Source organism: Paenibacillus sinensis, assembly GCF_019904155.1.
Lineage (GTDB): Bacteria > Bacillota > Bacilli > Paenibacillales > Paenibacillaceae > Paenibacillus_AQ > Paenibacillus_AQ sinensis.
Window position 1 is genome coordinate 56,351 of sequence record NZ_JAHCMB010000239.1, and the last position, 49,800, is coordinate 106,150.

Genomic DNA, 49,800 nt, shown 5'->3' on the forward strand with positions numbered 1-49,800 from the left:
CTCCGTGCCATCGCATTCGAAAGTGTATCCGGAAAGTATTTCCCTGCAAAGCGCAAAAATTTGGAGAAGCCCGGAACGACCCTCTTTTTGTTTTTCTCCATCCCTTGAATCCCGTGCTTTACAAGCGTATCCAGACTCATATTGGGTATACTGCCGCCGCTTTGCATGTCAGGTTGAAGATTGGTTTCCGCAACTAGGGGGGGGGGACAAGCTCCATAACGTGAATATTTCCCCCCGATTTCTTGAGTTGGTTTCGCAGCGCATCGGTAAACATATGCACTCCCGCCTTTGTAGCCGAATAGACGGGATGAATAGGTGAAGTGACGTAGGAAAGACCGGAGCTTGCGCTGTCGTGGCTGGACCATGAACTGGCGCGGCTTTTTCCATTTGACACGGGCAAGTACTCGTCTAAGAAGGACATCGTGCACGAATGGCTATGGGTATTAAGTCAATCGAAATATGAAGCTTATATGCGTGAGCCTGAAATGTTTAAGCTGTATACAACCTATATCGATCGAAATCCGGCAGTACTCGTTCGGCACATCGGCGATTTGTTGGGCAGCTTAAAGGCAGCGAGCGGCATTGAGGACGTTGGGCGGCTGAATGCTATTATGCTGGCGTTTTCTTATTTTTCCGCGCCGGCTTATGCAGACAATTGGCTGCGTATGGATTTCAAGGCAGAGTTCGAAGCGGTCTGGAAGCTGATCGAGGCGGGGATTGAGGGCTAATCGTACGAATAGGTGGAATATGCAGCTCTTTGGTGAATTTTCGGCGATTGGCCTGTTAAGCTGAACCTTATCATAAGTAACGGCGATCGCCAGCCTGCCCTGCAGATTACCCGACCCCATCACTTTCCAACAAGTCATAAAAATTATCCCGGTCCTCGTCATCGAATTGGCCAAGCGTCCGTACCCTGATAAATTCATGCCCGCCATACATGTCTATTTCCTCGCCATAGCTATTGTAGAGCGCGATCATATTGCCATCCTGATTCAGCTCCATGTATCCATAGCATTTAGCCTCAGGTGCTTGACCGAATAAGAGGGTAAATTTGATTTTGTCCACGCTGTTCATGCAGCGCCTCCTTATCTGTCTTTCGTAATGATTTTACGTGGAACCGGATAATTTGGAAAAAGCGCTCTCGCTCCTCATACTCCGAAATTTATTCCTGTTGCGAAAGCGTAAGGGGGGATATCCCGCTATGTCGCTTATTCGCATCATTTCTCTTGACGGGACGGGATTTCGGAAGTATTATAACGTGCCGGTTAACTCTGCAAGGCAGTATCATTTATTAACTCCTCATATAGATTATTTACATCATTCAGCAGACCGGGTATCCAAGCTTCTGCTCCTGGGATTATATTGATGCCGCCAAATAAAAGCCAATGTAATGTTTTAATCAGCCAACATAAACCACCAATTCGCACTTGCCAGTTCAAATGATCAATTTGTAAATTAGTTGCCTCCATGTAAACTGAAATCATATCTTCTCTTGAGAGGTTGCAGAAGATGTGTGCTTCCTTAATTAAGCAATACAAGTCACCAAGATGCGGACTTAAATAAGCATTGGACCAATCAATCGGCATAATGCCATTTTTATGAATCAAAAGGTTTTTTGCATGATAATCATGATGAACCAGTGAAGCAGGGACCATTTGATAGAGCTGATCTAAATGATGAGGTAATACTCTCTTGACTTGCAGTAACACTCTGTTTGTGTCTAAATCATCCGAGCTCAATGTATCATCCAACAGTTGAAGAAATTCGTTCTTTGAAACTGAATATGCTTCAATGGACTTTCTTGATACCTTCTTTAAATTGGCTGTTGCTCTCACTCTAAGCTTTGCTAATTCCCTCGAGGCCTCAAGAAAATACTCGGGTTCCGGTTGTTGTTCCAAATTTCTTATTCCGGCATCTTCCATGATCATCACTCCACTGTCCTTCAGTTGAAAAAATTCAAAGATGTGCGGAGCTTTGATTTGCAGTGGATTCACTAATTTTTGGTACACCTCAACCTCCCTTGCCATCTCACTTCCGCCCCATTTTATAATGCGTGATTCACCTGTGTTCAACTTTACTCTGTAAACTTCTGAAAGAGCCCATTTCCTTAAAAGTGACCATTCAGATACCTCATTCAATAAGGGGATCATCGTGCAATAAGCTGAAAAGCATATTGGAATCATATTTGCATCCTCCCATACATTTGTTAACGAGCATAGTTTTACATATATAGTCAAAAAAATATAGACTTAAATCGCTATTCTCCAATCTGTGTTTAAAAAAGTTAAAGACCCCTGCGAAAGGGGTCTTTGTTGTGTTGCGCAATCATGAAATATGCTTTAGGTGGAGGCTTTGTTCGGCCACTGGTGTATAGATGACAGCTGCCGATTTCGGAGAAGCTTATTTACCTTTTGCAGAGACGGTATACAGATTGTTCTTCGCATCATATGTCAGCTTGAACGTAACTTGGGGATCATGCAGATACGGTATGAGCGGCTTGATGGTCTTGTCGGCCATGCGGAAGCTCAGTTTGAATCCGTCCGTCCAGATGAAATTCTGCAACAGGTAAGCTCTTACCTCATCCTGCGATTTCAGGTTCATCGGATCGAGATTCTTGAACATTTTGGGTTCGGGGACGCCCATAATCGGAACATGGTCCTTCATGAATGTAAAGCGGTCCTTCAGGAAATAGGTGTATTTGATCTGCTTGCTGTCGTCATCATCCCAGGTCGCATCGACGAACAGCCATTGCCCGTTGACATATACGGAATTCCAGGCATGCTCCATCTCAAAGTTGGCTTCATAGACGCAGGGAATGGATGCCCGTCTGGACAAGTACATGAACAACAGCGCATAGTCGCCGCAGACGCCCTTTCCCTTGTCAAGGGTGACCAGGATGCTTTCAACTGTCTGCTTGTCCCGTAATTTAATGTCATAGGTAGTATGAGTCACGATATAATCATGAATCGCCTTCACTTTCTGCTGATCCGTCATACCCGGCTTGATGATCTTGGCCAGGATCGCATCCAGCTTCGGATTCAGCTTCTGGTTGATGGAATCCGGCTGCATCGTCATGTTCACGTTGTCGCCGGTTTTGACGACCTTCGGCTCAATCGCGTACTGCATTCCCGGACCGTAGTAGCCTTCCTTTAGGTCAAAAAAGGCTACGCCCGTCTTCATCGTGAATTTTACGCCGTTCTCCGGTGTGAAGAACTCGATTACCGCGCCGCCGGTATCCACTTTGGTGTACTTCCCATTCGGCTTGATTTTGCTCAGGACGGTGCCGTCCAAATAGTCGTTGAGATATTCGTTAATGTCATCCTTGTCTTCGAACAGCAGATTAACGGTATCCTTCCCGACGATAATTTTCGAGGCGTTCCCGAGGCTGTAGGGAATATTGTAGCCGCGCAGACTTCCGAACTCGAACAGCCTGTGATCCAGAATCGCCTCTTCCTTCGTATAGCTGCTCTGCGGTTCGAATTTATCAATACGGGTGCTCATGCCGCCTGTCAGGCAGCTGGCTACGATATTCTGGTCGGCGGCCGGAATCTTGTTGGCATCCGAAATCTGCAGCCAGTTGTTGAACCCTGCATCATAGATAGTCCCGTCGATCAATCGTCTGGCTGCTTCCAGCCGGGTCAGCGTCTTGCTCAGGTTCTGCCCGTCATCAATCATGCCGTAGATATAGGCCATCTTGATATAGTCCGGACTGTCTGCGGCGATACTCGAATCCTGGATAACGATTTTGTCGCTTAGCGGCTCTGCAGACCCGAAATACAGCTTCGCCAGCTCATCCAGTGTTATCGCTTTCGTAAATCCGGAGGTAAACGGCTCTGTCAAATCCCCATCCACGATCTGCTTGGTGATATAGTCTTTGTAATCACTGGAAGGCACATCGGCCGGATATTCGAAATACTCCTGCTGTTTCTCCGTCTCTCTGTCCTGAACCGCCCATTTCACCCCAATAGCGATGCTATCTATCAGATCTTCTACCGATTCCGATCCGTCGTACAGGGTCTGTTCCGGATTGACGATTTCATCATGGATGACTGAGAGCGCCCGGGAAGCGACAATTTTCGAGAGACTCTGCTCCACGAACAAGTTCTCCACTTCGCCCGGCAGCTCCTGCAGAACGTCCGCGCCGACCTTGTTCCCTTTCTGGATCGATTGATTCAAATACCGCGTAATCTTGTCCTTGACCAGCAGGTCGGATTGGCTGACCTGGTCTTTCTCCTTGCCCATTCGGGCGAAGTTGCCAACCAGCCCTGTAAAAGTATAGAACCTGTCTTCATTGACATCCAGATAGAAGCTGACCGTCTTGCCTTCCGTGTCCCAACCGTAGCTGCTGCCTTGGGCAATCTGCATTAGCTGGGCGAAGTGATCCGCTATGAGCTTGTATTCCTGCGAAGAGAAACCGCCTAGTTCCTCTTCCTTGATCTCGATGTTGGCCCGGATCTCATTCAGCTTCCGCTCCGCAGCCGCTGTCTTCTGCTGATCCGTTATTTTCTTAACCGTGCGGGTAACTTTGTCTTTCTTATCCTCTTCATCGCCTATGAGTTCATAGTATTCCAGGGGGACGACCTCATCTTTGGGATATTGCAGAAATTGCTTCTCCATTTGCTGAAAGATGCTGTTCAGTGCCGGATTTTGTGAAAAATAAGACGTCGCCGCAAATGCGGTACTCCTGCTCATCGCCCCCATTGCGCTCATCACACTCATCACGGTCATCAGCACAGCCATGATCAATGCGGTTCGTTTCCTCATGTCACTTGGGCCTCCTCTTCATAGCCTTTTGTCCTATATTTTCCTATCATAGTGCAAAAGTTCCGGGAGGTTCTATGATATACTGCCTAAAGTCAGCCAAAACATGACGTTTACTGCAAGCTTTTGCAGCATCGTTCCACAGATAAAAAGGGCCATCCGCGGAGGATCGCCCTGATCTGTATTGCTGGTTCGAACTCTTTTATTCAATAAAGTTTTTCGTGGCTTGATACATATTTTCGGTGTATTTGTCGATTTCATCTCGCGACATTCGCAAACGGGCTGCAGAAGTGCCGTACCCGATTTCATTGTCGCCCTCTGCCAATTTGTCGAAAACTCCATCTGCGAAGGCATCCAGCGGTTCTCCATGATTATGCAGGCCCACGCCGCCTAAATTGGTATTTACTGCCGGGGGAGCAACCTCAATGACCTCCACAGATGTGTCGGAAAGCTGGTGTCTGAGACTCATCGTAAATGAATGAAGCGCCGCCTTGGAGGCCGAATAAATCGGAGCAATCGCAAAAGGAGTGAAAGCCAACCCGGAAGTCACATTAATGATCGCCGCCGTTTCTTTTGCTGCGAAATATGGCGCGAACAGTATAGAGAGATGGAAAGGCGCTTCGATGTTCGTTGTGATCTCGTTATTGAAATAACTCCAATTGTTCTTCACATCCGCTTTTAACACATTGTAGCGCTGCTGGATGCCTGCGTTGTTCACCAGCACATTCACGTCCGGATAGTTCCCGGTTACCCAATCATACAAGGCCACACGCTCGGATTCCACATTCAAATCACTTACACGGGTAATGAGGCCAGGGATTTGTTCTTTCGCATCCTGAAGCACATGTTCACGCCGCCCGCTAACAATGACGGTATTTCCGGCTTTGATAAAGCGCTCTGCAAAGGCCAGTCCGATTCCGGAACCTCCGCCGGTAAGCAAAATGGTGTTACCTGATAGCTTCATGATTGTTCCTCCTGAATTCGTTTAGTATAGCGTTCAATCTTGACATCAATGCCTTGCAAGGATTCCGTCATCAATGAAATCTCGTCCAGCACTGCCTGCTTGTGCTTCATCATCATGTCAAGCCGGCGTTCAATCGTGCTGTCTCCCTCGATGATCCAACTCATATACTGCTTAATGCTGCTGATTGGCATATGCGTGTTCTTTAGACAAATAACGGTTTGAAGGAGCGCCATTTGAATTTCCGAGAATAACCGTCTGCCTGCGTCATCGCGTTCGATCAGCGGCAGCAGCCCTTTTTTTTCATAATAGCGCAATGTGGATTCCGGAATATTGAATTTGGCAGAAGCTTCGCCGATAGTGTAATACTTCATTTGAAGGCCTCCATAACTTGCATTTCATTGTCGACATGAATAGGATACGACTTAAACCATAGTTTAAGTCAACAGGGCAGTTTTGGCTGGGAGTTGCCGCCTCTGTGACTTTACATGCCTCCTTCGTTGTCCGATATTAAATAGAAATAATCATACAGGAAGCAGGCTGATCGCATATGAACCTTCATAGAAAATATGTTGCTTTGGGAATCGTCGTTGCCGCTTTATGTACTATGTTTCTGGGCGCGCCGCAGTCAGCCGCCGCTGACAATACAGCTTATTACCATACGAAAGGCTCACAGATACTGGATCACTCGGGCAAGCCGGCTGCCTGGAATGGGCTGAATTGGTTCGGATTTGAGACATCAAATTATGCTCCGCATGGGTTATGGACCCGGAACATGGAAGAGATGCTGGATCAGGCGAAGAAGATGGGATACAACTTGATCCGGCTTCCGTACAGCAACCAGATGTTTGACAAGGGATCTGTAGTAAGCGGCATTGATTTTACGAAGAATCCGAATTTGAAGAATAAAACGCCGATTCAAATTATGGATCTGTTCATTAAGGAAGCGGGCAAGCGCGGCTTCAAGATTATTCTGGACCGTCATCGCCCGGATGCTGGCAGCCAATCGGAACTGTGGTACACATCCTCTTACCCGGAGAAGCGCTGGATTGACGATTGGGTGATGCTGGCCAAGCGCTATAAGGGGAATCAAATCGTGATTGGCGCAGACCTGCATAACGAGCCTCATGGCAGAGCGTCGTGGGGAACCAATGACAAGATGACGGACTGGCGGCTGGCCGCGCAGCGGGCAGGAAATGAAATACTGAAGGTAAACAAGGATTGGCTCATTATTGTTGAAGGTGTCTCTGCTAATGTTAAACAGTCCAGCGGTGACTACTGGTGGGGTGGCAATCTGCAAGGAGTCGCCAAGTATCCTGTGAAACTGAATGTACCGAATCGCCTTGTCTATTCCGCACATGATTACGGGCCGGGAGTCTATCAGCAATCCTGGTTCAATGCCCCGAACTTTCCGGATAATTTGCCGGCGGTGTGGGATCAATACTGGGGCTATATCAGCAAGCGGGGCATTGCCCCGGTGCTTGTGGGAGAATTCGGCGGCCGCTCTGTCGATACGGGGTCCCCGGAAGGCAAATGGCAGCGCAAGCTGGTCTCCTATATTAAGGCCAACAATCTCTATTGGACGTATTGGAGCTTGAACCCTAACAGCGGGGATACAGGCGGATTGCTGCTGGATGATTGGAATACCTGGAACAAGGATAAGCAGGCGATGCTGGCGCCGATTATGAAGAAGTGATGGAGGGAATAGGGGACGTATCGTTCGGACCGCAGCGTGGGACAACCGTCTTCTGTTAGGGTAGAATAAGAATTGTATGCAAAGACAGTTATAGTTATTTTATTCAGGAGCGGGATAGGATGAGGCAGATCACGATTTTGATAGCTGATGATGAGACGGAAATTGCGGATCTGATTGCGCTGCATCTGGAAAAAGAGGGCTACCGCCTCATTAAAGTCTCGAATGGGAGGGATGCTGTTCGTGCGGTCCAATCCCATTCGATTGATTTGGCAATTCTGGATATCATGATGCCGGAACTGGATGGACATGAGGTGACACGCCAAATTCGGGAGCAGCATCGGATGCCGATCATTTTCCTGAGCGCCAAAACATCTGACCTGGACAAGATCACGGGGCTTGTGATCGGGGCCGATGATTATATGACCAAACCGTTCAATCCGATGGAGTTGGTGGCAAGGGTGAATGCTCAGCTGCGGCGTTCCATGCAGTTGAACCTGCCGGACACAGGCAACAATCCGGTAATTGAGGCAGGCGGTCTGACCATTGATCCGGATAAGCGTACGGTGTTCCTGTATGGCAGAGGTATTGAGCTGACTCCGAAGGAGTTCGATATTCTGTATTTGCTGGCGAGCCATTCCAAGAAAGTATTCAGCGCAGAAAATATTTTTCGGCAAGTATGGGGCGATGCTTACTACGAAGGCGGTAATACCGTCATGGTGCATGTCCGTACCCTCCGGAAAAAACTTGGTGAAGATGCAGACAAGAACAAATGGATCAAAACCGTATGGGGAGTAGGTTATACGTTCAATGGCTAAGATGATGCGGAGCTTCCGGTTTAAAATGATCTACTATCTGGGCCTAAGCATGCTGTTCTCGGGCGCGATCACCTATGCGATCTATAAAGCGCTTCAACTCTATTACCATGCAACGGTTATGGCAGAGGATACCGCAGCGCAATTTCGTCACATGATGCGCAGTATCGGGGATTTGAATTTCTTTCTGATCTTCTTTATTCCGCTAGCGATTTTGTTCTTCTACCTGCTGACGAAGCCTTATGCCACCTATTTTCATGAAATATCGACGGGGATACACCACCTCGCCAATGGCGATTTTAACAACCGTGTGCATATTTCGTCGAATGACGAGTTCGGGACGATCGCGGCGGACATGAATGTGGCCAGTGAGAAGCTGCAGCAAGCGGTTGAGCGTGGGGATTTTGCCGAGAGCAGCAAGGAGCAATTGGTCTTGAACCTGGCTCATGACTTGCGTACGCCGCTGACTTCGGTATTGGGATATCTGGATTTTATCCTTCGGGACGATCAATTGACCGCAGAGCAAGTGAGACATTATACGACCATTGCCTACACCAAATCCCGGCGCCTGGAGAAGCTTATCGATGAATTATTTGAAATCACCAGAATGAATTATGGCATGCTGACGATTGATAAGAACCAGATAGACTTAAGCGAGCTTCTCCTGCAATTAAACGAAGAGTTATATCCTGTGTTTGAGAACAATCATCTGGAATCCAGATTGGATATCGCTCCGAATTTGCATATTATGGGGGACGGAGAGCTGCTGGCCCGTGTATTCGAGAACCTTATGACCAATGCGGCCCGTTATGGCAAGGACGGTCAGTTTGTCGATATTAGCTGTAAACAAGCAGCAGGAGAAGCGGTCATTCGAGTGATTAATTACGGGGACATGATTCCGCCGGAAGAGCTGCCGCATCTGTTTGATATGTTTTTTACTGGGGACAAGTCCCGGGTACATCAAGAGGGAAGCACAGGTCTCGGATTGTTCATTGCCAAAAATATTGTAGAGCAGCATCAAGGAACCATTTCCGCCCAGAGCAGTGTGATTCGTACGGTCTTTGAGGTGCGTCTGCCGCAATAAACAAACTTAAGAAAAACTTTATTTTTACCCCACTTCTTTTTTTAAATGTTTTCCTTATCCTGAATGGACGAAAGTTAAGGAGGACGTGGAAGATGAAGAAGTGGGTTTTTTGGCTTGTCATCCTGTTACTGTTAGGAGTTGAAGCCATTCTGCAGGAATTTGGCGGCGAAGATCATCATCCAGGAGCAACTGACCTGCGTCAGGAGGTTTCCTCCAGCAAGGACGATATTTTGATAAGTATGACGAAAGAGCAGATCTACATAGGCAATTTGTTATTGGTCAATAAGGAGCATTCTGTTCATCCGCAAGGGGTAACATCCGATGTAGTCAATCTGTTCCAGCATAAGGAGCTGGTGAAGGGTTATGGGCTGCTGAATAACACGATCCGGCTGTCACAGAGCGTTGCGGAGCAATTTGAATCCATGATCGGCGCTGCGAAGAAAGACGGAGTCAGTCACTTTATGATCAGCAGCGGTTATCGGGACACTTCGGAACAGAGACTGCTCTATCGGGAAAAGGGTGCCGATTACGCCCTGCCGGCGGGCCATAGCGAGCATAACCTGGGTTTGTCCCTGGATATTGGTTCTACCAAGGGGGAAATGAACGATGCGCCTGAAGGAAAGTGGCTGGAACAGCATGCATGGGAATACGGGTTTGTTCTGCGTTATCCGAAGGACAAAGCGGCGATCACGGGAATCCAGTATGAGCCCTGGCATTTTCGTTATGTCGGGCTGCCGCACAGCGTCATTATGCGGGAGAACGATTTTACCCTGGAGCAATATGTGGAGTATCTGAGAGAGAACAAGACCCTTGAGAGTACCGTTAATGGAGAGAAATACGAAATTGCTTATTATCCAGTTGGGAAAAAGACGGCCATCCCTGTACCCGCGAATCGCCGTTATGAAATATCGGGCAACAACGTCGACGGAGTCATTGTAACTGTGCTTCCCTAGGCGGCGTCCAGAAAATCAGGAAGGTGTGAATGAGAAATGAAGCCTAAGAAATTATGGAACGAGTATATGGTGCCGGGACTGTTCGCCTTATATATGTATGCCTTGCTCAAAGTGATTCTATTTAAGTTTGGCTCGATCAATATCCCCTTTCTGTGGGGTCAGCTGTCAAAACTTATGGCCGATCCTGGGCGTATCATGAACCGGCTGCAGCTCGCCAATTTTACACCGTTCCTATCCATATCCCGGAATATTCACAATCAGTCGAGCCTCGATCTCATCAACCTGGTTGGCAATATCGTGATCTTCATGCCATTCGGTATTTTTCTTGCAATATCCGGGAACCGGAGGATATCATTTATGGGTGTACTCATCCGAGCATTTGGTTTCAGTTTATTTCTGGAATGCTCACAGATTATTTTTTCCATCGGGAGCTTTGACGTCGACGACCTTATTCTTAACACCACTGGGGCGTTACTGGGATATGGGGTGTATAGGGTTTATGGGAAGTACATAAAGTCATCCGCTGACCAGAATGGGACAAGGGTCACAGGAGAGCGGCGGGCTTGATCGCGTGAATGTTGCGGCCTTATTTTGCAGGGAATTAATAGAAAAGTATGGAATATTGATATTTACCAAGATAAGTGGGGGAGTATGATTTTGGTAAAGGCCAAAGGGGTTATTATTAAAGTTACATGGGTCATTATTTTGCTGATAATTTTATATAGCGTACAACATTTGGTGAATTTTTTATCCTATGACTATCGGGGACCTTCGAGTTCTCTTGTTAAGGTCTTCTCTGTTATAGGAATCGAAGGGAATATTGCCCGCTTCATTTTATGGGATCTATTTCAGGTGGCAATTACTATAATTGGCTGCAAGCTGTTGATCAAAAAGACTCTTAAGGAATTAGGATTCAATCTTCACAACTTGAAAAGCGGTGTCCGGTATATTTGCACTTTTCTATTGATATTCCCTTTAATTCAAGCTATTGCCTGGTTCATCATCTACAAATGGATGGGAATGGATGCATTAACAGGAGGGGTGTCGAACGAATCGATTGTGTATGCAATTCAAGATATTCTTGTATATGGCTTACTGCCGGGTGTAGGTGAAGAGCCCTTATTTCGAGTTTTTGTTATCCAATTTTTGCTGCTCACAGCATTTAAGGAACAAGATTTGAGCGATAGAAGCACCATGGTGTGGGTTGTGTTGATTTCAGCTATTTGCTTCTCCTATGGGCATATCTATATAGTGTCATGGTCACCTTTTACCGTTACCTATAGTGCTATTCAACTGCTTACTGCTTTTGTTTTAGGCATATTTTATGCAGTTACATATATAAGAACGAAAAGTATTCTGACAGCGGTTGTGTGTCATAATTATTCTGATTTTATTAATAGATTGGGAAATTACATTTTATTTTATTTATTGCTTGCTTAAGGTATTAAAAAAGTGGAAAGATTTTCGTCGGGGGAGGAATCCCCCGATTTTTTGTTGTTTCTTCACTCCCCATCGAATTGGCAAGGAAATATTTTTCGGTCTCGAGAAGGAGGAATAAACCCTTCATCAGACTGGTAAAAGGAGCTGCCGGTATCCTTTATACTACGGATAAAGGCCATGTGCCTGAACAAACGAACGTAAACGCGAGTGAGGTGGAGTTGAGAACCATGAATGCTAATCAAAATCAGAGAACTCTCTATGCGACTTTCGAGAATGAAATACAATTACCAATCCTGGATATTACGCATCCCCTTTTCAACGCAAGTATTGATGAGCATGCCTATCATTTGAACTGTCTCAAGTCATCCCGGAGTATTGAATCCTTAAAGAAGATGCCTGGCTTTATTCAGAACATCTTTATAAAAATGTCAAATGTGGACAATTCCTATCTTAGCGGCATGCGAACTTTGCTGTATAAGCTTGGTCCCGAGTTAAGCCGGGGGATAAAATTAGGGCTTAGGGACAAGTGGGCGGTGAAGCAAACCTCTTTCATGGGACTTCGGATCAGGCTGAGGGATCTTTGCCGACACCAGTCTAAAATTTTGCTGCCCCAGCTCAAGCAATTCCCTGAACGGAACCTATGCTTCTTCAATATCGCTGGGGGTGCCGCTGCCGATAGTATCAACACCCTGATTCTAATTCAGGAATCGGACCCGGAATTACTCAAGGGACGGAAGATTGAGATCAACATTTTAGATATCGATATCTATGGCCCCAATTTCGCAGAACGATGCATCGATGTTTTGAAGCAGCCGGGAGAACGCTTCCATGGTCTGGACATCACCCTCAATACGATTTATTATGACTGGAGCCAACCAGAGGCATTAGTAAAGTTGAGTTTGGAACGCTGCGGCTGGATTCAGCTCTGTTCATCGGAGGGCGGTCTTTTTGAGTACGGTTCGGATTCAGATATCATTGAAAATTTAAACTATTTTTTTATCAACTCCCCGCCGGACGCCCGGGTTACGGGTTCATTAATTTTCGACCGGGACCATGTGAATCCGGGATACCTGGGTTTTACAGAGTTTATTGGCGTGCAAATCCAATATCTTGGGCTTGAGGGGTTGCAGCGGATTTTAACCCAAACCTCGTGGGTGCTGGAAGAATCCCATGAAATTGATACGATCTATATTTTATTTTCATTGAAGAAAGCGTGACTTATTGATTGACAGCACCATTTTGAACGTGATAACTTTGCATTAATAATAAAGGCAATGTAACCTTCGGGTTCAACCTCGCTGAGAAGTGGGTTGGACCCTTTTTTGCATTCAAAATCAGAGGAGGATTCGTATGCTGAGAACAGATTTGCTGCTGCAACGGCTGGGCGAGATCGGCAAGTCGCTCGAACGCAAGGGGGGAGCTCTTTATTTATTAGGCCTTGGTTCCGTTGGGGCCGAAACAGAGCGGTTGGATGAATATTCGGATTTGGATTTCTTTGTTATTGTGAAACCGGGGGAGAAGAACAGATATATCGACCGATTGGATTGGCTCGAAGATATACAGCCTCTTGCCTATGCATTCAAGAATTCGGATGTCGGGTACAAGATACTGTTCGAGGACGGAATTTACGGGGAGTATGCGGTATTCGAGGAATGGGAGCTGGCGAACGCTTCCTATATGGGGGCACGGCTTATATGGAAGGACCCGATGTATGTCAATACGGAAATCACCACACCTGTAAATCCAATCCCCTCCCTAAAAAATGATTCCCTTGACTTTCCCTTGAACGAAGCCTTAACCAATTTGTACGTAGGGCTCGGCCGCTATGCAAGGGGAGAACGCCTGTCCGCTGCGAGGTTCGTTCAAGGCTATGCTATAGACAGTATTCTATCCGTGCTCCATCTACTGGAGCCCGAGGTGGATTGCTTTCCCGATCCATTCGGAAATGAGAGACGGCTAGAGAAGAGATTCCCCTGTTTTGCGGAAATCATCGGAGACATGATACAGGGATACGATCATGTTCCCGAATCGGCGCTTCGTATTTTAGATTATCTAGAAGAAGTGTATCCGGTCAATCCAACGCTAAGCGATGAGATCCGGCGATTGGCTAATGTGACTTGCCGATAGTTGCAGCGCAGGGATGCCAATAGATAACGACAGCCGAAGTCCAAGACTTTATTTTCAAGTCCGGGTCTTCGGCTGTCTTGTTTCTATGAAGGGAAAAGAGGTTGTGCCACGGAGTCCGGCGCTTCCGGCCCTGGCTCATCCCGCGGAGGCTCGGGTCTGCGCTCACGCCCCGGCGGATTGAAGCGATAGACGATGTAGCCGACGATAAACGGCATCACGAGCGTTACGATGCCCGCAACGACGTTCACCGGCTCGCGCATGAAGATCAAAGTCGCTCCCATCAGGATGCTGTCGAAGACGACATGGCTGAACATGGCGGTAATGAAGCCGTAGCGCAGAAAAATATAGCTGAACAGCAGCCCGATCACCGTCAGCTCGATCGGACGGGAGCTGATCGGATATATTGGGTACAGTGTATGCCCGAACGCCCAGATGATCGTGGTGATCAGGCTGGCAAGCAGCGTGCTGCGCACGATCTTCTTCAGCATCCGGATGCCGAACAGCCGGTAGACCGCCTCTTCGGACAATCCGGCGAGCCAGGCCATGACGGGAAGAAGCCACGGATAGCGCATATTGTAGGGCGACTGTGATGCATCTGTCGTTGACCAGTTATGGAGCGTGTACTGAAGCAGGATGAACATGAGCGTCTGCACGCCGAGCAGGACGAACGCCCATATATAGCCGGCGTAGACGCTGTCCAGCACGTACTTGCCATAGCCCGCCTCTTTGGCACGGGGCCACGGATTCAGCCCTTCTTCCTTCCGCCAGAGGCCGTTGCCGCCCACGAGGGAGAAGTAGAGAAGGGAAGCCATCAGCAGGCTGTACAGCGTGTAGATGACGAACATGATGATCGAGGTTACCCGTCCTTCCATGGAGTCGGATGAGGTCTCCGGCAGCGAATTATACGTGCTGATCATCATAATGACGAAGAAGACAATGCTCAGGAAGACGCCGCGCTTAAAAGAAGTATGGCTCCGCCGGAGTATGCTGTAGATCAGCGCCAGGATGCCGAGCGCCAGGGTCGGAAGGCCGTAGCCAAGCAGCGTCAGCCGGGTGGCGGTTGACACCTGGTCGTCTACGTAATCCGTATGCCACTTCGGCGCCCAGAAGCTGGGATGGAACAGCGACACCTGCCCATCCGAGAATTTAAAGGCGTAGCGAAGCGGCGCTTCTCCTACTTTGACATTGTTATCGGCGTAGATCAGGCCGTACCCGTCAGTTGCCGGCAGTTGTTCCAGCCTTGATATATCAACTCCCCATAGCTTCAGCCAGGGCTCCGCAAGCACCACCCTTTTTTGCGCGTTGACGGAACCATCGTTTGCAAACTCCGAGTCGCTTTCCTTCCCCGTCAGGACCTCCTCGGTCACTTGGGTGGGATGGAGCTGCCCTGCGGCAACCCGGGAGAAGCCGACCGGCTCGCCCGTATACATATTCAAATCCACGGTCAGCCTATCCCATGTCTCCTTCTGGCTGTCCAGCGAAACGTGGAATGTATCGAACGGATATCGCTCATCCAGCTTCCGTTCCGTATAGCTGTCCAGTAAATTCTCGCGGGACATATAGCCGTAGAACGAAGAATCCGATGTATAAGTTACAGTCCAGCGGTCGCCGGATTGCGGTATGTATCCAAGGTTCTCCTGCGCAAATCGGGAAGCCTTGAGGGATGCGTCCGATTTGGCTATGGCCTGCTCGGTTCCGGCTCCAGGCTGGTTCAGAGAGGGGATGATCTGGAACATGGCGAACAGGATCAGGCCGATCAGGCCCGCGAGAATGAGTGTTCGGGATAGGGGCCGCAGCTTAAGCGGCTGTCCGACGCGATTCATGAAACGCCTCCTTGAAATATGATGGCTGAAATCTTATAGCTTCTATAAAAATAGCACAGCCGGACCGTTTAAAGCCAATATTTAGGAAGAAGATTGGCCGTTTGTCCAAAAAAAGCTGAAAATCCCCGCCAAATCTGATACGATCGCGATAGGGCCTGGATTTTCGAAAGTGCAACAAGAATGGGGGAAAGAGATGGCCTCACCGATACCCAAAATCTCAGATTTTCGCTGGCTGAAGTTCTCTCCGCCGCAAATTCTCGTCATCGGGTTTGCTCTAATCATTATGATCGGAGCCCTGCTTCTTATGCTGCCTGTATCTCATACACATGGGCAGGGACTCAGCTTTCTGGACGCGGTCTTCACGGCGACCTCCGCCGTATGTGTGACCGGGCTAGTCGTGCATGACACCGGTACGTTCTTCTCTGTCTTCGGACAGGTTGTCATAATGGTGCTAATTCAGATTGGGGGCCTGGGCTTCATGTCGATGGCTACCCTGTTCGCCTTGGTGTTCCGGCGGCGGATTTCGCTGCGGGAGCGGCTGGTGCTGCAGGAAGCGATGAACCAGAGCTCCATGGAAGGGATTGTCCGGCTGATCCGCAGTGTCCTGATCTATTCGCTGGTCATCGAGGGCGGCGCGACCATTCTGCTTACGATCCGCTGGGCGTTTGACATGCCGTTTGGGCGAGCGGTCTTCTTCGGGCTGTTTCATGCGGTCTCGATGTTCAATAACGCAGGCTTTGATCTGTTCGGGAACTACCGGAGCCTTACCGGCTATACATCCGATCCGGTCGTCAATCTGGTCGTCATGTTCCTGATCGTGTCAGGCGGGATCGGGTTCATCGTCATGTCGGACCTGATCCAATACCGGAGGGGGCGCCGGTTGTCACTGCATACCAAGGTGGTGCTGACCTCGACGGCGGCGCTCATCGGAATTGGAGCGCTCGTGCTGTTCGTCTTCGAATTTACGAATACGCGGACGCTTGGGCCGCTGAGCTTCGGAGGCAAAGTCTGGGGAGCGTTCTTTCAATCCGTCACGCCCCGTACGGCCGGTGCGAATACGCTGGACCTGACGGGGCTCCGCCAGGCATCCCAGTTCTTCATCATCATCTTGATGTTCATCGGCGCCTCTCCCGGTTCTACGGGTGGCGGCATCAAGACCACGACCTTCACGATCATGCTGGGGGCGGTAATCGCCATGCTGCGCGGCCGCGATGATATCGTGCTGTTCCGCTACCGGCTCAGCCAGGAGCGGGTCTTCAAGGCGCTGACGATCACCGTGCTTGCGCTGCTGCTGATCGGGACCGTTACCATGGTGCTGTCCACAACGGAGGAGGTTCCGTTCCTGAATCTCCTGTTCGAGACGACATCCGCTTTTGCCACGGTGGGCCTCAGTCTTGGCGTGACTCCGGAGCTGTCCGGGACGGGCAAAGTTCTCATTGCGCTGACGATGTTCATCGGCCGACTTGGCGTTCTGACCTTGGCATATGCGCTTGGGCCGAAGAAAGGCAAGTCCCTGTATCGCTACCCGGAAGGAAAAATGATTATCGGATAAGGAGTTAGAACATGAAAGCACAGCAGTTTGTCGTCATCGGCCTCGGCCGCTTTGGCTCCAGTCTGGCGCTCGAGCTTATGGAGATGGGTTATGAGGTGCTCGGGATCGACCATAACGAGGAACGGGTAGAGGAAATGGACGACCGGCTCACGCATGCCGTCATGGCGGATGCCACGGATGAGAGCGTGATGCGTTCCCTCGGCGTCCGCAATCTGGATTGCGGCATTGTAGCGATCGGCGACGATATGGAGCGCAGCATCCTGACCGCTATTCTGCTCAAGGAGCTTGGTGTCAAGATGGTGGTCGCCAAGGCGATCAGCATCCTGCATGGGCGCGCGCTGGAGAGGCTTGGGGTGGACCGGGTGATCTTCCCCGAGCGGGATATGGGCGTCCGGGTGGCGCATCAGCTCGTCACACCGCATCTGCTCGATTATATCGAGCTGTCCAAGGATTACCGGATTGTCGAGCTGACCGTGCCTTCCTGCATGGACGGAAAAAGCCTGGCCGCGCTCAACACCCGGGGCAAATACGGCTGCAGCATCATCGCGCTCAACCGCAAGGGAGAGGAAGGCGTGATTGTCGCGCCGACGGCGCATGATTACTTGCACGCCGGAGACATCATGGTCGTGATCGGCTCCAACGAGAGCATCGACCGCTTCGAAGAGGAAGCGGTCGATGTTGAGGAAGCGCCCTGACGCTTAGTATCACGATTCAAGCCCCCGGCGGCGTGAGCTGCGGGCAGTGCTGCCTTAGAGCTGAGTCCGTTGAGGCAATGGTTTATTCTGACTGAGATTTGATCTGGTCAGGCTACCGGCTTCGCGTGATGTGCCCTTGTTTGGCTGAAGCCGGAAGGCGCAGTATCCGTGCCTTAACCGCTTGCCCCAGCCGATATCTGAAGCGCTTGACCAATCGCCGTACCCTTACCGCTTCGCGGCGATTTCCTCCTGCAGCTGCGCGATCAGCTCCGGCACGCTGCTCACACCGGCGTCACCGCCGCTCCGTGACCGTACCGACACGGAGCCGGAGGCCTGCTCATTCTCTCCGACAATGAGCATATAGGGCGTTCTCAGCAGCTGGGCTTCCCGGATTTTGTAGCCCAGCTTCTCCGGCCGCAGGTCCGCCTCGGCCCGGATCCCGGCGGCTTCGAGCCGCTGCTTCAGCTCGGCGGCATAGTCAGCCGAGGCGTCCGAGACCGGCAGAACCCGCGCTTGCACCGGCGCCAGCCAGAGCGGGAACGCCCCGGCGTAATGCTCGGTCAGGATGCCCATGAACCGGTCAATGGAGCCGTACACGGCCCGGTGGATGACCACCGGCCGGTGCTTGCGGCCGTCTTCCCCTACATAATGCAGGTCGAACTTCTCCGGCATCTGGAAATCCAGCTGGATCGTTCCGCACTGCCAGCTCCGCTTCAGGGCATCCAGAATATGATAGTCAATCTTCGGGCCGTAGAATGCGCCGTCGCCTTCGTTCAGGCGGTAGGGCAGACCGTTGCGGTCGAGGCTGTTCCGCAGGGCAGCCTCCGCTTCGTTCCAGAGCTCATCCGAGCCGAGGGAATCCTCCGGCCGGGTGGACAATTCCACCGTGTATTCGAAGCCGAAGACACGGTATACATGATCGATAAGCTCCATGACGCGGCCGATTTCCGCTTCGATCTGCTCCGGCAGGACGAACAAGTGCGCATCGTCCTGGCAGAAGGTGCGGACCCGCATCATTCCGCCAAGCGCTCCCGACAGCTCATGCCGGTGTACCTGGCCGAATTCGGACAGCCGGACCGGCAGCTCCCGGTAGGAGCGCAGCTCGTTTTTGTAGATCAGCATATGGCCCGGACAGTTCATCGGCTTCAGCGCGTACTTGCTGTCGTCCACATTGGTAAAATACATATTGTCCTTGTAATGATCCCAGTGTCCGGATTGCTCCCAGAGCCGGTTGTTCATCATCAGGGGTGTGCGTACTTCGTCATAGCCCCGCTGGAACTGCAGCTCCCGGGCGAAATTCTCCAGCTCGTTCCGGATCGTCATGCCACCCTTGAGGTAAAAGGGCATTCCCGGCGCCTCTTCGGAGAACATGAACAGCCCGAGCTCTTTGCCAAGCTTGCGGTGGTCGCGCTTCTTCGCCTCTTCCAGATAGCGGAGATGCTCCTCCAGCATACTTTTATCCGGAAAAGCAGTTCCGTAGATGCGCTGCAGCATCGGTCTGGCGGAATCCCCCCGCCAATAGGCTCCCGCCACATTCAGCAGCTTGAACGCCTTGACGCGCCCTGTGCTTGGGAGATGGGGGCCACGGCATAGGTCGGTGAATTCCCCCTGGGTGTAGATGCTGATGACGGCATCCTGCGGAAGATCGGCGATCAGCTCCAGCTTCAGCGGCTCCTTCAGCTCCCCGAATATCGACAGGGCTTCCTCCCGGGAGACCTCCCGCCGCATGATGGGCAGATTCTCGCGGATAATGTTCTCCATTTCCCGCTCGATTGCGGCTAACTCATCGACGCTCAAGGAACGGTCGAGCTCGACATCGTAGTAGAATCCGTCCCGGATGACGGGACCGATGCCCAGCTTGACGGCGCTGCCGCCGAACAGCCGTTTGAGCGCCTGTGCCATAATATGGGCGGTGCTGTGCCGGGCAATTTCTATACCTTCGGGGCTGTCCGCCATAATCAGGGTCAGGAGGCAATCAGACTGAAGCATCACGCTCAAATCAGCCGTATGCCCGTTCACTGTGCCCGCCACTGCCCGCTTTCGTATTCCTGTGCCGAGTGATTCCGCCACTTGCATAATCGTCGTGCCGACCGGGTACCTCCTTACTGCGCCATCTGGTAATTTTACGTTGATCTCCATCTGCATAGCCTCCATTTCCCGAAAATTTGGTCTTTCGTTGTTCGGTCTTTCGTTGTTCGATTGACTAACGATAATTTCATGATCAGCCGGCCTGACAATAACCTGCGGACGCAAAAAAACGCAGCCCGTCCTGTAAGGGACGAGTGCGTTTAAGCCCGTGGTTCCACCCTGATTTGACCTGCAGCACCCAAAGCTCCGGAAGTTCCGGGCGCCCTGCCATGCGCAAGTCCTCATAGCATCCGGTAACGGGGATGAATCGGCTGCGCATACTGCCCGGATGAGCGCTGGAATCAGCGTCATGCCAAGGTTCCGCGAAGCGGCTGCAAAGGGGTAATTCCGCATCCGGTTGCCGAAGAAGCTCTCAGCACTCACTTCTCTCTCTGGCGGCCCGTTAAGGGAATCATGTCTTTGGTCAAAGCCTGATCAATGAAATTGGTACTACCTTACATCAGGACAGGCTGCCGAGTCAAGCGGCATTTTTACGGGACAGGGGGCAGTCCGCCCTGGAACACTCCTTCGGTGACCCGGATCAGACTGCGCGCCGCCGGGCTTAAATCGCCCGGTTCGCGGTAAATCATGCAGGTCGTCCGCTTGGTCATTTCGAGCTCCCGGATATGCAGGGAGGCGAGTCCTCCTCCGGCCAGCAGCTCCGGCCGCAGATAGGAATTCGGGAGCAGCGCAGCCGCCTTGATCGTCGGCAGAAGCCGGATGATCGCCTCGAAGGAGTCGATCTCCATGCGGATGTCGGGCTGGACCCCGCTGCGCTGGAACAGGTCGTCGGTCATCCGGCGATACCAGCTGCCCTTGGAGAAGAGGATCATCGGCTGGCCGGTCAGATGCTCCATCTCAAGCCTCGGGAGCTGGGCGAGCGGATGATGTCCGGCGACGACCAGCCGCAGCCGGTCCTCGAACAGCGGCACGCAGCGCAGGCCCGCTTCATCCGTGGCGGAGGCGATGATGCCGACCTCGGAGCGCCCCTCGCGGACCGAGGTGACGATTTCATGCGTTTTGCCGGTGATGAGCTTCAGCTCCGCCGCCGGGTATTGTTCCATGTATGCGTTTACGAGCGGCGGCAGCGTCGTCTGCAGAGTCGTTAGGCTCGCTCCCATCGTCACCGACAGCGGCTCGCCCTGTTTGAATTTGGAGATGGCCTCCAGAAATTTGGCGCGATGCTGGCGCTGCTCCAGAGCATAGGTATAAGCGAGACGTCCGACCTCGGTCAGCTCCAGTCTTTTGCCGAACCGGTTGAATAGAGGGACCCCCAGCCGCTCCTCCAGCTTGGAGATTTTGCGCGACAGAGCAGGCTGTGACAAATTTAGTTGACGGGACGCCCTGTTCAAACTTGATTGCTCAACTACTGCCGCGAAAATATCGAAATCGTCAAACATCACTGTCACTCCTATCGCCGCCGGGATCTATGTTTTTCGAAATTGAGACAGATTTTGTCAGCTTCTCTTATGCGTTAATAGTATAACGTTTAATAATCAGTTTGCAATTCCCTTATAAGCGAAAAAAGAGTAACATACAAAGTGACACAAGATATTCACAATTTGTAAAAATCGATGATAAGCCTTGCCAGGAGCGGGAGAAGGCCAAAAACAGGTGATTTTCCGTCGGTCGAAGCTGCCCGAAGCCATGTTTCAACCCCCGGTTCTCTGGTGTATGCTGATTAATGAAAACGCTCTTTTATCGGAAAGGGGACCCCGCAATGATGAGAGGCTTTTATTCCAGAAAGATTCACTCCCTGCTCGGCGTCATCCCGCTCGCCTTCTTCTTCATCGAGCATATGCTGACGAATTTTTCAGCGGTGGAGGGGGGAGCATCCGGCTTCAAAGACAGTGTGCTGTGGCTCAACAGCCTGCCGCTTGTCCTCTTCCTGGAGATTTTTTTGATCTGGCTTCCCCTGCTGTACCACGGGGTATATGGTCTGTATATCGCTTACCAGGCGAAGCCGAACGTGAACCGCTTCAACCTGGAACGGAACTGGCGCTATACGCTTCAGCGGATCACCGGCGTGCTCACCTTCATCTTCATCATCTGGCATCTCTACGAGACGCGGGTGCAGGTGGCGCTGGGCAACGTGACGCATGAGGAGCTGGGAGGCGTTATGCACGATATCGTGAACAGCCCGGGCTGGCTTATTTTTTACATTGTCGGAGTTGTCGCCGCCTGCTTCCATTTTGCCAACGGTCTCTGGTCCTTCCTCGTCAGCTGGGGCGTTACGGTCGGTCCCCGTTCCCAGCGGGTATCTTCCTACATCTGCCTGGGGCTGTTCGTGGTCGTGACCGCGATGTTCCTGATCTCTCTAGTGACGTTCCGGAGCAGCGAATTCAAGACCGCAGAGGCTGCCTTCCAAATCGTAAGAACCGTTATCTAGTCTGTGAAAAAGTGTCCACAAAAACGGAACAGCTATGGAAGCCCCGAAGCCGGCACAGCCTGACCGAGGCCTTCCGAGGCATCCCGTCACCATAGACACAGGCGCAAGCGGCATCAAATGTCAACCAAGGGAGTGAACCAATCATGGCAACAGCCGATATCATTATCGTTGGCGGCGGCCTCGCCGGCCTGATGGCGACCATCAAGGCGGCGGAAGCCGGCGTACATGTGCATCTATTCTCGCTGGTTCCGGTCAAGCGCTCGCACTCCGTATGCGCCCAGGGCGGCATCAACGGCGCCGTCAACACGAAGGGGGAGGGCGACTCTCCCTGGGTGCATTTTGACGACACGGTGTACGGCGGCGACTTCCTCGCCAACCAGCCTCCTGTCAAGGCCATGTGCGAAGCCGCACCGGGCATCATCCACCTCATGGACCGGATGGGCGTTATGTTCAACCGTACGCCGGAGGGCCTTCTGGACTTCCGCCGGTTCGGCGGCACGAAGCATCACCGCACTGCGTTCGCAGGCGCGACGACCGGCCAGCAGCTGCTGTACGCGCTCGACGAGCAGGTGCGGCGCTGGGAGGTCGAAGGCTTCGTAACGAAGCGCGAGAACTGGGAATTCCTGTCCGTCGTGCTGGATGACGAGGGCGTGTGCCGCGGCATCTGCGCGCAGGATCTCCGGTCGATGGCGATCGAGACGTTCCCGGCGGATGCGGTGATTCTGGCGACCGGGGGACCCGGCATTATTTTCGGCAAGACGACCAATTCGGTGATCAATACAGGCACGGCGGCAAGCGCCGTGTACCAGCAGGGCGTTCATTACGCTAACGGCGAGTTCATCCAGATCCATCCGACGGCCATTCCCGGCGACGACAAGCTGCGCCTCATGAGTGAATCGGCCCGGGGTGAGGGCGGACGCATCTGGACCTATAAGGACGGCAAGCCCTGGTACTTCCTTGAGGAAAAATACCCCGCCTACGGCAACCTGGTGCCGCGCGACATTGCGACCCGCGAAATCTTCAATGTCTGCGTCGACCAGGGTCTCGGAATTAACGGCGAGAATATGGTCTACCTGGACCTGTCGCATAAGGACCCGAAGGAGCTGGACGTCAAGCTCGGCGGCATTATCGAAATCTATGAAAAGTTCATGGGCGACGATCCCCGTAAAATTCCGATGAAAATCTTCCCGGCAGTCCATTACTCTATGGGCGGCATGTGGGTCGACTATAACCAGATGACGAATATCCCGGGCCTCTTCGCCGCCGGCGAATGCGAATACCAGTACCACGGCGCGAACCGTCTGGGCGCGAACTCGCTGGTGTCGGCGATTTTTGGCGGGATGGTCTCGGGTCCGAAGGCTGTGGAATATATCAAGGGTCTGAAAAAATCGGCGCAGGACGTGTCCTCGTCCGTATTTGACAGCGCAAGCCGCGCCCAGCAGGACAAATACGACAACCTCCTGAAAATGACCGGCACGGAGAACGCCTATGTGATTCACAAGGAGCTTGGCGAATGGATGACGGCCAACATGACGGTGGTGCGCCACAATTCGAAGCTAGAAGCCACCATCGGCAAAATCAGGGAGCTGAAGGAGCGCTACCGCCAGATCAACATGAACGACACCTCGCGCTGGAACAATCAGGCCGCGGCGTTCACCCGGCAGCTGTGGAACATGATGGAGCTGGCGGAGGCGATGACGCAGGGCGCGCTGCTGCGGAACGAAAGCCGGGGCGCGCACTACAAACCCGAGTTCCCAAGCCGCAACGACGAGGAGTTCCTGAAGACGACGAAGGCGGCCTGGACGCCGGACGGTCCGCAGATTACGTACGAGGCTGTCGATGTATCGCTGATCCCGCCCCGGGTGCGCGATTATTCGAAGGATAAATAGGCGCATTCGAGGCGAGTTTTGACGAAGTGTATCAGCAAGTGCGTCCGCTGATTAAAAACTAAGCGTACGCTTCCGTTGCCAGTTTTGACGAAGTGAATCAACGAAGTAATCCTATCAAAACTAAGTGTACGCTTCCGATGCAAGTTTTGACGAAGTGAATCAATGAAGTAATCCTATCAAAACTTTTAGGAGGGATTAACATGGCGCAATCGGCGGCGGCTCCCAAACAAGTTAGATTCATCATCACCCGCCAGGACGAACCGGACAGCGCTCCGTACGCGGAGGAATTCGAGCTTCCTTACCGTCCGGGCATGAATGTGATCAGCGCCCTGATGGAAATCCAGCGCAACCCGGTCAATTCGAAGGGTGAGCACACCGTACCGGTATGCTGGGAATCGAACTGCCTGGAGGAAGTGTGCGGCGCCTGCTCCATGGTCATCAACGGCAAGCCCCGGCAGGCTTGCGCCGCGCTGATCGACAATCTGGAACAGCCGATTCGCGTCCAGCCCATGGCGACCTTTCCGGTTGTGCGCGATCTGGTTATCGACCGGACCCGGATGTTTAATGCGCTCAAGAAGGTCAAAGCCTGGATTCCGATCGACGGCACCTACGATCTCGGTCCTGGCCCACGTATGGCCGAGAAGAAACGGCAGTGGGCCTATGAGCTGTCGAAGTGCATGACCTGCGGTGTCTGCCTCGAGGCTTGTCCGAACGTCAACGAGAAGACCGACTTCATCGGCCCGGCGGCCATCTCCCAGGTGCGGCTGTTCAACGCGCATCCGACGGGGGAAATGAACGCCGATGAACGCCTGGAGGCGGTGATGACGGACGGCGGCATCGAGGGCTGCGGCAACTCGCAGAACTGCGTCCGGGCCTGCCCGAAGGGCATCCCGCTGACGACCTCCATCGCGGAGATCAACAAGCAGACGACGAAGCATATGTTCAAGCGCTGGCTGGGCGTGTAACCTAGCCGCATTGCATGGCTTCACTATAAGCGCCGCCGGGATTCTGCCCGGCGGCGCTGTGCTGTCAATCACGCGGCCGATGTCTTATATCTGCCATTCCCGGCATGTCTGTCGTATCTGTTATCTCCAACATCCCTGCCACCCTCGCCATCCCTGCGCGCCTGCCGTCCCCCCGTCGTTCCTGTCGTCTCCAGCATCCCTATCGTCTCCAGTCATGCCTGTCGTCTCCAGCATCCCTATCATGTCCAGCATCCCCGTTGTCTCCAGCATCTCCCGCGAAGAAGGGATTTGCTTGAAAGGCCGTCTTCCTCCAACATAGAGAACACAGACGTCGGCTTGTAAACGAATGTCGGCCGCACCTACTCCAAAGCGCATGTCATGCGCGGAAAAGAGGATCTTCCATGACTCATCGATATGAACGGTTAACCCCTCATGTGTTCATCATGCACGCGGAGCATGAGACGGACCGTCCCATTCTTGCGGCCATTTCCGGAGAGCGGCGCACGCTGCTCATGGATGCCGGCAATTCGTCGGCCCATGCGGAGCTGTTCCGCGCAGAGCTGGCGAAGCGCGGCATCCGGCCGCCGGACATGATGGTGCTGACCCATTGGCACTGGGATCACACCTTCGGAATGCCAGCCTGGGACGGCATCCCCGCCGCAGCCCATGCAGAGACGGGCCGCGCTCTGGCTGCCCTGGAGGGAATGGACGGGTCGGACGCCGGCCTGGACGAGCTGGTGCGCAAGAACATTATCAGCGAGAGCAGCGCGGCGGACATCCGGAAGGAATATGGCGAACAGCGAAGCAGCATTCGGATTATACAGCCCGATCTGCTGTTCCAGGACCGGATCGAGCTGGACCTGGGAGGCGTTGTATGCGAGCTGGTTCATATGGGAGGCGATCATTCCGCCGACTGCTGCTACCTGCATGTCCGTGAAGACAAGGTGCTCTTCCTGGGAGATGCCCTTGGTCCGGCTGTCTACGGCGGACCGAGACGGTACACGAGCGGCTCGTTCCTGCGCCTGCTCGCAGGCGCTTATGCCTATGGCGCCGACTGGTATGTCGAATCCCACGGTCTGCCGATGAACGGGCCGGAATTCCGGCGCGATCTGGAAGCCTGGGAGCAGCTGGCCATGATTGCGCGTGAGGCCGGTCCCGACCGGGAGAGAGTCATCCGCGAAATGAAGGCCTCTCTGAAGACAGAAGAGCTCCCGGATGATCTGATGCAGGGTGTCGGCTATTTTCTGGAAGGCTTCAAGTCCCGCTGAGGGAGCCGTGCACCTCGAAGAAGGCGCCGGACAATCCGAAGGAGGCCCGGGGTGCAATTCCGAATCGCAGGGGTAAATATGTTATAATCTGCGTATTACACAGGCAGACCTGCCAGCCGGGAGGGGGCTTTTCGTTGATTTGTCGGGTACAGGACGAGCATTTTGTAATGATCAAGCAGCATGACCACGGGCTTCTGTCCGCCGAGCTTGCGGCGCGTTTTCGCATAGAGAAGGCTCACCGGAAGCACAGGGAAGAGGTGCTGTACGCAACCGCGAATCATGACCGGGGCTGGGTGGATCTGGACGAGACGCCCTTTTGGAACGATAAGGCCAAGCTGCCTTACACATTCATCGATTTTCCTGTGGTTCCGAAGCTGACCTTCTATCGCCGGGGACTTGATGAAATCGAAGCGTCGACCCTATACGGAGCGCTGCTGTGCAGCCTGCATTACGAGCGGCTGATCGAGGTGTCGGGCGAGCGGAGCCCGGAGCTGACGGTATATCTGAAGGAAGAGGAGAAGCGGCGTTCCGCCATTCACCGGAAGCTGGAAGAGAGCGGACAGGCTCCCGGTGATGACGAGCTCTATCTCGACGGCAAGCTGCTGCAATTCTGCGACGATCTGTCGCTGTTCCTCTCCTTGCATGAGCCCGGCACGCCGAAGAAGGATTTCCATCCCTGGTTCAGGGAGGGCTTCCCGTCCGCCAAGGCGTTTGCTTGCACCGGGGGACGAACGGTTGCCGCCGAGTGGCGAGGGGCGGAGCTTCTGCTGGGTCCGTTCCCGTTCACCGAGGCGTTTGAGGTTATGCTGCCGCTGCGGCGGGTTCCGGTCCGTGAAGCCTTGTCCCGCGGACTTGCGGCTGCTTATGCCGATACGCCGGTGACGCCTGTTACGATTACCATAACAGAGTAACGGGGGAACGAGTAACAGAAGAGCCGCTAAACCGGACCAATTAGTACGCCCGATTCAGGACTGGCAGGGGACTGGAGCGAATGACATGGACGGATGGATGTGGACCCTGAACACGGTGCTGGTGGTGTTCCTCGCTTTGTTTTTTTATCGGGTGAAAGTACGATGGGTAAGCCAAGGCGTTCTTCTCGTTCCACTGCTCATCTATGTGCTGTTCTCCATGGAGGATTTGCTGAACCTGATCAGCCTGGATACCCTGGTTACGGGAAGCCGGGGCATGCGGGCCCTGATCATGCTGTCCTGTCTGGTGTCAGTCATTTTTTATCTGATATTTATTTTTCATGAAATCAAGGAATCGAACAGCAAGGAAGTGACCATGCAGTCGACGCTGCTCCGGATCAGCGTAGCGACGGTAATCTGTATCCTGTTCTTCACAATCGTCTACACCTCGATTTACAAGCTCTTCGGCCAGTCTTCCTTCCACGGCGATGGAATCGGGCAGGACCTGCCGACCCAGTTGATCACATTCCTCTACTTCAGTGTCGCTACGTTCACGACCGTCGGATACGGGGATATATCTCCCGTGGACAATACCGCTAGGCTCGTAGTCATTATGCAGATCGGCTTCAGCTTCATTACGGTAGCGTATGCTTTGTCGATGCTCGGTCTGTTCCGCAAAATACTCGGTCCCCAGACGGAAGAGGAGATCAAGGCGGAGGTAGAGGTCGATCTGGAAGCTGAGGTGGATGAAGAAGCGGATGAAGCGGTGGAGGATGCGTTAGATGAACAAGAAAGCGGGAGCAAGCTCCGCTGAATAGATCAGAATCCGTCCGGTTCTCAGATTCAATCCGGATGCTGCCATGAAAGGAGGGTCGCCCCTAATGACTGAACCGAATTCCAGTCTTCCCCTATCCCCGGTTCCGGAGGAAGGGGGCAAATCGTCCGTTCCGGCGAATTCAGCAGGTGACGGCAAACGCCGGATATCCCGCCGTCAGTTTCTTGCCCGTGGTGCAGCCGCCGTTGTGGGAGCGGGACTTCTTACCGGCGGTTACAGCTGGCAGGGCGAACCCCACTGGCTGGAGACTACCCGGCTGACCCTTAGCTGGAAGGAGCTGCCCGCCGCTTTTTCGGGAATGAAACTTCTTCTTCTCAGCGACGTGCATCTCGGATTCAACAAGGATGCGGGAGACGTTAAGAGATTGATCCCTCATATTCAAGCGGCCAACCCTGATATGGTTGTTCTGAGCGGCGACATCGTTGACAGCTATTCCGAGGATATGGAGGAGTCCGTCCCGCTCTTCGCAGAGCTGAAGCCTCCGCTCGGGAAATTCGCCATATTGGGCAATCATGATTACAAGAACGCCGAGAAGCTGGTGGGATATCTGGAGCAGGCGGGGTTCACCGTGCTGCGGAACCGGCATGTGCTGGTGAAGAAGGGAGACGCAGCGATTGCGATAGCGGGGATGGAGGATGTGCTGATCGGCGTCCCCGGACCTGATCCCAAAGCGGCGCTCGGCGGGATTCCGTCCGGAATGTTCACACTTCTCCTGATGCACGAACCGGATTATGCGGATCAGGTGCAGGATTACTCCATCCAGCTTCAATTGTCGGGGCACAGCCATGGGGGGCAGATTCGTCTTCCTATTGCAGGCCCGCTGTTTGTTCCGAAGGGGGCGACCAAGTATGTCAGCGGTCTGTACACAGTTGGGAAGCAGCAGATGAAGCTGTATGTCAGTCGGGGATTCGGCGAGACTTATATGCCATTCCGCTTCATGTGCCGGCCGGAAATTACGGTGTTCACACTGTTACACAAATGAAATAAACCCGTCACCTAACTCTAATACTGACAGGTTACAATAGACGCATGACCCCCTTTGAAATATAGATGGCTTGGGACCCGAGTATATCGGGTCCATTTTTTTGTCCTTTGGGGGGATTATTGTAACGGCAAGTTTTTTTGCGCAATCGGTCGGAATGCTTGTGGGACATTGCAGTAGTCGCCGTTTTTTTTGATTTAGCAGAAATTCTGCAGGTCTGTCCATTTTTACAATTCAAAACAGCCAAGCTGAAAATACGGTTCTACTAGGCCTAGGATTCTGCTGCCTAATTCTCAAAAATATATTATGCAAAATGCTCACATAAATATAGTTCTAAGAAATTAATAATGTTATTATATAAAAATCATAATAGGCAATTGAGTTTATTCGTTCTGCGGTTTAATTCATGACTTACAAAACTCAACAGAGAATGGATGGTAGACTTTGAAACTACAAATTAGTCGGCAGCTTGTCAAAAAGACTTTTTTAATCATGTTAGGGGTTTTGTTGTTCTCTTCCTACCTAGGTTTATATGCACCCGTATCCGAGGCTTCGGTCGCTGGTCCTATAATCAGCACTGTTAAGTCAGGCGGCTATCAAGGGGTAACGGTAGACTCGAGCGGCAATCTTTATTACGTAAAATCAGCAGATTCGACAAAAATCTATAAACTCACGGCTGCAGGCGTGGAAAGTCTCTTCGCATCTTTGGGTTCGACAACTTATCAGCTTGTTATCGACGCTAACGATAATATTTATGCGGCGGCGACTGCAGGATTAAAAAAAGTAGATCCTTCAGGAACGGTTACGACAATTGCAGGTCCTACCAATTTGAGTTCGAATATGTCACTTGCTGTGGACGGCTCCGGCAATTTGTATTATAGCAACGGTTCATTAACCAGCTTGTACAAGGTGGACACGCAAGGAAATGTTACGACGGTAGCGACCAACTTTAGCCAGATTATGGGGATTGCCGTGAGTTCGGATGGCACTATCTACGTATCTGAATATACGCTCCATGTCATAAAGAAAATTGACACAAGCGGGAATGTTTCTGTCGTAGCAGGAACTTCCAATACTAGCGGGTATTCGGGCGACGGCGGCCAAGCAAGCAGCGCCAAGCTGCACGGTCCACACAACCTCGCTATCGTTGACGGTCAGCTTTACATCGCAGAATATGACAACTTTATTGTTCGAAAGATTGATCTCGCCACCGGGATCATCAGTACTATAGCGGGAACGGGTATAACTGGCAATTCAGGTGACGGCGGGGCGGCGAGTGGCGCCAAGCTCGGATATGTTTGGTCACTTAGTTTAGATTCTGCAGGGAGTATGTATGTGGCTACTAATAACGGGTTAAGAGCTACTTATACACCAGGAACACTCAGCGGTACCGTTCAAGACATAACTAACAACCCGGTCAGTGGGGCGACGGTCACGATGACAGGCGGCTTTACATCAACAGCAGCCACAACGGATGCGTCGGGCAACTTTACTTTTAACGATGCTTTTCCGGGTTCAAAAACACTAACGGTCACAGCCTCAGGATTTGCTGATGGTACGGCCACAGCAAGCGTCATGTCAGGTATGAGCCACAGCACCGGAACGATTCAGATCGGAGCCCATGTAACCGGTGTAACCTTGGATCAGGCTTTGCTATCCTTGTCGGCAGGTGGAAGCACTGCTGTATTGACTGCGACGGTAGCTCCGGGCAACGCTGGAAATAAGAGTGTGACGTGGACAAGCAGCGACTCAAGTGTTGCGACAGTAGACAACACCGGCATCGTCACGCCAGTGGCTGCAGGTACGGCAACCATTACTGCAACAACGGCCGAAGGAGGATTTACGGCCTCATCCATCGTCACAGTGAGCAGAATGCTTAACGCTCCAACTGGATTGTCATCAGTAGCCGGTGATGGACAGGTGACGTTGCATTGGTCGGCTTCGACTACGTCCGAAGTAGTCACTTATAACGTATATAAGGCGACGACTTCCGGCATGTACGGGCCTACAGCAGAAGCAACTGTGAGCGGTGCTACATACAGCTACACAGCAACTGGATTGACGAATGGTACGACCTATTATTTCATCGTCAAAGCGATATATGATGATGGGATAAGCGGGAATTCCAATGAGAGCAGTGCCAAGCCGGTTTCTAGTAATAATGCCTTGAGCTCGTTGAATTTAAGCGGCATTACGCTCGATCAAACGGTAAGTGGAGATGTGTACGCCTACACTGCAACTGTGCCTAACGATGTTTCGGACACGACAGTTACCTATACAACTTACGATAGCAATGCAACCGCGGAATTCCAGCTCAATGGGGCTCCAGTTAATAATCCGATTAATCTGAGTGTGGGTTCAAATGTCATTGGCATTGTTGTCACGGCACAAGACGGGACTCAGGCAACTTATACGGTCAATGTCACGCGGGCTTCTCAATCTTCTGGCAATACTGATACGAATTCCGGTTCAACTAACACTAATCCGACACCAACACCAACACCAACACCAACACCAACACCGACACCAACCCCAGCAATGGATGTGTTCAAGTCGGATGTAGTAAAGGGTGATGCCAATGTTGTTAAGAACATTGAGACTCGGATCCAGTTGGCTAAAAGCAATCCAATTACATTAACACTTTCGGACACGAAAGGCCACTGGGCTGAAAAAACTATTGATACTTTCATAAAGCTGCGTGTTATTGAAGGTTACAATGATGGTACGTTCAAGCCGGATAATCAGATCACACGTGCTGAATTTGCAGTGATTCTGAGTCGCGTGTTCGATATACAAGGTGGTAGCCCTACTAGCATCGCGTTGAAGGACGTAGGCAGCCACTGGGCGAAAGACGCCATTGTGAACCTTGCAGAGGCAGGGGTAATCAGGGGATATGAGGATGGTACGTTCAAGCCGAATAACACGATCACCCGCGAGGAAATGGTTGTCCTTTTATCCCGCATCGTAAACCTTGACAACGTATCGAAGGACACCACCAAAGGTGATTTTGATGATCTTAAGGGTTCTTATGCAACCAACGAGATCAAAGCTGAAGCACAAGCTGGTATCATCAACGGCAAAGCAGATGGAAAGTTTGATGCCAAGAGCAACTCCACACGCGCAGAAGCTCTGCAGATCATCCTGAATGCGCTGAAGCTCAGCCCGCAGGTGAAGACGCTGTTGGATTCACTTAGCTAATACCATTTCTTCTCCGAGTAAAAGAGACAAGTGTATGCTGCACTTGTCTCTTTTATTTTTTATTTTAGCGTTGCTGCACATATGGAACGCCTGGCGGCGTCAGCATGGGACTCCAAGGCATGGACGATTTCCTGTTAATGAGTTGCCTTCATTTTCTCATGGATGATTGGGCGTTGAAGGTGCCTGGACAAAAATAACCCCGTCCACCTACATTTTTTGGAAAAATATTATTGTCTACCGCATAGATTTGGAGTATAGTGTATTCCCATGTTGGGAGGGAGAGATTACTATGAAAAATAGGATCGAATCATTTAGAGGCTCCGATCATTTTCGGCTAAATTACATCGCTGATAGTGTAATTGCAGCGATTGCGGTTCCAGGTACCGGTTCTTTGGGGAATGCAGCAATCATTGATCTAGGCGATACAACTCTTGTCGTGGATACATTCTCGACAATACAGGCCGCAGAGGATTTGAAAGCTGCCGCAGAGTACCTCACGGGAAACCCTGTATCCTATGTAATCAACACGCATTGGCATAGTGATCATACCTCTGGAAATCAAGTGTTTTTACCTGCGGCTCATATTATTTCAACATCAACTACTCGTGAGATTATGAATACTTTTGCCAGAGACAGGTTAGCCCAATATCGGGAAAACACGGAGCAGTTGTATCAGGCTATCGAAAAATTTGAAGAGCAGATTCAACAAGAGACGGATGAAAAGTTAAAAAGGGAAATGGCATGGGAAAATGCTAGTGACCGTGAGTTTATGAAGATGCTCCCCAATCTAGTACATTCGTTGTCAACAATAACTTTTGATCAGCAGATGACGATACATGGCAGTAATCGTAGCGTTCAGCTCATTACATTTGGCGGGGGGCACACGCAAAGTGATGCAATTGTGTACATCCCGGAAGACAAAATTGTCGTAGTAGGGGACCTGGTGCTCTCCAAACATCACCCGGTTTTGACGTATGCAAATCCTCAGGAATGGCTGAATATTTTAGAGCAGATCGAACTGCTGGATATAGAAACGATCGTACCGGGACATGGCGAAGTATGCTCTTTGCAAGAACTTCACGATGTGAAGGGATATATAACCGATATTATGGCAATCGTGACAGAGGCCGTTCAAAATGAGAAAAGCATTGATGAGATTGAAGTACCGGAATTGTATCGTGACTGGTACTTTACTACATACTTTAAGACGAATTTGAGTAAGGTGTATGACATGATCACTAAATTAGAGGATTAACGAAGTTGTTTCTGATTACGCTAAAAGATACAAAACATTCTGTAATGAAAGGTCATCCTATTAAGGATGGCCTTTTTAGCGAAGAAAGAAAATTTGTGGACGGGAAAATAATGACTCGACGTCACGACGTCAAATTACCATTAAGAACAAGCTCAATTCGGACATTAAATACTTAAAAGGCAAGGTGATCTTTTTCGATTACGACATAAAAGTTTTCGAAGTGCCCTTTGAGGAGAAAAGCATTTTTCTTCGCTATGGAGTAGTTGTCTTTGACGAGTTACTTAATTCTGAGAGAGGAAACGGAACTTGGAATGAGTTCCGCATTCATATTGAGAAAATAGAGTATGCCGATAAAGTGGAAGAAAATGTAGATTTATATGGCGTATGTTTTCACAGAACCAATTTTATGCTGCTAAATCGCTTCAACTATCGTCTNAAAGCCGTGGTTGTTATATTATTATAGGCAACCGCGTACCTATTTATATCGAGGGCAGAAGGTACCCTTTAGGCAAAGAGTGAGATGTTTCTGGAAACGGAAAATGAATCAAGTCATTTGCCTATCAGTAGTAGCTCCAAGCGGTATCTTTTTATATCTTTCCTTGAGCGGGGTTTTCTTAACAACTTACAATTTAGTTCCAATCTGGACAAATTTATTTCGTGAGATCCTCCATAATATGATTACTTAAAAGATCATCAGGAAACTAAAAATAGTCGTAACATCTTTATTTTCTTGCTTAAATCACATCATATGTCCGGGGATTATGGGGAAGTGAATTTCCAAAACCTTGCTTTTATTTACTTGCCCCCTTATGGAGATTGGATGCGGAGATGACCACAATTCACTACCATAGACTGCAAAAAGAAAAAAGTAAATTTATTGAACGTCAACATTAAAAGTCTGCTATAAAATCCAATAGCGGTTTTTGCAAGCGGATAAAATAATCTTTGATGGTTCCCCACTCTATGGAATGAAGCATTCGAGGCATTGGTTCCATATCGGCATCTTCGAAGAAGACCAAGCTTTTGACGATGTGATAGTAATTGACAGAGCTTCCCGGAAATTTATCCGCAAGCCGGGAGATGAGTGAGGTTACCGGAACACCGTGTTGTTCAAGGGTATATAAGTCAATAAAGTCTTTTTTGGCTCCTCGTTGACTGGCTGCAATTAATTTCATGACACCGATATCCAACAGAGAGGCCATTTTAAACTGAGGCAAATCGATCAATACGAACAGCTCATCCAAAAGTGGACGGGGGTAATGAAGCCACGTAACCTGAACACCATTGAATACACCGTGGAAAGTGTTCGGCTTAGCCTCAGAAATCATTAGCTGCCCTCTGGGGGAAAGGCTGCTCTCAATTTGTCCCGGCGAAAAGGGATTGGGCGTGAACCAATCAAAGTCGATGGATTCGCGATGTCCGAGCAGCAAGGCTAATGCTGTTCCTCCTGCAAGATAGCTCCCGGGTACCGGATCGGATTCGAGGATTTGTTTTAGAACAGATTGTCTGGTCGGGTCAATGACGTTCCAAAACAACGCATATCCTCCTCCTTGAGATTAAAATAAAGCTGCCAGTACCGTGCTGTTTTGCGTGACAGATTGCGGCTGCTTCGCACCGCTTGAAGAATTTCATTCATGCTATAAGTGGAAAAAAGCCACTGCAAGGTACGTTGGTTCCCTTCATTAAGAAGCCTCTCGATGATAAAGCGGCTGTGAATGGCAGGTTCTAGCTGCTCGATATATACATCCCAAAAGAACGGAGTGAGGTCTTGAGGAAGTGCCTCTAACATCGCATTCACCTCGCTAAATTAAATCCTCATTATATTTATTATTGTACAGTTTTTGGATGTTCAAACCAAGCCCTTCTTTCATAACGAATGATTAATTACTCACGCATGGTATAAAAATTTCGCCCTACAGATGTTACGGCGAACCGTACCACAAGTTACGGCAAATTTTTTTGCGGAATTCCTTGCAGGGCATGGGTTTCAATATATGTATAGGCTACGCGCTAAGGGGAAATGCGAGAAAGGAACATGAGGGAATCGTTTTTTGTGTTGAATATCCTCACCACATCCCACGGAACGAAGAGGGTATCTTTGACCGGAGAAGGCCTCGCGTAGCTGGAAAAGAAAAGTGTCAGAAGTATCGATGCTGACAGAGATTTCGCTTCTGACGGCACTTTTGCTTGGAAGGAGGAGAAGATCCCCTAGATCACGATTGTGATGAAACTCGCTTTCCTCTTCCTCATTCAGTTAAACTTTAGTTGGTTGAAGTAGTCCTAGACATGGACGAGGAGCGTCGGAGGATGCACTTCAGCGCGATGCAGGTGAACTCAATCTTGCCTCCTGAAAAAGAAAAGGACCCCCTCGAAAAAGGGGGTATGCTCTCTAGGTCACGAATATTGATATATGTATCAAAAATTGCTTGAACAGGTTTATAGCAAATGGGTAGCAGAATAAAAATATTTGAAAATTATCTCATTCATATGCATAATTATACCATCAAACTATTTAATATGTATGCGACTCAAGGACAACTTCTGCATTGTACACGTCAATCTATTTACGAACAGCTGCAATGCTTTTATGTGGCTGTTGATGATGAAAATAGAATCACAGGGGTCGCAAGTCTACATATACTCGATCGTGATTTAGCTGAAATTAGATCCTTGGTTGTGTTACCAGGAATGGAACTTAAAGGTATCAGGCGTTTATTAGTAGAAGCTCTTGTAAAAGAAGCGAACATGCAAATAATTGTTTAAAGGTGGATGAAATAATGAATCTTATCTGTGAATCGCAAGTCGATAACGATTACTTGACCATGACAGCAGAGGTCGATTATGATCACCCCCTGATTGCTGAATTGACTTCCAAGTTGGCAGCATCATCACAAGATCAAGTGGATTTTATTAAACAGTCGTATGAATATGTCAGAGATCAGATTGACCATTCTTGGGATATCCAGAGTTCTAGAATTACTTGTTCCGCATCGGAAACATTGATTCATAATGAAGGCATTTGCTATGCAAAAGCGAACCTTTTGTGTGCAATGCTGCGAAGAGCAGGCATACCATCTGGCTTCTGTTATCAACGACTTACGATTGGGGACACTCCAGATACGGGATATTGTATTCACGCATTAAGTGCTGTTTATATACAGGAATTGAGAACGTGGATTCGTTTGGATGCACGAGGCAATAAGCCTGGAATCCACGCAGAGTTTTCATTGAATGAAGAGAAACTTGCCTTTCCGATCCGAAAAGATTATGACGAGGCTGATTACTTGACCATATATAAGTCTCCGAATGTTAAGACCATCGAAGCGTTAAAAACCAACTCTGACTGCATAAATATGTATCTTCATGGTCTACCCGATCAGTTGTGATGACCCAAGTGAAGCACGGCTTTGCCGGAGAACTTCCGCTCCAGCAGATTGCGGGAGACGGTGTCGATTTCGGTCCAAGGTGTTTCTACCTCGATCCGTGGCTTTAACCGCCCGTCTGCGACCAGTCGGGCCAGCAAGCTCAGATCGTCCGCAGCGGATTGACGAGTGAGTTCCTCTCCGAGAAAGAAGCTGTACAAAGTTCTTCCTCCGCTGGTCACCAGATTCATCATATCGATCGTTGCTGTATTTGAAGAAGAAAATCCTACCGCAACGCAAATGCCTTGAGGCGCAAGCTGCGGCAGCAACGCCGCCAGTGTATCGCCGCCTACCGAATCAATGATCAGATCGTACGGACCGAATTGGCGGGCTGATGAAATTGCCGAATATCCAATGACAACTTCATCAGCTCCGGCCTTTCGTACAAGCTCAGCCTTCTCTTCCGTGCTGGCCGTACCTACAACATATGCGCCGGACTGGGCCGCAAGCTGATGGGCGAACAGCCCAACCCCACCAGTCGATCCTGTAATGAAAATGCGCTTTCCGAGCAGCATTCCACCTTTTCTAAGTGCATAAAGCGCCGTCAGGCCAGCAACGGGTAAGGTCGCCGCTTCCGAAAAAGTGAGCTTGTCCGGGATTTGGGCCAACATCGACACGGGAGCAGCAACCTGCTCGCTCCAAGCCCCCATCGGGAGCAAACCGACAACCCGGGCCCCTTTCAGTGGACCTGCACCGCTCTTGGCCGGCTCGATGACAATTCCGGCGAAATCCCAGCCGGGTCGGCTTGATACTTCCTGCTCCTGAGCGTCCTTCACTTCTCCGCGATTAAGAGAGATGGCCTTCACTTGCACGAGTGCTTCCCAAGGCTGGGCCTGTGGTGAATCAACTTCCTTGAACGCCAAATGTGACGGAGCAAGCGGATCAATTACTATGGCATGAATCATTTTGTATCTCCTCCATTGGTTATGTGTTATGAGATGACTTCCCTTTTCATTGAGGAGTATAATTTAAATAAATGATCATCCCAAGTGCAGAACTACACTTCTTACAGAAGGGTGGAGAAGATGGATATACCTACAGAGGATTCTAGATTTAAAATCGTATTGGGAGAGATTGAAGCGTTGCGGATGAAGCGCCAGCACGAGCTTGCCGACCGGCCTCACCCGTTCTTAAAACGATTTACCCAACAAGAGCTGAATGACGAGGCCTTTCCTTCGTATAAAAATTTGCTGGTTGGACGTTCCCGCCGCATACCTGATCGTCAGACGATCCTCAATATTGCAGAATATCTGGATTGTACTGCAGGCGAGCGTAACGATCTGCTAATGGCAGCCGGTTACCTTCCGATCCAGACGGAATTGGAGGGGCGGGCGCTTGAGCGTGCATTGGAGTGGGCGCATCACACGATGAGAGGCATTCTTTTTCCCGCCATGATCGTATCACACACGCAGGATATCAAGGGGATTAACGAGCCGTTTCGCCATTTGTTCGATATCCCGCTCGACCGCTCGTACGATGGCTTAATGAACAGGGTTGATTTGCATTTTAATTCCGATTTGCCTATCCGGTCCCGCTCAACATTCGATAAAGCATCGTTCGAGCAGTGGGAGGCACACGCCATAAACGGGATATATGCGATTAAACAAGAGCACATCCTTTCCCGTTACGATGTGTGGTATCAGAAATTGCTTCATAAATTCCAGCAATATAACGTGGACGAATATTTGAATGTGCTGGATGCAGGGGAAGCAATGGATCATACGCAGACCATATTAGCCAGAACCGAAAGCTCCGGCGAGCTTGTTCCCATTCGCTACAGACAGGTTTCTATTTCCGCAGGCAGCCGTATGTATCCGCAAATTGCGGTTTTCCTGCCGGTCGATGCTGCCGCGCGTAAAGCTCTCGAGAACCTGGGATGTCCTACTGATCGTGAATTCGTCTATTGATGGAAGGAATATTGATTCACCATTTGAAGTAAATAATTACGAAATTCTTCAACATATAATTTGGGCTCTACGAGTTTTAGATTTGTACCGAAGCTTGCTAAGAATTGAAACCCAATACTGTTCTGAGGAACATGCATGGTTACCAAGAAAAGTTCAGAACTATAAGATTCAATACTCTTTCGGCCGTACCTTTCAATGAATTGATCTTTGATGCCAGGTGAAATCAACGCCTTGACAGCGACTAGCTCCGGTTGATAACTTGCTTCCTGCTCTTGCCCCAACAGATCATCTCTAGAACTAAACGTTTGTTCATTCATAGTAAGATGATCGATCCGGGATAACTTAAACGTTCTATATCCCATACGTTGTAGACAGAATCCCTTCAGATACCAACTCGTTTCGCTAAAATGAAGCTGATAGGGCTCGACCGTTCTTTGCGTCGCGGTTCCATTTTTATCTAAATAATCAAATGAAACTAATCTTCTCTTTAATATCGCTTCCTGACATGTCTTCAAGGCTTGACGAAATTCAGACCGACCCTCCCAATCATAAAAAGACAGTTGAATTGAACCTTTAGAAGCTAATGGGCTAACCATGGCTTCTATTTTTTTGATCGTTATTTCAACTTCTTCGCTAATCAGAATTTGTTCCAATCCGCCGAGCGCAGTCAATATATTCTCCAAGTCGGAGCTGCTTAACAGACGTTTATCAACCTTGTATTCATCCATAATGCCGTAGCCGCCATGAACTCCATTGACCGAATAGATCGGGATGTTGGATAAACTCAAGGTTTCCATATCGCGAAGAATTGTTCTTTTGGAAACGTTAAATAATTGCGCGAATTCATTGGCGGACACAAGGTCTTTTTTCAGCAAAATCATAATGATAGAGATTAGTCTCTCAACCTTTTCCATCGGTTCCCCTCTTTTTCTACTTCAGAATGAAACGGTGACAATAAGCTGTCACCTATTATGTATTATACTCCATTTATAACAAGAAGGAGGTTACGCCTTATGTCAGCCATTGCCTATTTAAACTTTGATGGAATTGCAGAACAAGTGATTGAATTTTACTCGGAGGCTTTAAGCGCAATTGAAGTAAAAAAAGTGAAATTCGGCGATATCCCGCAAGATCCAAACTACCCAATGCCGGAAAGGGAGCTGAATATGATCATGGAGTCTTCCATAGAATTCGCGGGCGGGAAGATCATGATGTCGGACATTTTGCCTTCAATGAAGGGGGTAACAGGTGAGCTGGTGAAAGGGAATAATATTCTGATTAGTCTGGTCATCGATGATAAGAACAAACTGAAAGAGTACTTTGATCATTTGTCCCTTGGCGGCCATGTCATCATGCCGTTATCCAATACGCCTTGGTCTTCATGCTTTGGAATGCTGGTTGATAAATTTGGAGTTAACTGGAAATTCAATAGCGACGCAGATCAGTTTCTCGATAACGTAATTTCCAACAAACATTAACTCTGCAAGGCATGATTCGCGGAACCAACTCTTCAATCGAATTCACAACGAGAGCGCATTATTCTTCCACAAGCAGCGGGACTAAATATTTTATCCTGAAACCATTCAAGAACAATGACGGAGGTTTCCCGAAGGAAATCAAAAACAGCCAGTTTGTGGACGACCTGGAAATCCGGATCGACCTGGTACAGTTTATCATCACCCAGACGCTGGGCGGCACTCGAAGCACCGACATCAGCTGTATGTCTAAGCAGCCAGTCTCCGGAAATCCATCGGCGGCTGGTTTTTTATTATAGGAAAATATTCCCACTTGTTGTAATGTATCTATTAGAGGCATCGTAGTGGGGACGACAGCAATGAGAATATATGTTTTTTGTTGGGATCATAAGATTCAGTGAGTGAGATTGCATGAGAGGAAGCTGAAGCTGATGGAATTGTGGACCTTGGGCAGAAGGTATTATCCGGGATTTCTACTCACATTGTCGACTATGCCGGAAGAAGCGTTGAAGCAAGATGAAGAAGAGAATCGTGGATACCGCATTGTGTTGATTCAGGAGGGTGTCGGCATTGTGCAGGTCGGAGAGTACCTTTATCAGATTGTTGCCCCAGCTGTGTATTGCCTGAATGAGAACGAATCGCTAGTACTGGTTGGAGGAAATCAAGTAAAGGCCAAAGCACTCCGGTTTCTTCCAACGGTTGTGAATGCCAGAATTCTCTCGATTCCTGAATCGACCGAAGGGGCAAGCCTATTCCAGTCTGATTTTCAGGATGCATGGTATTTCGATCCCTTTGTGGAGCGGCAAGAGAATTATTACGGCTGCATCCCGGTGGACCCGGCAGTGGCCATCCATATTGCGCAGATGGTCGATGAGATCGACGAGAATCTGTCCTTACAGCCGGACCAACACTGGCCCTGTCGCAGCCGATCTTTTTTGATGGAGCTATTGTTCCTCATTCGTCGAATTCATCTAAGTGCCGATACGACGCCGAATAAACTTCCCAATACGAGCGAAATCAGCCAAATCAAGCCGATCATTGAATACTTACATACGCATTACCACGAGAAAATCAAACTTGAAACTTTAACGTCCCTGTTTCATATCAACAGCACAACGATGAACAAGCATTTTCGAAAAGCTACAGGGCTGTCGATTATCTCCTACCTGAACACGATCCGTATGCAGATGGCCAGTTCCATGCTTCGCAATACACTGCTCCCCACAACGGAAATTATGGGCAAAGTCGGCATTGCCGATGACGCTCATTTCATCCGCAATTTTCGTAAATATGCAGGCTGCACGCCAGCAGAGTTCCGTAATCAGCATTGCTGGATGATGAAAGAATAACGTTGCAGATTTGCAGGTAATTACTGTGGATCTGCTATGCACAGCCAATCCATTTCAAATTACATTAGGTAGGGAGGGAATACAACCCTTACTTTAATAGACGAATGGAGGCATTTTATGAAATGGAGAAAAATGTTGTTCGTGCTTGTTGCCGTGCTGCTGCTGGTGCAGCAAAGCGTAATAGCAGCTCCGTACGGAGGCAGGGATGCATCAACCACGATGAAGGCAATCTTCTATAGTGAGTCTCTTGAGAAAAACATGAATGTAAATGTATATTTACCCCCTGGGTACAACAAGAGCACCAAATACCCTGTACTATATGTGCTGCATGCGTATTCATCGAATGAAGATCATTGGTTCCAAGCATTAAAAATAACCGAGAAAGCGGATCAATTAATCTCTAGCGGTCGAATAGAGCCTATGATTATCGTAGCTCCTAAAATTGATAATAGCTGGGGAATGAATACAGCGAAAAAGGCGGGCGTTTGGGACGGTAAGCCAGATGATCCGAAGGCATGGCATGAAGGGATGTATGAAAGTTATATTACCCAAGATGTAATCCATTACGTGGATACGCATTTCAGCACATTACCATCCAGAAAAGGACGTTATATCGGAGGCGTGTCGATGGGGGGCTTTGCTGCTCTGCACGTAGCTTTCCGCAATCCTCAATTATTTAGTAAAGTAGGTGCACATGCTCCTGCATTATTCCTTGATGAAATGTGGAAGCCGCTGCATGATAAAATATTCCCGACCGATCAGGCAAGAAAGGAACGCGACCCGATCTATTTGGCCCAGAGCCAAAACTTAGCTAAGATGGAGATTTACCTCGACATTGGTGATCAGGATGATTTCCAAACTCCGGCGAAGAAGCTGAATGAAGTGTTGAGCCAAAAGAAAACGAAATCGTATGAATTCCATTTAGTTGAAGGCGGACATCATGATGATGCTTATTGGAGCAGCCAGGTCGAACAATATTTATTGTTCTATGGTGGCACTGACCGGAAGTAGAGTTTAATAGAAACGATATGCGAAGAAGCTTCCACCCACAGTTCATCTAACAATGCAGCTCGGTGTCTTGCCTGTATCAGAAAAGCGACCTATAATGGTCGCTTTTCTGCATTTCTTTTTTATACTTTTGTCTGGTACATGCTTTGTTTGATTAGAACAGCTTCTTGATCGAGCCAAAGATGTCGCCTGCTTTGTCCAACGTTATTTTTGCTTTCACGCCATCGATCAATGCGTTGATCTGATCATTTGGCAGGTCGATCCCGATAACGGATTCAATCGCCGAAACAGGGTCGCTCATAAATTTTGATGAGAAATCCTTGTCATTTTTAACTTTGGTAACAATTTCATCAATTTTCGCTTTAATGTCCATGCGAAGTCCTCCCTAGAATTAGGCTATACATTTCATCACTATTATACTAAAGCATATTTGTTAAGTAAAAAAACGAAGTTGGCTGCTTCATGGCCTTCGCAATGTGACAAAAATAATTGACAAGTCTTGCTAACGGATCAATCTCTTTTATAGTATAGTAGTCTTTATGGCGGATTAATGAACTTGTCGATGACGCTTAGCGGATTAAAGGATCGGATGCCGGTTCGAGATGTGGCCGCAACGCTTCGGCCATTCACGGATGGCGGACAGGTAAGCGCGTGGGCACAAAGTGACGTAGCGGCTTGCATCCTCACGGGAATCATCACAGGTAGAAACGATGCTGCCAATGCGGCGCAGGCAAATGTTACAAGAGCAGAAGTAACAATCATGCTGCAGCATTTGTTGCAGAAGTCTGATCTGATTTAAAGGATGCAGGTAATTGCGTTTTTGCTGAGAAAGTCCTGGCTAAAGCTGGGGCTTTTTCTTGTTCACTTGTTGGCGTGCCCGGAGGTGGACAACAAGCGGGCACCCTGCATTCGCACAAGCAGGCACTCTGTCCTTGGCGTACAATGAATTATAATCAGTGAGGAGAGGTGAACTTCCATGGCACAATCCAAAGGGGTGTTCGAACAGGCCAAACATTTGCAGGGGCGGCCGGTATGCATTACTCTGCATAGCGGAAAGACCTACGTTGGCTACATTGCCGATGTTAACAGTGGCGTCTTGACGCTGGCCGGCGCCTTGGCTCAGCCGAGCACCTCATCCGGGAAACAACACTCCCGGCGGCCTATGCAGAGCAAAGCCGGTTCCCATGCCTCGGGCAGCCGTAGAAATGGCTCGCGCAAGCCATCAGTTCGTTCCCGGTCGCGCAAATATTCAGTCCGTTCCCGCTCCCGTAAACCAGAGGCTCAGGTATCGGCCTTTCTACCGATAATGGGCTCGTTGTTTGGGGGATTAGGCGGTGTCGGTGGGCTTGGTGGCGCTGCAATGGGATCGCTCGGAGGTGCGTTGGGTGGCGGCATACGGTTATTCGGCACGATCCAACGATTTGTCCCGGTGGTGAAGATGGGGTACGGCATGATCAAGTCTATCCGCCCGTTTCTCGGCGCCGTTCAAGGCCTAATGACGCCGCCCGGAGCAGCCGGTACTTCAGGTGAATCACTGTAAGCGCAAGAGAAACAGCCCTTTTGGAGGGTCCAAGGGGGCTATTCGTTATCGGCGGGGAAAGGCAGGACTCCGAAATAATAGTAGACGGACCCGGGATTTTGCCGTTACAAAGAAGCATCGCTGTTGGACGATGACTAAGAGGGCGTTTAACATCAATCAGGATGGTACCGCAGAGCAACTCCGTCCGTTAAGGGATGGGGCTTTTTTTGCGTTCCAATAATGAAGTAAATGCTGGACAATTTGAGGTTCGCTTTTATCATTAAAGGAGAATACTAAAGCAGACATAACCAAATTTTTTGCTGCAATGAGCTGCCGACCTTAGTTCTGAATCTCATGGGACTTACTTATACGTGAAAGCAATGGCTGAAGGCTGGCAATGGGTTACAGCATATCTGAGGAGGGGGAGAATGGCGCGCGTTCTATTTATAAATGGCGGATCAGAGGGGCATATCAACCCAACGATTGGAGTTGTGCAGGAGCTTGTTTCGCGTGGGGAAGAGGTCATGTACTTCTGTATAGAAGCGTTTCGGGAGCGTTTGGAGAAGGCGGGAGCTTCAGTACGGACTTTTGACGATCAAAAATTTATTAGAGCTTTTATCTCAGGCGGCCGGAATTATGTGCTCGAAAGAGTCAACGGTCTTCTGCTTACGTCAGAGATCGTTATACCAAGCGTTCTTGAACAGATCCAGGGTGAGCATTTTGATTACATGATCCATGATTCGATGTTCGGCTGCGGGCGGTTGCTTGCCCAGATCCTTAAGCTTCCTGCAATTTGCTCCTGCACTTCTTTTGCCCAGACCAAAGAATCATTCGATGCAATAATGGAAAAAAACCTAATGCAAGCCCCTAATGAAATAGTCAAACCCATAAACGATAAATTCCACAGCCTGACGGTCATGATCAAGGAAAAATACGGTGTGGAGATTCACTCTCCTTACGAGGTGTTCTGTAATCCTGCGCCGCTCACAATCGTTTATACAACGAGGGAGTTTCAGCCATCCGGAGAAGCCTTTGCCCCGACTTATAAATTTGTAGGTCCATCCATTTCTTCACGGTTAGCGCGAGAAACCTTTGACTTTACTGCAATCATGGGGAGCCAGCCCATTTACATCTCACTTGGTACGGTTTTTAACCAGGCAGTGGATTTCTATAAGCTTTGTTTAGAGGCATTTGGGAACACTGATCATACGGTTGTTATGGCTGTCGGGGATAAGGTACAAACTTCTGATTTAGGCGAAATCCATGAAAATTTCATCGTAAAAAATTACGTTCCACAAATGGATGTGCTGCAATCCGCCCAATTATTTATTACACATGGTGGAATGAACAGTGTCCATGAAGGTCTCTATTACGGAGTTCCGTTAATTGTAATCCCGCAAAGCGCGGATCAGCCGATTATTGCAGAACAAGTAGCCAAAGTCGGAGCAGGGATTACATTACAAATGCAAGGCTTGACTGCACATCAACTGAGTGATGCCGTAGTTCATGTGTTAAGCCGATCTTCTTACAAAGAAGCTGCTGCCGATATTGGGAAATCCTTTCGAAGAGCAGGCGGGTACACCCAAGCTGTTAATGAGATTTTCGAATTTAGCTGTCGCCCCAGAACATGTTAAGCCGAGCTGCTCTCTCTTGTAAACCTTCCAGGACTGCTTCCGGCGCTTCCCTGACCTTGATATCTTCACCCAGGAAAAGAAGCCAATTGGTCATTTCGGTCAATTCTTCGGGCTTGTTCACATGGATAAAGGTCTTTAGGATGGCTGTTGCCTGGTAAGGATTCGTAAAGGAAATGGAAACTTTATATGGATGGTATTTCTTGTACTGTGCAATTGCTGTGGGTCCGAGCTCAAGGACAAGGTTGATTTCTTCTTCCTGCCGGCTTAATTTTTCTAGAATCTTTTTCTTGGCTAACCCTTTTTTCGCCGGGTAGGGTCTGACATCGGTGAGCTGGTCCACAGGAAGGAGCTGCTTCCGTTCTTCCTTTAAGTCAAAGCCCTCAATCAGCCATTGGCTTTTCTCATGATAAAGGCGCAGGAGATAAATTGCGTATGACTTGGTGCTCTTCTCCTCTTCGAGGGTAATCCATAAATAGCGATCCATAAGCAGGTTTTGGATGAGCTTCTCCAGCATGGGGCGGGGGAGGTCTGAAAGCTCAAGAAGGTCGGGATTATGCGGGTTGGTTCCTTCAAACAGCAGGATTTGATTCAGAAGGACAAGGTCATCCTGCTGGTTGTTAGAGATGAGGCCCAGTAATTTTTCTGCCAAAGATTGGCGACTCTTGAGATAGGGGAGTTGTGCATTTCTTGTCGCCATAAAGGCAATGAAGAGCGCTTTGACCTCATTATCTGTAAAACGTACATTTGGCAGGAGAGAGTTGTGCATGACAAAATATCCCCCATCCCTTCCAACTTCAGCGACAAGCGGCATCCCCAGGGCCTCGATTTCCCTGATATCCCGAATAGCTGTCGAACGGGAGATATGGAATTCCCGCATGATTTCAGAAATGGTGAAGTGGGACCGGTTGTTGATATACCGCATGATGGTGTTAATCCGCTCAATTTTTTTCATCAGAACTCCTAACAGTATCATTTTTTGACATGATTTAAGGCTATCATATACTCATCAAGTGAAGAAGACCAAGCATGAAATAAATAAAAAAGAAGGAAGGTTATGAATATGGCCGATTATGTACTGGAAGAAAAAAGCAGCTTCACCGTTTTTGGTCTTGGAACTGAGCTTAAGAGCCATTACACCGACTTCGCTGGAATCAATAAGGAAAAGTCGGACTTCTGGGAGGCAGTCAGCGAAGATGGCCGGCTTGACGCTCTAAAAGCCTTGGCTGAAAATGACTACATTTTTGCCGTGAACGAAGCGGTGAATAACAAGATGATGTTTTACGCTGGCGTCATGACCGAGACATCGGCGCCGGCATCGGAGGGGTCAAGGGTTATCCAGTTTCCTAATGGGGAATACCTGGTTGTCAAAGGGGACGGGAAGACGGCAGAGGAATTGAACAATAAGCTCGCCGGTATCGCCTTCGGTCAAGCCCTGCCGGAAGCTAAAAATTATGCCTATGTTGGCGGACCCAATGCAGCGGTTATGATGGGAGAGCGAAACGGCCTGGTTTTTGGTGAAATGTGGATTCCTGTTGTTAGGAAATAATGAGAGCATGGAGGGCTGGAAATGTCGTATATCGTTGATTTTAAAAATGTGTCTACGGTTGGCCTAGAGTCATCACCTGTAGCAGATGCGCTTGCCGGGCTACGCGCGAATGAAGCCCGTTACTTTATGAACAAATACAAGCATGAATTTACGGTTGTACCGGCTAGCGAAAGCCAGGAGGACCTTGATTATGTCTTCCGGATTTTGAAAGAAGAGCGTGATATCGAGTTTGCGGCAAAGCCATTGGAAACATCGCGTTTTCAAGTGGAAAATATCAAATGGACCTACGTCTTTTTTGAGGATGGTCTGGAGGTCAACGTCTTGTATACGGTTGATGACCCTAAGAAGCGGGCTGTTGGCTTTAAGCTCTCTGAGGGGATGGAGATACCAAAGGAGTTGGAGGCGAAGTTTAAGTTTGCCAGACAGAAGTCCAAGTTGGCCGGAACAATTCGAGGTTCGTTTTTTGTAATTAAAGGGGAATATTGTTGATACGAAAAATCAGGCCCATTTAGCTTGAAATATAGCTGAGATGGGCCTTTTATATGCTTGTAATTGATGGATGCGGTTATGAACACTTATTGTTTAAAATGCACCAGACGTTCGAGCGGCTCGCGTTCCGACACATGCCGGTTATAAGGATGATCTTCCTCCGCGTAACCGAGCAGGATGCCGGTGCGGATTAGGAGATGCTCGGGAATATCCAGCTCCGCACGCAGCAGCTTCGGATAAGCGACGGAGCTGAAGGCCGGCACGGACTGAATGCCGTGCTGCTCTGCCGCCAGCATGAGATAGCCCCCGAAGGTGCCCAGGTCCATGACCGACCATTCGGTCAGCGTGCGGTCCTGGCATAGAATGGCCAGCGCCGGAGCATTGAAGAACTGGAAATTATTGCGCCAGTTGGCTGCTCTCGCTTCCTGATCCTCGCGGGCAATACCGACATTCTCGAACAGACGGATGCTGTTGCGGCGGCTGCGGTCCTGCAAGTCCTCCGGCCATGTCTGCGGCATAGGGACCTCCGGGGCGTAGGGTTCAGACCGGTCATGTGCTTCCAGATAGGAGAGACGAAGCCGCTCCAGAGCAGCACCGGTCACTACGTACACCTCCCATGGCTGAGTGTTGGACCAGGATGGAGAACGGAGCGCATCTTCGAGCAGTTCGCGGAGCAGCTTGTCGGGAATGGGGCGATTAGGGTCGAAGCGGCGGTTAGATTTGCGGCTGCGAACAATGTTGGCGTCAGCTGTAGACATAATTGTTCCTCCAATGGGTTGATTTAGGGTATGGGAGGAGTGTAATCTTTACCTAACATTGTAGCAAGTACGCACATTTATGTTGTATAGGAACCATTTTGTGCCTAATGGAAAGGGGAGCATGATCATGACATTCGCAGAGGTGGACAATCAGCCATATTCCGGATGCCCCGTCAGCGTCACGCTGGAGGTCATCGGCGGTAAATGGAAGGGGGTAATCCTGTATCATTTGCTATCCGGGACAAAAAGATATAATGAACTCCGCCGGCTGCAGCCGGAGGTCACTCAGCGCATGCTTACGCTGCAGCTCCGCGAACTGGAGGAGTACGGCATCGTCCACCGTGAGATATATAAACAGATCCCGCCGCGTGTCGATTATTCCTTGACCGAATTTGGGCAATCGCTCGGGCCGATCATTATTGCGATGAAGGAATGGGGAGAGCGCAACAAGCAGGCAATCTATAGCGTCAAGGCGAAATGCAGCGAACCTAAGAAGCCGGGCGGCTCCGCATCTGCGGGTGAAGCGTAATATTGGACTATAGGAGCAGGGCAGGTCACTCTCTATGGAAAACAAAGTGTAAACAAGCCTATGCGAGCCTTTTAATTGTGCTACACAATGATTGGGTTTGAATGGTAAATTCAATTATTAGAATAGGGCGTTATCCCATTTGTATATAGGTTGTGCACTAACTTGAAAAATTCTTCTGACGATAAATCCTTTTGCTGCTGGAGCCAAAGACGAAATAAAGAAAGAGAGGTCGACAGGTAAAACTCAATTAAGTACGGCGTTAAGGAATGGTGTTGCGGAACATTTAATTCCAACTGCTCCAGAGTAATTTCTTTTTTTAAGCGTTTTAGAAAACGAGGATTTCCATAATCACCTAAGAGGGCATTGAGAACCAAGAGATGTTCTTTTTTGTCCAGACAATGGAACGCATCCTGAACCGTATGGATAGATAGCTCTTTATTCGCC

At 49.7% G+C, this 49,800-nt stretch carries 50 protein-coding genes and 1 pseudogene; 33 read left to right on the forward strand and 18 right to left on the reverse strand.

The features are described from left to right. Positions 1–193: 193 nt before the first annotated feature. Positions 194–421, reverse strand: a complete 228-nt coding sequence (locus KIH86_RS29725; protein ID WP_235775647.1) for an SDR family NAD(P)-dependent oxidoreductase — start codon at positions 419–421, stop codon at positions 194–196. A gap of 1 nt (position 422) precedes the next feature. Between KIH86_RS29725 and KIH86_RS29730 the strand changes: the two genes are divergently transcribed. Beyond that, complete coding sequence (locus KIH86_RS29730; protein ID WP_268964270.1) at positions 423–728, forward strand: hypothetical protein; 306 nt, start codon at positions 423–425, stop codon at positions 726–728. Positions 729–834: 106 nt separating this feature from the next. On the opposite strand, the gene KIH86_RS28300 is transcribed toward KIH86_RS29730, so the two are convergent. The 5 genes from KIH86_RS28300 to KIH86_RS28320 all read right to left on the reverse strand — a co-directional run bounded on the left by KIH86_RS28300 (position 835) and on the right by KIH86_RS28320 (position 6,096). After that, positions 835–1,074: a hypothetical protein gene (locus tag KIH86_RS28300; RefSeq protein ID WP_223083167.1), complete on the reverse strand. Its 240-nt coding sequence runs from the start codon at positions 1,072–1,074 to the stop codon at positions 835–837. A gap of 191 nt (positions 1,075–1,265) precedes the next feature. After that, complete coding sequence (locus KIH86_RS28305) at positions 1,266–2,183, reverse strand: phosphotransferase (protein ID WP_223083166.1); 918 nt, start codon at positions 2,181–2,183, stop codon at positions 1,266–1,268. Positions 2,184–2,400: 217 nt separating this feature from the next. After that, complete coding sequence (locus tag KIH86_RS28310) at positions 2,401–4,764, reverse strand: transglutaminase domain-containing protein (RefSeq protein ID WP_223083165.1); 2,364 nt, start codon at positions 4,762–4,764, stop codon at positions 2,401–2,403. A 199-nt stretch (positions 4,765–4,963) separates the two neighbouring features. After that, positions 4,964–5,725, reverse strand: a complete 762-nt coding sequence (locus KIH86_RS28315) for an SDR family oxidoreductase (RefSeq protein WP_223083164.1) — start codon at positions 5,723–5,725, stop codon at positions 4,964–4,966. Further along, positions 5,722–6,096 (reverse strand): MerR family transcriptional regulator, encoded by a 375-nt coding sequence (locus tag KIH86_RS28320; protein WP_223083163.1) that lies wholly within the window; start codon positions 6,094–6,096, stop codon positions 5,722–5,724. The genes KIH86_RS28315 and KIH86_RS28320 overlap by 4 nt, the downstream gene beginning before the upstream one ends. A gap of 233 nt (positions 6,097–6,329) precedes the next feature. Here KIH86_RS28320 and KIH86_RS28325 point away from each other — a divergent pair, with 233 nt between their 5' ends. The 8 genes from KIH86_RS28325 to KIH86_RS28360 all read left to right on the forward strand — a co-directional run bounded on the left by KIH86_RS28325 (position 6,330) and on the right by KIH86_RS28360 (position 13,834). Then, positions 6,330–7,418, forward strand: coding sequence for a glycoside hydrolase family 5 protein (locus KIH86_RS28325; RefSeq protein ID WP_407672374.1), 1,089 nt, complete (start codon positions 6,330–6,332; stop codon positions 7,416–7,418). A 119-nt stretch (positions 7,419–7,537) separates the two neighbouring features. After that, positions 7,538–8,233, forward strand: coding sequence for a response regulator transcription factor (locus KIH86_RS28330; protein WP_223083161.1), 696 nt, complete (start codon positions 7,538–7,540; stop codon positions 8,231–8,233). Beyond that, a complete protein-coding gene (locus KIH86_RS28335; protein WP_223083160.1) occupies positions 8,226–9,314 on the forward strand; it encodes a HAMP domain-containing sensor histidine kinase in 1,089 nt (362 codons plus the stop codon). Before KIH86_RS28330 ends, KIH86_RS28335 begins: the two co-directional genes overlap by 8 nt. Positions 9,315–9,406: 92 nt before the next feature. Then, on the forward strand, positions 9,407–10,267 hold the full coding sequence (locus KIH86_RS28340) for a M15 family metallopeptidase (protein WP_223083159.1): 861 nt from the start codon (positions 9,407–9,409) through the stop codon (positions 10,265–10,267). Between the two features lie 36 nt (positions 10,268–10,303). Then, positions 10,304–10,834: a VanZ family protein gene (locus KIH86_RS28345; protein WP_235775650.1), complete on the forward strand. Its 531-nt coding sequence runs from the start codon at positions 10,304–10,306 to the stop codon at positions 10,832–10,834. Between the two features lie 84 nt (positions 10,835–10,918). After that, positions 10,919–11,707, forward strand: coding sequence for a CPBP family intramembrane glutamic endopeptidase (locus KIH86_RS28350; protein ID WP_223110785.1), 789 nt, complete (start codon positions 10,919–10,921; stop codon positions 11,705–11,707). Positions 11,708–11,934: 227 nt separating this feature from the next. Next, positions 11,935–12,924, forward strand: a complete 990-nt coding sequence (locus KIH86_RS28355) for a hypothetical protein (RefSeq protein ID WP_223083157.1) — start codon at positions 11,935–11,937, stop codon at positions 12,922–12,924. Positions 12,925–13,057: 133 nt separating this feature from the next. Continuing rightward, entirely contained in the window at positions 13,058–13,834 is a 777-nt protein-coding gene (locus KIH86_RS28360) for a hypothetical protein (protein ID WP_223083156.1), read from the forward strand. Between the two features lie 83 nt (positions 13,835–13,917). Here KIH86_RS28360 and KIH86_RS28365 read toward each other — a convergent pair whose 3' ends face one another. Further along, positions 13,918–15,657, reverse strand: a complete 1,740-nt coding sequence (locus tag KIH86_RS28365) for a CPBP family intramembrane glutamic endopeptidase (RefSeq protein WP_223083155.1) — start codon at positions 15,655–15,657, stop codon at positions 13,918–13,920. 193 nt (positions 15,658–15,850) lie between these two features. On the opposite strand from KIH86_RS28365, the gene KIH86_RS28370 reads away from it, so the two are divergent. Beyond that, positions 15,851–17,209: a TrkH family potassium uptake protein gene (locus KIH86_RS28370; RefSeq protein ID WP_223083154.1), complete on the forward strand. Its 1,359-nt coding sequence runs from the start codon at positions 15,851–15,853 to the stop codon at positions 17,207–17,209. Positions 17,210–17,220: 11 nt separating this feature from the next. Next, a complete protein-coding gene (locus tag KIH86_RS28375; RefSeq protein WP_223083153.1) occupies positions 17,221–17,904 on the forward strand; it encodes a potassium channel family protein in 684 nt (227 codons plus the stop codon). Positions 17,905–18,129: 225 nt separating this feature from the next. Here the strand turns inward: KIH86_RS28375 and thrS are convergent, their stop codons facing one another. Both thrS and KIH86_RS28385 read right to left on the reverse strand, forming a co-directional pair. After that, positions 18,130–20,043: a threonine--tRNA ligase gene (thrS, locus tag KIH86_RS28380; protein ID WP_223083152.1), complete on the reverse strand. Its 1,914-nt coding sequence runs from the start codon at positions 20,041–20,043 to the stop codon at positions 18,130–18,132. A 479-nt stretch (positions 20,044–20,522) separates the two neighbouring features. Then, positions 20,523–21,431 carry a LysR family transcriptional regulator gene (locus tag KIH86_RS28385; RefSeq protein WP_223083151.1) on the reverse strand — a complete coding sequence of 303 codons (909 nt, stop codon included), beginning with the start codon at positions 21,429–21,431 and terminating at the stop codon, positions 20,523–20,525. 323 nt (positions 21,432–21,754) lie between these two features. Between KIH86_RS28385 and KIH86_RS28390 the strand changes: the two genes are divergently transcribed. The 3 genes from KIH86_RS28390 to sdhB all read left to right on the forward strand — a co-directional run bounded on the left by KIH86_RS28390 (position 21,755) and on the right by sdhB (position 25,274). Next, positions 21,755–22,420, forward strand: a complete 666-nt coding sequence (locus KIH86_RS28390; protein ID WP_223083296.1) for a succinate dehydrogenase cytochrome b558 subunit — start codon at positions 21,755–21,757, stop codon at positions 22,418–22,420. A gap of 143 nt (positions 22,421–22,563) precedes the next feature. Then, positions 22,564–24,309 carry a succinate dehydrogenase flavoprotein subunit gene (gene sdhA / locus KIH86_RS28395; protein WP_223083150.1) on the forward strand — a complete coding sequence of 582 codons (1,746 nt, stop codon included), beginning with the start codon at positions 22,564–22,566 and terminating at the stop codon, positions 24,307–24,309. 200 nt (positions 24,310–24,509) lie between these two features. After that, positions 24,510–25,274, forward strand: a complete 765-nt coding sequence (gene sdhB, locus KIH86_RS28400; protein WP_223083149.1) for a succinate dehydrogenase iron-sulfur subunit — start codon at positions 24,510–24,512, stop codon at positions 25,272–25,274. Between the two features lie 68 nt (positions 25,275–25,342). On the opposite strand, the gene KIH86_RS29930 is transcribed toward sdhB, so the two are convergent. Then, on the reverse strand, positions 25,343–25,471 hold the full coding sequence (locus KIH86_RS29930; RefSeq protein WP_262416398.1) for a hypothetical protein: 129 nt from the start codon (positions 25,469–25,471) through the stop codon (positions 25,343–25,345). Between the two features lie 204 nt (positions 25,472–25,675). Between KIH86_RS29930 and KIH86_RS28405 the strand changes: the two genes are divergently transcribed. The 6 genes from KIH86_RS28405 (at position 25,676) to KIH86_RS28430 (ending at position 33,720) form a co-directional block, all read left to right on the forward strand. Continuing rightward, entirely contained in the window at positions 25,676–26,542 is an 867-nt protein-coding gene (locus tag KIH86_RS28405) for an MBL fold metallo-hydrolase (protein WP_223083148.1), read from the forward strand. Positions 26,543–26,676: 134 nt separating this feature from the next. Continuing rightward, positions 26,677–27,453: a DUF3891 family protein gene (locus KIH86_RS28410; protein ID WP_223083147.1), complete on the forward strand. Its 777-nt coding sequence runs from the start codon at positions 26,677–26,679 to the stop codon at positions 27,451–27,453. 85 nt (positions 27,454–27,538) lie between these two features. Beyond that, complete coding sequence (locus KIH86_RS30035; RefSeq protein ID WP_223083146.1) at positions 27,539–28,264, forward strand: ion channel; 726 nt, start codon at positions 27,539–27,541, stop codon at positions 28,262–28,264. A 67-nt stretch (positions 28,265–28,331) separates the two neighbouring features. Then, positions 28,332–29,267, forward strand: coding sequence for a metallophosphoesterase (locus tag KIH86_RS28420; protein ID WP_223083145.1), 936 nt, complete (start codon positions 28,332–28,334; stop codon positions 29,265–29,267). A gap of 444 nt (positions 29,268–29,711) precedes the next feature. Next, on the forward strand, positions 29,712–32,465 hold the full coding sequence (locus tag KIH86_RS28425) for an S-layer homology domain-containing protein (protein ID WP_223083144.1): 2,754 nt from the start codon (positions 29,712–29,714) through the stop codon (positions 32,463–32,465). A gap of 289 nt (positions 32,466–32,754) precedes the next feature. Continuing rightward, positions 32,755–33,720: an MBL fold metallo-hydrolase gene (locus KIH86_RS28430; protein WP_223083143.1), complete on the forward strand. Its 966-nt coding sequence runs from the start codon at positions 32,755–32,757 to the stop codon at positions 33,718–33,720. Between the two features lie 890 nt (positions 33,721–34,610). Here KIH86_RS28430 and KIH86_RS28435 read toward each other — a convergent pair. Next, entirely contained in the window at positions 34,611–35,255 is a 645-nt protein-coding gene (locus KIH86_RS28435; RefSeq protein WP_223083142.1) for a nucleotidyl transferase AbiEii/AbiGii toxin family protein, read from the reverse strand. Further along, positions 35,213–35,509 carry a DUF6922 domain-containing protein gene (locus KIH86_RS28440; protein ID WP_223083141.1) on the reverse strand — a complete coding sequence of 99 codons (297 nt, stop codon included), beginning with the start codon at positions 35,507–35,509 and terminating at the stop codon, positions 35,213–35,215. Before KIH86_RS28440 ends, KIH86_RS28435 begins: the two co-directional genes overlap by 43 nt. Before the next feature lie 656 nt (positions 35,510–36,165). Here KIH86_RS28440 and KIH86_RS28445 point away from each other — a divergent pair. Together KIH86_RS28445 and KIH86_RS28450 are read left to right on the forward strand one after the other, a co-directional pair. Further along, positions 36,166–36,483: a GNAT family N-acetyltransferase gene (locus KIH86_RS28445; protein WP_223083140.1), complete on the forward strand. Its 318-nt coding sequence runs from the start codon at positions 36,166–36,168 to the stop codon at positions 36,481–36,483. Between the two features lie 14 nt (positions 36,484–36,497). Continuing rightward, complete coding sequence (locus tag KIH86_RS28450; RefSeq protein WP_223083139.1) at positions 36,498–37,106, forward strand: transglutaminase-like domain-containing protein; 609 nt, start codon at positions 36,498–36,500, stop codon at positions 37,104–37,106. Here the strand turns inward: KIH86_RS28450 and KIH86_RS28455 are convergent. Further along, entirely contained in the window at positions 37,097–38,047 is a 951-nt protein-coding gene (locus KIH86_RS28455; protein ID WP_223083138.1) for a zinc-binding dehydrogenase, read from the reverse strand. The two genes, KIH86_RS28450 and KIH86_RS28455, sit on opposite strands and share 10 nt — an antisense overlap. A 120-nt stretch (positions 38,048–38,167) precedes the next feature. On the opposite strand from KIH86_RS28455, the gene KIH86_RS28460 reads away from it, so the two are divergent. Beyond that, positions 38,168–39,049, forward strand: coding sequence for a hypothetical protein (locus KIH86_RS28460; protein WP_223083137.1), 882 nt, complete (start codon positions 38,168–38,170; stop codon positions 39,047–39,049). Here KIH86_RS28460 and KIH86_RS28465 read toward each other — a convergent pair. Further along, positions 39,043–39,963 carry a helix-turn-helix transcriptional regulator gene (locus KIH86_RS28465; protein WP_223083136.1) on the reverse strand — a complete coding sequence of 307 codons (921 nt, stop codon included), beginning with the start codon at positions 39,961–39,963 and terminating at the stop codon, positions 39,043–39,045. The two genes, KIH86_RS28460 and KIH86_RS28465, sit on opposite strands and share 7 nt — an antisense overlap. A gap of 99 nt (positions 39,964–40,062) precedes the next feature. Between KIH86_RS28465 and KIH86_RS28470 the strand changes: the two genes are divergently transcribed. The 4 genes from KIH86_RS28470 (at position 40,063) to KIH86_RS28485 (ending at position 42,884) form a co-directional block, all read left to right on the forward strand. Beyond that, positions 40,063–40,527 (forward strand): VOC family protein, encoded by a 465-nt coding sequence (locus KIH86_RS28470; RefSeq protein ID WP_223083135.1) that lies wholly within the window; start codon positions 40,063–40,065, stop codon positions 40,525–40,527. Between the two features lie 11 nt (positions 40,528–40,538). Next, entirely contained in the window at positions 40,539–40,823 is a 285-nt protein-coding gene (locus KIH86_RS28475) for a hypothetical protein (RefSeq protein WP_223110786.1), read from the forward strand. A 192-nt stretch (positions 40,824–41,015) separates the two neighbouring features. Next, positions 41,016–41,873 (forward strand): helix-turn-helix transcriptional regulator, encoded by an 858-nt coding sequence (locus tag KIH86_RS28480; protein WP_223110787.1) that lies wholly within the window; start codon positions 41,016–41,018, stop codon positions 41,871–41,873. Between the two features lie 117 nt (positions 41,874–41,990). Beyond that, on the forward strand, positions 41,991–42,884 hold the full coding sequence (locus tag KIH86_RS28485; protein ID WP_223083133.1) for an alpha/beta hydrolase: 894 nt from the start codon (positions 41,991–41,993) through the stop codon (positions 42,882–42,884). 151 nt (positions 42,885–43,035) lie between these two features. On the opposite strand, the gene KIH86_RS28490 is transcribed toward KIH86_RS28485, so the two are convergent. Beyond that, a complete protein-coding gene (locus tag KIH86_RS28490; protein ID WP_223083132.1) occupies positions 43,036–43,254 on the reverse strand; it encodes a hypothetical protein in 219 nt (72 codons plus the stop codon). Positions 43,255–43,431: 177 nt separating this feature from the next. Between KIH86_RS28490 and KIH86_RS28495 the strand changes: the two genes are divergently transcribed. The 3 genes from KIH86_RS28495 (at position 43,432) to KIH86_RS28505 (ending at position 46,034) form a co-directional block, all read left to right on the forward strand. Beyond that, entirely contained in the window at positions 43,432–43,680 is a 249-nt protein-coding gene (locus KIH86_RS28495; protein ID WP_223083131.1) for an S-layer homology domain-containing protein, read from the forward strand. Between the two features lie 177 nt (positions 43,681–43,857). Further along, on the forward strand, positions 43,858–44,421 hold the full coding sequence (locus KIH86_RS28500) for a hypothetical protein (protein WP_223083130.1): 564 nt from the start codon (positions 43,858–43,860) through the stop codon (positions 44,419–44,421). Positions 44,422–44,828: 407 nt separating this feature from the next. Further along, entirely contained in the window at positions 44,829–46,034 is a 1,206-nt protein-coding gene (locus tag KIH86_RS28505; RefSeq protein ID WP_223083129.1) for a macrolide family glycosyltransferase, read from the forward strand. On the opposite strand, the gene KIH86_RS28510 is transcribed toward KIH86_RS28505, so the two are convergent. Then, a complete protein-coding gene (locus tag KIH86_RS28510) occupies positions 46,009–46,986 on the reverse strand; it encodes a helix-turn-helix transcriptional regulator (protein ID WP_223083128.1) in 978 nt (325 codons plus the stop codon). The genes KIH86_RS28505 and KIH86_RS28510 overlap by 26 nt on opposite strands. A gap of 108 nt (positions 46,987–47,094) precedes the next feature. Between KIH86_RS28510 and KIH86_RS28515 the strand changes: the two genes are divergently transcribed. Next, entirely contained in the window at positions 47,095–47,580 is a 486-nt protein-coding gene (locus KIH86_RS28515) for a GyrI-like domain-containing protein (RefSeq protein ID WP_223083127.1), read from the forward strand. 21 nt (positions 47,581–47,601) lie between these two features. After that, on the forward strand, positions 47,602–48,069 hold the full coding sequence (locus KIH86_RS28520) for a phage tail protein (protein WP_223083126.1): 468 nt from the start codon (positions 47,602–47,604) through the stop codon (positions 48,067–48,069). A gap of 86 nt (positions 48,070–48,155) precedes the next feature. Here the strand turns inward: KIH86_RS28520 and KIH86_RS28525 are convergent, their stop codons facing one another. After that, positions 48,156–48,827, reverse strand: coding sequence for a nitroreductase (locus KIH86_RS28525; RefSeq protein WP_223083125.1), 672 nt, complete (start codon positions 48,825–48,827; stop codon positions 48,156–48,158). Between the two features lie 127 nt (positions 48,828–48,954). On the opposite strand from KIH86_RS28525, the gene KIH86_RS28530 reads away from it, so the two are divergent. Further along, positions 48,955–49,356 (forward strand): winged helix-turn-helix transcriptional regulator, encoded by a 402-nt coding sequence (locus tag KIH86_RS28530; protein WP_223083124.1) that lies wholly within the window; start codon positions 48,955–48,957, stop codon positions 49,354–49,356. Positions 49,357–49,466: 110 nt separating this feature from the next. Here KIH86_RS28530 and KIH86_RS28535 read toward each other — a convergent pair. Beyond that, positions 49,467–49,800 (reverse strand): annotated as a pseudogene (locus KIH86_RS28535) (TetR/AcrR family transcriptional regulator); the annotation flags it as partial.

Coding starts and splice junctions, on each gene's coding strand:
- KIH86_RS29725 (WP_235775647.1), bottom strand. CDS start 421: ATGTCCTTCTTAGACGAGTACTTGCCCGTGTCAAATGGAAAAAGCCGC.
- KIH86_RS28300 (WP_223083167.1), bottom strand. CDS start 1,074: ATGAACAGCGTGGACAAAATCAAATTTACCCTCTTATTCGGTCAAGCA.
- KIH86_RS28305 (WP_223083166.1), bottom strand. CDS start 2,183: ATGATTCCAATATGCTTTTCAGCTTATTGCACGATGATCCCCTTATTG.
- KIH86_RS28310 (WP_223083165.1), bottom strand. CDS start 4,764: ATGAGGAAACGAACCGCATTGATCATGGCTGTGCTGATGACCGTGATG.
- KIH86_RS28315 (WP_223083164.1), bottom strand. CDS start 5,725: ATGAAGCTATCAGGTAACACCATTTTGCTTACCGGCGGAGGTTCCGGA.
- KIH86_RS28320 (WP_223083163.1), bottom strand. CDS start 6,096: ATGAAGTATTACACTATCGGCGAAGCTTCTGCCAAATTCAATATTCCG.
- KIH86_RS28325 (WP_407672374.1), top strand. CDS start 6,330: ATGTTTCTGGGCGCGCCGCAGTCAGCCGCCGCTGACAATACAGCTTAT.
- KIH86_RS28330 (WP_223083161.1), top strand. CDS start 7,538: ATGAGGCAGATCACGATTTTGATAGCTGATGATGAGACGGAAATTGCG.
- KIH86_RS28335 (WP_223083160.1), top strand. CDS start 8,226: ATGGCTAAGATGATGCGGAGCTTCCGGTTTAAAATGATCTACTATCTG.
- KIH86_RS28340 (WP_223083159.1), top strand. CDS start 9,407: ATGAAGAAGTGGGTTTTTTGGCTTGTCATCCTGTTACTGTTAGGAGTT.
- KIH86_RS28345 (WP_235775650.1), top strand. CDS start 10,304: ATGAAGCCTAAGAAATTATGGAACGAGTATATGGTGCCGGGACTGTTC.
- KIH86_RS28350 (WP_223110785.1), top strand. CDS start 10,919: ATGATTTTGGTAAAGGCCAAAGGGGTTATTATTAAAGTTACATGGGTC.
- KIH86_RS28355 (WP_223083157.1), top strand. CDS start 11,935: ATGAATGCTAATCAAAATCAGAGAACTCTCTATGCGACTTTCGAGAAT.
- KIH86_RS28360 (WP_223083156.1), top strand. CDS start 13,058: ATGCTGAGAACAGATTTGCTGCTGCAACGGCTGGGCGAGATCGGCAAG.
- KIH86_RS28365 (WP_223083155.1), bottom strand. CDS start 15,657: ATGAATCGCGTCGGACAGCCGCTTAAGCTGCGGCCCCTATCCCGAACA.
- KIH86_RS28370 (WP_223083154.1), top strand. CDS start 15,851: ATGGCCTCACCGATACCCAAAATCTCAGATTTTCGCTGGCTGAAGTTC.
- KIH86_RS28375 (WP_223083153.1), top strand. CDS start 17,221: ATGAAAGCACAGCAGTTTGTCGTCATCGGCCTCGGCCGCTTTGGCTCC.
- thrS (WP_223083152.1), bottom strand. CDS start 20,043: ATGGAGATCAACGTAAAATTACCAGATGGCGCAGTAAGGAGGTACCCG.
- KIH86_RS28385 (WP_223083151.1), bottom strand. CDS start 21,431: ATGTTTGACGATTTCGATATTTTCGCGGCAGTAGTTGAGCAATCAAGT.
- KIH86_RS28390 (WP_223083296.1), top strand. CDS start 21,755: ATGAGAGGCTTTTATTCCAGAAAGATTCACTCCCTGCTCGGCGTCATC.
- sdhA (WP_223083150.1), top strand. CDS start 22,564: ATGGCAACAGCCGATATCATTATCGTTGGCGGCGGCCTCGCCGGCCTG.
- sdhB (WP_223083149.1), top strand. CDS start 24,510: ATGGCGCAATCGGCGGCGGCTCCCAAACAAGTTAGATTCATCATCACC.
- KIH86_RS29930 (WP_262416398.1), bottom strand. CDS start 25,471: ATGCTGGAGACGACAGGAACGACGGGGGGACGGCAGGCGCGCAGGGAT.
- KIH86_RS28405 (WP_223083148.1), top strand. CDS start 25,676: ATGACTCATCGATATGAACGGTTAACCCCTCATGTGTTCATCATGCAC.
- KIH86_RS30035 (WP_223083146.1), top strand. CDS start 27,539: ATGGACGGATGGATGTGGACCCTGAACACGGTGCTGGTGGTGTTCCTC.
- KIH86_RS28420 (WP_223083145.1), top strand. CDS start 28,332: ATGACTGAACCGAATTCCAGTCTTCCCCTATCCCCGGTTCCGGAGGAA.
- KIH86_RS28430 (WP_223083143.1), top strand. CDS start 32,755: ATGAAAAATAGGATCGAATCATTTAGAGGCTCCGATCATTTTCGGCTA.
- KIH86_RS28440 (WP_223083141.1), bottom strand. CDS start 35,509: ATGTTAGAGGCACTTCCTCAAGACCTCACTCCGTTCTTTTGGGATGTA.
- KIH86_RS28445 (WP_223083140.1), top strand. CDS start 36,166: ATGGGTAGCAGAATAAAAATATTTGAAAATTATCTCATTCATATGCAT.
- KIH86_RS28450 (WP_223083139.1), top strand. CDS start 36,498: ATGAATCTTATCTGTGAATCGCAAGTCGATAACGATTACTTGACCATG.
- KIH86_RS28455 (WP_223083138.1), bottom strand. CDS start 38,047: ATGATTCATGCCATAGTAATTGATCCGCTTGCTCCGTCACATTTGGCG.
- KIH86_RS28460 (WP_223083137.1), top strand. CDS start 38,168: ATGGATATACCTACAGAGGATTCTAGATTTAAAATCGTATTGGGAGAG.
- KIH86_RS28465 (WP_223083136.1), bottom strand. CDS start 39,963: ATGGAAAAGGTTGAGAGACTAATCTCTATCATTATGATTTTGCTGAAA.
- KIH86_RS28470 (WP_223083135.1), top strand. CDS start 40,063: ATGTCAGCCATTGCCTATTTAAACTTTGATGGAATTGCAGAACAAGTG.
- KIH86_RS28475 (WP_223110786.1), top strand. CDS start 40,539: ATGATTCGCGGAACCAACTCTTCAATCGAATTCACAACGAGAGCGCAT.
- KIH86_RS28480 (WP_223110787.1), top strand. CDS start 41,016: ATGCCGGAAGAAGCGTTGAAGCAAGATGAAGAAGAGAATCGTGGATAC.
- KIH86_RS28485 (WP_223083133.1), top strand. CDS start 41,991: ATGAAATGGAGAAAAATGTTGTTCGTGCTTGTTGCCGTGCTGCTGCTG.
- KIH86_RS28490 (WP_223083132.1), bottom strand. CDS start 43,254: ATGGACATTAAAGCGAAAATTGATGAAATTGTTACCAAAGTTAAAAAT.
- KIH86_RS28495 (WP_223083131.1), top strand. CDS start 43,432: ATGAACTTGTCGATGACGCTTAGCGGATTAAAGGATCGGATGCCGGTT.
- KIH86_RS28500 (WP_223083130.1), top strand. CDS start 43,858: ATGGCACAATCCAAAGGGGTGTTCGAACAGGCCAAACATTTGCAGGGG.
- KIH86_RS28505 (WP_223083129.1), top strand. CDS start 44,829: ATGGCGCGCGTTCTATTTATAAATGGCGGATCAGAGGGGCATATCAAC.
- KIH86_RS28510 (WP_223083128.1), bottom strand. CDS start 46,986: ATGAAAAAAATTGAGCGGATTAACACCATCATGCGGTATATCAACAAC.
- KIH86_RS28515 (WP_223083127.1), top strand. CDS start 47,095: ATGGCCGATTATGTACTGGAAGAAAAAAGCAGCTTCACCGTTTTTGGT.
- KIH86_RS28520 (WP_223083126.1), top strand. CDS start 47,602: ATGTCGTATATCGTTGATTTTAAAAATGTGTCTACGGTTGGCCTAGAG.
- KIH86_RS28525 (WP_223083125.1), bottom strand. CDS start 48,827: ATGTCTACAGCTGACGCCAACATTGTTCGCAGCCGCAAATCTAACCGC.
- KIH86_RS28530 (WP_223083124.1), top strand. CDS start 48,955: ATGACATTCGCAGAGGTGGACAATCAGCCATATTCCGGATGCCCCGTC.